Here is a 50,185-nt window from a genome sequence, read left to right as displayed (position 1 = left end):
CCGGCCGCAAACAACGAAGCTGGACAGCAACCTTCACAGTCACCATCCAGCCCCATCCATCACCCTGAACGCTTAACTCACCGGCATTGCGCCAGAGCGGCACAAACTCTTCCGGATCATCAAGAACCCCGCCGAGCAGGCCTGATCGTCGTGCGTCGTTGACTGCTGCGGGTGGTCGGGGATGCTGCGTGGCCCGCTGGAGGCGGGCGTCTTACGATGCAGGGGGGAAGGCGGCGGCGAAGCAGGCGGTCAGCAGGGTGTCGAGGTCGGCGGCGTCGTCCTCGGCCCATCGCGTCAGCGCGGTGTCGAAGGCGGCGAACGCGACCGCCACCAGCACCGCCGGGCGCAGGTCCGGCACGGGGTCGGTGGACATGCGGGCGGCCAGGCCGGTGGTGAGGGTGGCGCGCCACGTGACCTGGCGTTCGAGGTAGCGGGCGAGCAGCGCCGGGGTGCCGACCATGATCTTCGTGAGGCGGCGGGACTTCTCGGGGTGCTCCCAGAACGTGTCGGTGAAGACGCGCAGCGTCTGCTGCAGTGCCACGGCCGGGGGCTCGGCGGCGGGGCGGGCCGACAGACCGTCGCTGAGCTGGCGGCCGAGGTCGCTGAGGAACTCGATGATGACGTCTTCCTTGGACTGGAAGTAGCGGAAGAACGTCCGGCGGGACACCCCGGCCGCGGCGGCCATCTGGTCGATCGTCGTCTCTTCGAAACCCTGGAACGCGAGCAGCTGCAGTGCGGCCTCGGTCAGCTCGTCGCGGACGAGCTGGCGTTTGCGTTCGGCGAGGCTCACCTGTGCATTCTACGTCAGGCGGCATGCAGAGACGAAGTTGACACTGTGTGCCACTAGTGACACCATGAACCCTATGCGATGGAGTGAGGCTGAGATCGGGGATCAAAGCGGCAGGACGTTCGTCATCACCGGGGCCAACAGTGGGCTCGGGTTCGAGATGTCGCGGGCGCTGCTCGCCAAGGGCGCACGGGTGATCATGGCGGTGCGCAACAGGGACAAGGGCGAGAAAGCGACGAAGATCCTCAGCGGTGGAGAGCTCAGGACGGTCGACCTCGCCGACCTCGACACGGTCAAGCGGCTCGCCGACGATCTGCACCGGGAGCGGGTGAGCATCGACGTCCTCGTCAACAACGCGGGCGTGATGATGCCGCCGAGGACGCTCAGCGCGCAGGGTCACGAGCTGCAGTTCGCCGCGAACCATCTCGGGCACTTCGCGCTCACCGGACTCCTGCTCGACCTCGTCACCGACCGGGTCGTCACCGTCAGCTCCACGCTGCACCGGCCCGGCCGGATCCATTACGACGACCTCGACGGCGCGAGGGACTACTCGCCGGCGAAGTACTACAGCCAGTCCAAGTTCGCCAATGTGCTGTTCGGGCTCGAGCTCGACCGCCGGCTGCGGGCGGCCGGTGCGAAACAGCGGAGCATCCTCGCCCACCCGGGCTATTCGGCGACGAATCTGCAGACGTCCGGCCCGACCGGCGTGATGAAGGCGTTCATGCGCATCGGCAACGTCGTCATGGCGCAGCCGGCGGCGAAGGGCGCGCTCAACCAGTTGTATGCCGCCGTCGACCCGCGGGCCGAAGGTGGGCAGTTCATCGGCCCGGACGGCATTGGCGAGCATCGAGGCCTGCCCAAGGTGGTGCAGCCGGTCGACCGGGCGGCGGACCCCGCCGACGCTCAGCGGCTCTGGACGTTGTCCGAGCAGCTCACCGGCGTGCAGTTCGAGGTCGCGCGCAGCCGGTAGACCGTGATGTCGCCCCGCTGCCAGACCTCGTCGGTCAACTGCGGCAGCGCCGCGGTAGGGGTACCGGCGGATCGGTCGACGACGATCCAGCGGACGCGCTGCGAATACAGCCACCCGAGCCGGGAAGGGGTCGGGTCGAGCACGGCCGCGTCGTTCAGCGCCAGCCGCGCCGGATTCCAGTAGGTCGGCGACGGGCCGAGGCGGTGCGCGCGGGACTGTGCCCCGGTCGACTCCGGCGAATACCCCCAGCTGCCCAGCAGCACCCGGCGTTCGCTGTACGCGGAAAGCCAGTACACGAGACTCTGCCCGTGCATGAGACCGCCGGAGACGCGGTGCACATTGGTCGCCACATATTCAGCAGGGTCGCTGTGTGCGCGCACGAAGCGGGCGGCGGCGACCTGATCCGGGGTGACCCGGACGTGGTAGGCGACGCCGAGGTTCGCGCTGGTCGCGGCGTCGAACGGCAGCCGCGCGACACCGGAGAACATGACGACGGCCAGCGCCGCCGAAAGGCCCAGGCGGCGCAAGAGGAAAGCGAACGAAAGCACCACCCCGCCCAGGACGTACACCGGCAGCGGCACGCGCCAGCCGCCGGGATCCACCGGCAGGGTCAGCCCGACGGAGAGGGCCGCGAGCAGTGCCGCTGCCCCGAGCGCCGGCCACAGCGCGCGCGGTGACCACGGCAGGCGGACCAGGCCGGTCGCGGACAGGATCGCGGCGCACGGCCAGGCCGCCACGATGAAGAAGTGCTCACTCCACGACACGTGCCAGACGCACAGCGTGCCCACGAACCCCGCGACGGTCGTCCCGGCGAGGAACGTCTCCGTATCGGACCAGCGCCGGAGCAGGGCGACGACCCCGGCGAGCCGGGCGCCCATCGCTATGCCGTACGCGCCGAGCCCCCAGAGGATCAGCGGGACGTCACGCACCGTGGTGCCGTGCCGCTGGCTGCCGACGAAGTCGAGCATGATCGCGAACGGCCCCCACCGCAGCCCCTGGCCCTCGAAGCCGTAGAGGACGGCGACCGCGACCACCTCGACGGCCGCGAGGAGCGCACCGAGCAGCCACGGCGTCGACCGCGGTCCGCGCCGCAGCAGGTGTACGGCGCACAGCGCGGCCACACCGGCGCCGACCAGCGGCACGATCGTGGACTTCGCGCCGGTCGTGCCGGCCGCGAACACCAGGACGAGCAGCCAGTCCCGCCGGCCGCCGCCGCGCAGCACCGACACGACGGCGGCGATGAGCGGCATGCCGACCGCCGCGCCGAAGAGCAGCGAGCGGCTCGACCAGCTGTAGTACGTGGTGATCGAGCCGAAGAACGCGGGCGCCTGCCGCTGCGGGACGAGCTCGCCGACGGTGAACATCAGCGCGGCCGCGACCGGGCCCGCCCACGGGTGCCGCGCGACCCGCCCGCCGGTGACGGCGAGCAGGCAGACCGCGAGGACGGCGAGGACGGGCAGGTCCAGGCGGAACCACACCACCGGCAGGTCGATGCCGCTGATCATGCTGCTGGCGGCGACGTGACCGTAGGCGAACCAGTGGTAGCCGAGCGTGCGGTCGCCCTGCTCGGGGACGGCGAGCGGGAAGTGGTGCTTCAGGTCGGCGCTGACCGCGAGGAGGTTCAGCTGGTCGATCATGTACTGGTGTGCCCCGCCCGTGGGGACCGGCGGGTTGACCGCGATGAACGCCGCCGTCAGATAGGCGAGGAACCCGATCGCGACGCCGGCGACCGCCCACGACCAGGCCGCCGACGGTTTTTCCGGATAGCCGGGGTTCCGCGTGTACCGCCGGGCGAGCGGGACGATGACCAGCAGCGGCCAGATCCAGAGCCAGCCACGCAGCTCGAGCACGCCGGCGGTGACCAGCGCCACCGTCTCGGCCAGGAGCCCGACGACGGTGCCGTAGGTGACGTCCTCCAGCAGCGATCGTGGGGCGGGCCGGATCGCGCGGTATACCAGCGTGCCCGGAGCCACGACGGCATATACAAAATAAGCGACATATCGGACTACGTCGAGCGGGCTGGTGCCGAGCGCCACGGGGATGGCGACGGTCGCCGCGGCGAGCGCGAGCCATGGAAGTTTCGCAGTCATGCCAACGGCTCAACGCCGCGAGCCGGTGGGGTGTGACGCCCTCAGGAGGAGATACGGCGGATCGCGTCGCGGCGCAGTGGGGAGATCCACTCGATCGGGATGGCGCTCAGCATCCGGCCCAGGACGCGGGCGTTCGCCGAGGTGATCAGGTCCGTCGCGGGGAGTCCCGGCAGCCCGTACAGGCGGCGCGCCCACGCCGGCAGCAGCCCGATGGCCAGGGCGGACACCCCGAGCGCGGCCCCACGGACGGGGGTCAGGCCCAGCCCGTACGGCAGCGGCGGCAAGGTCAGGAAGAGCCCTGTCGCCGCGGCGTCCACGGTCAGTGCCAGCTCCGGGCGCATCCGCTCGTAATCGCGGTGTGCTGGAAGCGGCCCCACGGGTCCTTGCGATACCGGCTGTTCTGCTCCACGCCGGCCACCGCGCGGGGCAGCAGCGCCTGCAGATACAGGCTGCGCAGGCCACCCACGGTGACGATCGGCTCCCGGTGCACCCGCCAGGTGACCGAGTCCGGCCCGAACAGCCCCGGGTCACCCACCGGGCTGCTCGCTCGCCATGTCGTCGGCACGGCGCCGCTGGCAGGCCGGGCACAGGCCCCAGAACGTGACCTCGGCCTCGTCCAGGACGAACCCGTGCGCCTGCGACGGCGTCAGGCACGGCGTCTCACCGACGGTGCAGTCGACGTCCGCGATCTCGCCGCACCCGCGGCACACCACATGGTGATGGTTGTCACCGACCCGCGACTCATACCGCGCGGGACTGCCGGCCGGCTCGATCCGCCTGGCCAGCCCGGCCCGCGAGAGGGCGCTCAGCACGTCATACACCGCCTGCGTGGACACCGAGTCGAGCCTGGCCCGGACCCGGGCGGCGATCTGGTCCACGTCGAGGTGCCCCTGGGCCTGCCCGCGCGACGCCTCGAGGACCTCCAGCACGGCCAGCCGGGGCCGCGTCACCCGCAGACCCCGGGCGCGCAGCAGATCCTCACCCGACACGTCTTCCATAACACCACGCAGCCTGGAACCGTTCAAATGTTTCTGGACTCTTGATTGAACTCCTGGTACTCGGGTTGTGTACACGTCCGGTGGGGGAGGATCGCACCGACGAAGAGGAGGCCCCGTTGTTCGAACGTGTGCTCGGTCTACCGGCTCACCCGTTCTTCATCCACGCAGCCGTCGTGCTCGTGCCGCTGCTCGCCGTCGCGGGCATCCTCTACGCGGTCTGGCCCGGCGCCCGCCGGCACGTCCGGTGGACCCTGATCGTGCTGGCCGTCGCCACCCCCGGCGCCGTCTTCGCGGCGAAGGAGTCCGGCGAGGCGTTCCAGAAGAGCGCCAACTTCCAGTCCGGCGAGCTTCAGGCGAAGATCGGCGAACACGGGGACCTCGGGAGCACACTGTTGCTGGTCGTGGTGGGGCTCACCCTGGTCGCGCTGGCCACGGCCTACCTGGTGCGCCCCGTCCCCACCGACTCCGTCGGCCCTGTGGCGGCCCACTGGGCGCTGTCCGGCCTCATGGTCGTCCTGGCGCTGGCCGCCCTCTACTACGTCTTCAAGGCCGGCGACACGGGCGCGAAAATGGTGTGGGACGGCTTTTAGGCCCGTCGCTCAGAACAGCAGTCGCCCGCAGAAGATCAGCAGCAGCACGACGATGACCGCACCGGCGAAGATGCCCATCCCCTTGGTCAGGATCGTCGCCGCCTGCTCCTCACGGTCGATCCGCTCGGAGTCCTGGGCGGGCAGCTTCCGCGGCGCCGCCGGCCGTTCGACGGTCGGCGGCCGCCACCCTCGCGGCGGCGGCGCGCTGCGCGGGGCACCCGTGTAGGGCACCGCCGCCGGAACGTCCTGCACCGCCGGCGGTGGCGGCGCGGCCCCCTCGGGCGGGCGCCGCCAGAAGGCGTCGTCACTCACGTCGTCGAGCCTACCCACCGGACGGACCTCCGCGGCCCGCCCGGTGGGACCCACCGACGTCAGTCGCTGTTGAGCAGGTCCGCGAGCGACATGGGCCGGGTGGCATCCGGGTCGTCGCGCCGGTCGTCCAGCCGCACGGTCGGCTGCTCGTCCGCCGCCGGCTGCTCCGCGTCGCTCTCGTGCTGGGGGGCGCTCTGTTCTGTCATGCCGCCGAGTGTGACCTGTCGACGGAAGGGCGACTGTCGTCATTCGGCCAACTTCCCGCAAACTCGCCGGAGTACCCTCGTGCGCGTGGCGACGACCGAAGAGTGGGCATCGACCGACGAGCAGCGCGAAGTGAGCTTCGAAGACTTCGCCGACGAGCTGGTCGTGCTCCCCGACACCACCACCGACGACACCGACGCGGGCTGGGGCGAGCGCAGCGCCTCCAACGACGACCGCCTCCTCGCCGACCGCCCCCCGCACTGGGACTGACCCGACCGCTCGGGGGACGTCCGGGCGCCGCGTCCGTCAGTACCGATCAGGGACTGACGACGGGGAGGGACCATGGGCGGCGCGGATCTCGCGGCTCGGTGCGCCGGCATCCAGGGGGCCGCCGCCGGCCAGGGTGACCTCGACGCCGCGATCGACGACCTGCTGAGCCTGCCGGAGTTCCCCGGCCGGGGCTCCCTCGCCGCCCTGCTCCTGCAGGCGATCCTCGTCACCGGGCCGTCCACCGGCACCTTCCGGCTGGGCCGGCTCGCCCCGCTCCTGGCGCTCGCCGACGCCGACCCGCCGCCGGACCCCGGCTGGCCGTGCCTGCGCGCCGCGGCCCGCGCCGGTGAGCTGTCCCGCGCCGCCGCCGAGCGGGAGATCTTCGACCCGAAGGCGGCGATGGCCGAGCTCGACCGGCTCGAGACCGACGCCGCCGGGCACCCCGCCGCCATGATGCACGTCAGGTTCGCCCGTGCCGGCATCGCGATGCTGCTGTCGGTCTATCACGGCGACGTGGCGCTGCCGGCCTCGTTCACCGCCGACAAGCAGTTCATGCGAGCGATGACGCAGGGGCATCCGATGGGTGCGGCGTTCGATGAGATGCTCGACGCCGCCACCGCGGTGCTCGACGCGCGCCAGCTGGACGGCGACGTGTTCGCGGCGATGGAGCGGATGGCCGGTCTCGCGGAGCGGTTCCCCGAGGGCTCGGACCTGCGCACCTCGGTCGAGCGGGCCGCGGCGGTCATGGCGCCGCTGCGCGCCGTCATGGAGGGCACCGGCCGGGTCACCGACGAGCAGCTCGCGACCATGCGGAAGCTCGCGACCGGCGGCGGTCTGAGCGCCGCCGACGCCGCGCTGGCCGAAGCCTTCGTGGGCGGCGCGGCGATCGGCGGCGGCACCGAGACCGACCCGGCCCGCATCGCCCAGGGCATCGAGCACTCCCGCACCGCCGTCGCCCGGACCCCGCCCGGCCATCCCCAGCGGGCGGCCGTCCTGCTGGGACTGGCGCTCGGCCTGGTCCGGCGCAACGAGCTCACCAACTCGCTCGCCGACATCGACGAGGCGATCACGGTGCTGGAAGAGGCGCTGCGGTCCGCCGGAGGCCCGATGCACCCCCAGTGGTCGGGCATCAACGAGATGCTCGCGCACGCCCAGCGCCGGCGCGGCGTGGCCGACCCGCACCTGCGGGCGCTCGACGGGCTCCGGGCGAACACGTGGCGGGTGCTGCTGCAGCCGACCCCGGCCGCCGCTCACGTCGCGGCGCGCAGCGCCGCCCGGGACGCCCTGGATGTGGCGCGGCTCTGCCTGGCCGACAACCATCCCGGCGACGCGATCCGCGCGCTGGACCTGGGCCGGGGGCTGGCGCTGTACGCGGCGACCGAGCGGCAGGACGTGCCCGCCCGGCTGATCGGGTCCGGCCGCGCCGGCCTCGCCGAGCGGTGGCGGACCGCGGACGCCGACCATCTGCCGGAGGAGGTCCGCCGGGAGATCCTCGGCGTGCTGACCGCCGACGGCGCCTCGGCGCAGCTGCTGGAGGCGCCCTCCATCGACGACATCCGCGAGGCGCTCGCCACGCTGGACGCCGACGCGCTGGTCTACCTGATGCCCGCCGACCCGCCCCAGCCCGGGTTCGCCATCATCGTGCCGGTCGCCGGCCGGGTGGCGTACTGCGCGCTGCCGAACCTCAGCATCACCGAGGAGATGGCGGTCGAGCAGTTCTTCGCGGCCATCTCCGTCCGCGACTTCGAGCCCGCTGCCGCTCCTCCGGGCGCGTCGCTGGCGGACAGCGTCGCGAAGATCTGCGGCTGGGCCTGGCACGCGGCGATCGGCCCGCTGTACGAGCGGTACCTCGCCGGCATCCACCCCGACGGCGACCGGCCGCCACGGGTCGTGCTGGTGCCGACCGGGGAGCTGGCCCGCATCCCGTGGCAGGCCGCCCAGCGGCCGGACGGCACCTACGCCGTGCAGCTGCTCGCGCTGTCCCAGGCCGTCTCCGCCCGCCTGCTGTGCCGCACCGCCCGGCTGGCGCCCGTGCCGCCCTCACCGGTCGGTCTCGTCGTCGGCGACCCGGACCCCGGCGTCAAGGGCCTCGACCTGCCCGCCGCCCGGATCGAGGCGTTCGCCATCCACCGCGACTTCTACTGGGGCGGCCGCTACCTGGGCCGCCGGCCTGACTCGCGCCCCGGCCCGGCCGGCACCGCCGAGGAGGTCCGCGCCTGGATCCGCGGCACGGGCCCGGCGGCCGGGACGACGCTGCACCTCGCGTGCCACGGCTTCGTCGGCGCGGATCCGCGGTCGGCGACCTCGTATCTGCTGCTCGCCGGCGGCGAACGGCTGGCCGCCGACGAGCTCGTCGAGCTGCTCGCCGCCGTGCCGGAGCGGGCGATCGGCCTCGTCGTGCTCGCCGCGTGCCGGACCGGCCAGGCCATGAGCGGCTACGACGAGGCGTACAGCCTCGGCACCGCGTTCCTCGCGGGCGGCGTCCGCTCGGTGCTGTCGACCCAGTGGAGCATCCCGGACGCCGCGACGTCGGCGCTGATGTTCATGTTCCACCACTACCTGATGACCGAGCGCTGCCCGGCCCGCGACGCCCTGCGGCAGGCGCAGCTGTGGATGCTCGACCCGCGGCGGCGGATCCCCGACCGCATGCCGGAGCAGCTCCGCGAACAGCTGATCACGTCCGAGCTCGGCGACGTCATCGCCTGGGCCGGGTTCGTCCACTGGGGACAATGAGGGGGAGCCGGTGAACCAGAACGCCGAGGCGCTGCGGGAACAGCTCGAACACCTGCGCGACGCCGAACGCACGATCCCGTTGCTGCGGCTCGGCCAGATCAGGCTCGACGAGTACTGGCGGGCCGGCCCCGGCAACCCGGGCGCGCTGCCGGCGCTCAACGCCGCGGTCCAGGCGTTCGACGAGGCGTACGGCTACATCGATCCCGCCGACACGCTGCGCGGCACGGTCGCCGCGACCCTCGGCTGGCTCCTCGGCGCCCGCAGCCTCGCGCACGCCGGCCCGCCGCGTGACCGCGACACAGGCATCCACGTGCTGCGGGAGGCGCTGTCCTTCCCGAGCCTGACCGGTCCGCACCGCACCGGCGCCGACCTCATGCTCGGCCAGCTCCACATGAGCCGGGTCACCGCCGCGATGAACCCCACCGACATGGCGAGCGCCATGCGCGGCGGCACGGCGCCCGGCGACGCCCGCGACGCCGACCTGGCCGTCGAGTGCTTCCGCCGGGTCGCCGACGGCACCGCGGTCAACACCGAGATGCGCGACATGGCCCGCATGATGCTGGAGATGGCGGAGGCCCTGCAGTCGCTGATGGGCGGCTTCGGCAAGGGGCTGGGCGGCTTCGACCTGAGCCGGATGGCCGACATGGTCACCGTGATGCAACGCGTCCAGCAGCAGGGCGGCCGCTTCTCCGCCCGGCCCGGCATCGTGCCCTTTCCGTCGCTGTTCGACGCCGAACGGGCCGCGAACGACGACCCACTGATCCGTCCCGTCGCCGTCGTCGAGCACGGCGACCTGCCCGCCCCCGTGGTCCCCCGCCCCCGCACCCCGGTGGAGCCGGACGACGACGCCGCCCGCCGCAAGCTCCGGGCACTCGCCGGCGACCTGGGCACCCTCCTCGCCGGCGACCGGTCCGGCGTGGACGTCGACGAGCTCGTCGCCCTGGCCGCCACCGCCGTGCACGCCTCGGGCGACGCGCACGACCATCTTGTCCTGGCCGTCGCACTGCACCTGCGCGACGACGGCGACGACGACCGCGCCGCCGAACATCTGGCCACCGCCGCAGCCGGGCCCCTGCCCGGCGACGACCAGCCGGCGGTGGTGGCCCTGGCCGCCCGGCTGCACCGCCCTGACCTGGCCGCGGTCGCCCTCGCCCCCGCCGCCGGGGCGCTGCGCGCGATCGGCGCCGACGCCCTCGCGCTGCCCGGCCTGACCCTGCACGCCTCCGGCGAACCGACCCCCGCCCGCGACGTCGCGGGCCGCGTCCTCACGGTCGGCGACGGCCCCTGGTCGGTCGCCGGCATCGACCAGCTCGTCACCCTCGCCGCCCGCAAGCCCCCACCGGTCACCGACGACCCGGTCTTCGTCGCCGACCCCCGCGGCGACCACGAACCCGCCGGCGTCGAGGCAATGCTGCTGCGCCGCATCTTCTACCCGCGCTCGACCGGCCTCGGCCGCACCATCGAATACATCGACGCCGCCGGTACCGCGGACGACGTCCGCGCCCACCTCAACGGCTCACTGCTCCACCTGGCGTGCGGCATCACGCCGGCCGGCGCCCTGGAACTGGCGAACGGCACCGAACTGCCCCTCACCCAGCTCCCCCCGGTGACCGGTGCGGGCCTGGTCGTGCTGCACCCGCCCCGTCAGGGCACCACCCCGGCCACCCTGCGCATCGCCGACCAGTTTCTGACCGCGGGCTTCACGGGCGTCGTCACCTGGCGCCACCCGGTCCCGGATCCGGTCGCCGCGCTCATGCTCTTCATCCTGCACACGGCCCTGGTCCAGGACGGTCTGCCCGCGCATGCCGCGGTCGGGTCGGTCCGCGCCTGGCTGGCGGACCCCACCCGGGCGACCCCGGACGACCTGCCGACCTTCTACGCGTCGGCCGCGACGACCGTCGACCTCACCGACCCGGCCTTCCGCTCGGCCCTGATCCACCGGGGCATCGCCTGAACCGTCGGGGAAGGGATGCGATGCGGCAGGGTCAGGCGGTCGAGGACGCGGACTTGGTCGAGGCCCCCGAGGAGGCGGCCGCGGGCTTCGAGTCCGAGGAGGACGACGAAGACCCGGACGAGGACGAGTCCGAGGACTTCGACCCCGTGTCCGACTTTGACCCCGTTTCCGACTTCGTGCCCGAGTCGGAGGAGGACGAGGAGCCGTTGGACTTCGTCGAGGAGCGGGAGTCGGTGCGATAGAAGCCCGAGCCCTTGAAGACCACGCCCACCGCGGAGAACTGCTTGCGCAGGCGGCCCTGGCACTCGGGGCACTCGGTCAGCGCGTCGTCGGTGAAGGACTGCACCGCCTCGAGCTGGTGGCCGCAGGCCGTGCAGGCGTATTGGTAGGTAGGCACCGTTCAGCCTCCATCATTGGCACTCAACCCTATCGAGTGCCAATAGTGCGGTATCGCACATCCTTTCGTCCAGTCGAGGTGGGCGGTCTCATACCTGGCGGCGGCCCCGACGAGGGCGCCGCTGACCCGCTGGTCGTGCGCTTCCGCAGGCACGGACGGCAGCAGCTCGCCCGGGTGCAGCAGCGCGATCGTCGGGGCCGTGACGCGGGCGAGGACCCGGTCGTAGGAGCCGCCGCCCTGGCCGAGGCGGGTGCCGTCCAGGCCCACCGCGAGGGCGGGGACCAGCATCAGGTCGATGGAGCGGACCGCGTCGACGCCGAGCCGGGGGCCGGTCGGCTCGGACAGGCCGCGCGGGCCGGCGGCGAGCGACCCGTCGAAAACCGCCCAGTCCAGATCGCGGGACGGCAGCAGGACCGGCAGGAGCAGCCGGGGCGCCAGCGCGGACAGGGCGGAGAGCAGGAACGCGCCGGCCGGTTCGTACGGCAGCGGCGCATAGGCGGCGACAGAACGCGCGCCCGCGGCTCGTACCATGGCGGAAATGCCCGAAATGAGCGAGTTGTCGGATAAGTCGCGCTGGTCGGAAGGCATGGCGCGGCGAGCGGACCGGATGTGCGATCGCAGCTCGGATTTCGGGGACACCGCAGGCGCCAAGGCTCAAATCCTCCTCATCTGTGACAGCATCGCAGAAACACAGCTACGGGAGGACGGACGTGACGCTGCGGGCGCGGCTCACCGCGGCCTTCCTGGCGGTCGTGCTCGGTCCCGTGCTGCTCGGCGCGATCTTCGTCGGCATCGCCGTCGCCGCGGTCACCGAGCAGCGGGCCAAGGAGCGGCTCGGCTCCGGCGCGCAGAACGTCGAGGCGGCCCTCGCCGTCACCTGCCAGCGGCTCCGGCTCGCCGCCGAGACCACGGCCATGGTGACCGCCGACGGCGACCAGCCCGACGCGGCCCAGCGCGCCGTCGTCCGCGGGCTCGCCCGCGCGGTCGAGGTGAGCGACGCCGGCGGCACCGTCGTCACCACCGCCGGCACGCTGCCGCCGAAGCCATGGGCCGACTGCGCCGCGCCGACCGCCGCGCCGTTCGCCGCGATCGCCGCCTCCGTCGACGTGCTCGACCCGAGCTCGCGGCGCATCGGCCGGGCGTACGCGGTCGAACCCGTCGACGACACCCTGCTGGACTGGCTGGCCGAGGCCGGCGGCGTGCGCGTCGACTCCCTCGCCTCGGACGCCGCCGACTCCGAAGAGGTCGGCACCGCCCGCAAACTCGACAGCGGCGCCACCGGCATCACGTCCGGCGGACGCCTGGTCAGACGGCTCGACCCGCAGCCCGGGCAGCCGCTGACCCTGGCGCTGTCGGTGCCGGAGCCCGACACGGGAGGGCTCTACGCGGTCCTCGTCGCCGTCGTCGCCTGCGCCGGGGTCGTCGCGATCAGCGTCGCCTGGTGGCTGGCGCGCTCCACCACGCACCCGCTGACCGAGCTCGCCCTGGCCGTCGAGCGGGTCGCCGACGGTGACCTGAGCGCCCGGGTGCCCGTCCGGAGCCAGGACGAGGTCGGGCGGCTCGGGCAGACGTTCAACCGGATGACCCGCGAGATGCAGGGCTACGTGCAGGCGCTCACCGCGAGCCGCGACCAGCTTCGCGGGCAGCTCGGCGTCCTCGGCGACACCCTCGCCGGTACCCACGACCTCGACCGGATCCTGCAGGTCATCCTGCAGACCGCGGCGGCCGCGACCGGCGCCCAGTCCGGCGTGGTGCTCATGGTCGACCCGGCCAGCGGCGAGCTGCGCGGCCAGGTCGCCGAGGGGCTCGCCGGGTCCGACGTCGGCGACCTGCGCCTCCAGCTCGGCGACGGGCTGCTCGGCGGCGTCGCGGCGTCCGGCGAGCCGCGGCGCGGCCGCGTCGACCGGGACGGGCCGGCGCTGTCACCCGCCGAGCCGCGCTGCGTCACCTACGTCGCGGTGCCGATCGCGGCGCCCGGCGTCGGGCCGACCACCGGCCTGGAACCCCAGTCGGATCTGCCGCCCGCCGCCAGAGGGGTGCTCGCCCTGTACGACCGGCACGGCTTCGACGAGTTCGACGACGCCGACCTGATCACGCTGCGGACGTTCGCCGGACAGGCCGCGGTCGCCGTCGACAACGTCCGGGTGCACGAGGAGGCGCAGCGGCTGTCGCTCACCGACCCGCTGACCGGGCTGTCCAACTACCGGTATCTGCGCGACTCGCTGCGGCGCGAGGTCGAGCGGGCCAGCCGCTTCGGCCGGTCGCTCGCCGCGCTCGCCCTGGACCTCGACCGGTTCAAGGAGGTCAACGACACCTACGGTCACGCCGCCGGTGATGCGGTCCTGGCCGAGTTCGCCCGCCGGCTGCGGGCCGAGATCCGCGAGGTCGACTTCGCGTTCCGGCAGGGCGGTGAGGAGTTCGTGGTGCTGCTGCCGGAGACGGACGCGACCGGCGCGGCGGTGCTCGCCGAGCGGCTCTGCGCCGCCGTCCGGCGCGCCCCGGTCCTGGTGATCTCCTCCACACCGGGACAGGCGCCACGGCGGATCCCGGTGACGGTGTCGATCGGCATCGCGGTCTTCCCGCTGCACGGCGCGACCGGAGCCGCCGTGCTGGAGGCCGCCGACGACGCCCTCTACGCGGCCAAGGCCGGGGGGCGCGACAGATACAGGATCGCCCCCGATGTGGCGGTTCCTCCCGAGGACGAGCCCGTGAAGGCTAGTACGGAGGTGACGCCCGGCGCGCCAAAGGCCGCACAACCGCCACGACAGAGCCGCGGCGGCTAGCCTTGCCACATGCCTGACACGACTCCTCACCAGCCCGCGCTGCCGCGCCAGCGGGCTGTCAAAGCCGTGATCCCGGCGGCGGGCCTGGCCACCCGCTTCCTCCCGGCGACCAAGGCCGTGCCGAAAGAACTGCTGCCGGTCGTCGACCGGCCCGTCCTGCAGTACATCGTGGAAGAGGCGGCCGCGGCCGGCATCCGAGACATCCTGCTGGTCACCGGCAGGGGCAAGACCTCGATGGTCGACCACTTCGACCGCCGCCCCGACCTGGAGGCGCGCCTCGCGGAGAAGGGCGACGACGAGCGGCTCGCCGCGGTCGTGCGCCCCAGCGAGCTCGCCGAGATCTACACCTGCCGGCAGGGCGAGCCCCTCGGGCTCGGCCACGCCATCTCCTACGGCGAGTCCCACGTGGGCAACGAAGCCTTCGCGTGCCTGCTCGGCGACGAGTTCGTCGAGGAGACCGAGCCGCTGCTGCCCGCGATGCTCGACCTGCAGGCGCAGACCGGCGGCATCGTCCTCGCCCTCATCGAGGTCGAGCCCGACGAGACCAGCCGCTACGGCATCGCCTCGATCGAACCCTCCGACCTCAATGCCGAGGCGGGCGAGGTGCTCAAGATCACCGGCCTGGTCGAGAAGCCCAAGCCGGAGGAGGCGCCGAGCAACCTCGCCGTCATCGGCCGATATGTGCTGCCGCCCACCCTGTTCGACGCGATCCGCCGCATCGGGCCCGGCGCGGGCGGCGAGATCCAGCTGACCGACGCCATGGCCCTGCTGCTCGCCGAGGGCACTCCGGTCCACGGCATCGTCTACCGCGGCACCCGGTACGACACCGGCATGCCCCTGGGCTACCTGCAGGCCGTGGTCCAGCTCGCGTGCAAGCGCGGCGACCTCGGCCCGGCGTTCACCCAGTGGCTGACCCAGTTCGTGGAGAAGGAACTGCGCGGGTGACAGCGGTTCCAGCGACGGGCTCCCACCACGACGCCGCGCGCGACGCGGGCGTCGGGCCGAACGCGCGCGTCCCCCTCGCCGACTATCTCGCCGGCGTGCTCCGGGGTCTGCGCCCGTTGCCCCCGCTGGACCTTGAGATCACCGCCGCGCACGGCAACGTGCTCGCCGAGGACGTGGTCGGACCGGGCCCGGTGCCCGCGTTCGACCACTCCGCGATCGACGGCTACGCCGCCCGGTTCGACGACATCAGCGACGCTCAGCCGGGCCGCCCGGTCCGGCTCAGCGTCGTCGGTGACCTCGTCGCCTCCAGCTGGCGGCCGGTCCGTCTCACTCCGGGCACCTGCTTCTCCGTCGCGGCGGGCGCGCTCATGCCCGTTTCCGCCGACGTGGTGGTACCACCGGGGATGACCGACCAGGGCATGGCCGCGGTCGAGGTGTACCACCCGACGAAACGCGGCCACGGGGTGCGCCGCGCCGGCGACGAGCTGCCCGCCGGTGCCGTGCTCGCCCGGGCCGGTGCCTACGTGACCCCGCCGCTCGTCTCCGTCCTCGCCGCCAGCGGCATCGGGCACGTCGTGGTGCGGCCCAGCCCGCGCGTCGTGGTCATCGCCACCGGCGACGAGCTCGTCGACGTCGGCCGCGCCAGCCAGCCCGGCCAGGTCGTCGACGCCAACTCCCACGCGCTCACGGCGGCAGCCGCGGAGGCCGGGGCTCACGCGTACCGCGTCGGCATCTGCGACGACGACCCCGAAGGGCTGCGCGGCCTGCTCGACGACCAGATGCTGCGCGCCGACCTCATCATCACCACCGGCGGCACCGGCACCGGCCCCGGCGACATGGTCCGGCGGATCCTGTCCCGCTCGGTCGTGTTCTCCGACCTGTCCGTGTATCCGTGCTCGTCGCTCGGCTACGGCACCATCGGCGGCTCCGGCGGCGCCAACGGCGTGCCGATCGTCTGCCTGCCCGGCGACCCCGGCGCCGCGCTCATCGGCTTCGAGGTGCTCGCCCGGCCCGTCATCCAGCTCCTGGCCGGCGCCGACCCGGTCTTCCGGCCCAGCGTGCGCGCGCACCTGCTGGAGACCGTCAGCTCGCCGTCGGGCATGCGGGAGTTCCGTCCCGCGTACATCACCGAGCGCCGCGGGGGCGGATACACCGTCATGCCGCTCGCCGGCGGTCCGTACACGCTGTCGGGTCTCGCCGACGCCAACGGGCTCATGGTCCTGGGCGAGAAGGTGATCAGCGCGGCCGCCGGCTCTACAGTGGACGTCATCATGTTGGATAGACGGCGATGAGTCAGCCTGGATGGCCGGCGGTCCTGACCGACGGTCCTGTCACCCTGCGGCCCTACCGGCGCGCCGACGCGCGCGCCTGGGCGGAGGTCCGGCGCGCGAACGAGCAGTGGCTGTCCAAGTGGGAGCCCACGCCGTACGGCACCTGGCACGACCTCAACTCCCCGGCCGCGTTCCGCGCCGTGCACGCCGACCTGCGCCGCGCCGCCCGCACCGGCAGCGCGATGCCCTTCGCCGTCTGCTACGACGACCAGCTCGTCGGCCAGCTCACCCTCGGCAACATCGTGCGGCGCGCCTTCTGCTCCGGCTACGCCGGCTACTGGGTCGACTCCCGCCACGCCGGCAAGGGCATCACCCCGACCGCGCTCGCGCTCGTCGTCGACCACGCCTTCAGCGTCGGCGGGCTGCACCGCATCGAGGTCAACATCCGGCCCGACAACCTCGCCAGCCGGCGCGTCGTGGAGAAGCTCGGCTTCCGCCAGGAGGCCTACCACCACCGCTACCTGCACATCGACGGCGACTGGCGCGACCACCTCGGCTACGCCATGACCACCGAGGACGTCTCCGCCGACGGCGGCCTGCTCGCCAGGTGGCACAAGGTCCTCGCGGCGTAGTTTTCGCCTTCTCCTGCGTGTTGACGTGGTGTAACGCTGCTCGACCCGTAGTGTTCTGAGTCGGAGTTACCACGCTGTAACTTCCACAGACTTGGATGACTCGCGCGCCTGGGGGGACCGGTGCGTGAGGTGTGAACAGGAGGCGTGAGGGTGCCGACCTCGGTGCTCCTCGCCGTCCTTGCCGCTGCTGGGCTCCTAGCCTTGGCGCCCGCACTGGTGCGCCGGTACGACGCCACAGAGCGGCTGGTGGCGGAGCGGGCGTTGTCAACCGCACGGGTGCTGACCCGTGCCGGGATGCGCCACGACCGTCGGCAGCGGACGATTCCCGGCCGCCGCCCCGTCAACCCTCCGCGCACCGTCGTGCACCGCCTCGTCTCCGGCGCGGCCGGTCTGCCGGGCGCCTCGGGCTCGGGTGGCGCGGGCGGTTCCGGCGCGGCCGGCCGGTCCGGTGCTGCCGGCGGGGCTTCGCCGTTGCGGGTCGTGCCGGCCGTGGCCCGGCGCCGCCGCCCTCGCCAGGCCCCGCGCGCCATGTACCGGCGCCGGCGCGTCCTGCTCGCCCTCGTCCTGCTCAACCTCGTCGAGCTCGGCGGCGTCGCCCTCGTCAGCAGCGGCTTCTGGGTCGGCTTCGCCGTCACCGGCGCCCTCCTCGTCGCGTACGTCGCCCACCTGCGCAACCGCGCCCTCACCGAGCAGCGCCGACGCCGCCGCGAGGCCCACTACGCCGCCTGGATCGCCCGCCGCCAGGCGCAGGTCCGCCGCGAGCAGGTCCGCCGCGCCGCTCAACGCCGGGAGGCCGTCGCCGCCCAGCTCGCCGAACGCGACCGCGCCCGCCGCGAAGCCGCCCGGCTCGGCGCTCTCGGAGCCGTCCGCGGCAAGCCCTACGACACGCGGGCCTCAGGACAGTGATCTGATTCGCGCCCCGCTTCAACCATTTGCTACTCTTGGCCCCGGCCCACTCCGGCGGGCCGGTTGGGGTTGTGGCGCAGTCTGGTAGCGCACCTCGTTCGCATCGAGGGGGTCAGGGGTTCGAGTCCCCTCAACTCCACACGATTGGCGCAGCCTGCTCAAAGGCTGCGCCTTTTCGCGTTTGCGGTGGAGTTGAATTCCGCGCACGGCTTCGCCGTGCTCCCCAGTGGGGGAGCTTCGCTCCACCCACACCCCCTCAAGACCGTTCTCGGCGCTAGTGGTCGCATCGGTTGCTCTGGTCGCGTTTTCTGGGTGGTGTACTGCGTGCGTAGTCGGGGCGGAGCCGAGTGCCTCGCCATCGCTGCACCACGATTCTGATGCTGGACATGGACACCCGTCAGCCTGCGGCCGTGCTCGTTCTGCGCAGCATGCGCCACCACTTCGGTGCGTCACGTTGGCTTGCACTCATGGACTTGGGTATCGTCCGGCCACATGGCCCCCCGACGGTGAGGCACCACTCAACCGCACCGATTTACTGCCCTTTACTGATCGCGGCTTTCTGGCACCTGGTCGATACCCGCTCACCTTGGAACAGGTGAAAGCGGTGTTCGTCGACGCACCGCGTTTCGCGGATTCTGGGACCCGTCGCCGGTGCTTCGCCGGGCTTACGACCTACCCGGCCAGGTGGCGCGAATTCGAAGATCGGCTGGAACCGGCTCTCCGTGGCGATCGGTTGCAGATGTGCGTGTGGCTCGGCAGGAGTTTCACCAGCTTTGGGAGACTTGATCCTAATAATGTTGATCTGACCATTTTTGTGAACGCCGACGTGCTTGAACGCGCTCGGCAACATTTCCGGTCAACCATCACGGTAGCCTCAGAAACGACCCGCGATCCGCAGAGATGAACCATGCCGATTTAATGGTTTCGGCGGAAAATGGCGGCGCCAATTCCCGATTCGATTACATTATGTAGTGATGTCTTTACATGTATCGAGATACTAGGTTATCCTTCTCCTACGGGTCCGCCTGCGCGGCGGGCCCGGCGGCCAGACGCATGGGTACACGGGGGTAGTCACTTGCCGGCAAAGCGTGCGCCGTGCTTCGGCGCAGGAACGCGGCAGCAATGACGCGCCATGACGCGCCATGACACGCGTGCACATCATCCGGGCATTTCCCGGTTAAATTTCCATGCCTTTCGTTGACCCGGAACCGACCGCACGCATCTGGCTGCGACGGTGCGGACCAGCCACAGAAACCTCGGGAGGATTTTGATGGAACTGCGCGTTCTCGGCCGGATGGAGGCAGAGGACTCGGGGGGCGCGATCGAACTTGGGCCGCCGAAGCAACGACTCGCGCTCGCGACGCTGCTGCTGCATGCGGGTGAAGCCGTCAGCACGGACAGTCTGGTGGATGTGTTGTGGGGTGACCAGCCGCCGGCGTCGGCCCGCCAGAACGTCCATCTCCACATCCATCGGCTACGCCGTGCGCTCGGTGCTGAGCGGCTGGTCACCCGCGGCCGGATGGGCTACAGGTTGCTGCTGTCCCGAGGGGATCTCGACGCCTACCGGTTCGTCGATCTCGTCGACGAGGCGCAGCAGGCGAGCGATCACGGGCGGGCGGCCGTGCTCATCCGCGAGGCGTTGGCGGAGTGGCGTGGCGGTGCGTTCGCCGACTTCCACGACCACCCGGTGCTGGTCACCGAGGTCGCCCGGCTGGCGGAACTGCGCTTGCAGGCCGTCGAATACAGAAATGACGTCGATCTGGTGGTGGGTGACCACCTGCGACTGGTCGGGAGGTTGCGACCACTGGTAGCCGAACACCCTTATCGGGAACGGCTCCACGAGCAGCTGATCCTCGCGCTGTACCGGTCGGGTCGATCATTTGAGGCGCTGGAGGCGTTCCAGGACGTGCGACGCATCCTCGTGGATGATCTCGGGCTCGATCCGGGTGCACACCTCCGCGAGCTGGAAAAGCGGATTCTCGACCGGGATCCGGACCTCTGAGTCCGGGCCGGCGGCCACCTCACGTTCCTTGCGCGGCACCGTGCCCGTCGATCGTGAGGTGGCCGTCGTCACCGCGGCTCAAGCTGGCCCGCGGCATCAGGGGAAGGACGTTGCGAGGTCGTTGTAGACCTTCTTCACGCTTACCCGGACGCAGTCACGCAGGTCCTGATGTCTGTTCGCCGGCACAGCCGCGAGAAGATCGGTCGGGTTGTCCTCGCGGCCGCTCACACTGATCTTCTTGTTCTTGAGGCATGCCTGGACGGCCGTCATCAGCGCCGGCTCCATGTGGGACTTGTTGTCCTGATTGTACCTGTTCTCGACCGGCTCCAGATACGTCACCGCGCATCGATGGTAGATGTCATCACCCTGCTCGAACGACATACCGGCGGCCTTATACCGCAGCAGCATGCGCTCGTTGTCGACAGGGTCCCAACCGTCGTTGAAGAGCTCCAGCCCGGCCTGCTTCAGGCAGGTCTCGAGACTGCTGACGGCCGCCTCGTAATCGGCGGTCGTCACCTTCTTGGACGGGGGCGAAGCGGTGTCCGTCGCGACGCTGGGGGTCGGCGACTGTGTGTCGCCGACCCTGGGCTGGCCGGAGCCCGTTGCGGTCGAGCAACCAGCCAGCCCTGACAGCAGCGCCACGAGGACGACGACCGAACGGATCGTCAACCCCATGAGTTTGTTCCTCGATCTCAGTGGGACTGGACCCAGGACTCGCCGGACTGGCTCTTGTGCCATGCCGACGCGATGTTTCCGTACGCCTCGGCGCGGCCGGCCGTGTGCAGGTCGCCCGACGAGGTGCCGTTGGTGTAGGTCACCTTGAGCCACGCGTCGCCGGCGCAGCTGCCGCCGAGGTCCTTCTGCGTCCAGGCCATGGTGTCGAAGCTGTTGACGCCGCCAGAGTAGTTGCCGCAGCTGCGGGACTTGCTGTAAATGGTCGCGTGCGCGGACGCGGGCTGGACGGCGACCAGCGCGCTGACGCCGACCATCGCCAGCACCACGCCGGTCCTCATGGCGAGACTTGTGGCTTTCATTGCTGCGTCCCTTCGTTGTGGACGACGGAGATCCTGTGGCGGTCGTCGACCGGCCACGTCTCCCCGCACATCGGACTTGGTCGAAGTGTGGTCTGCCTGCCTATACGTAACCTATTGCCGCGCGTATAGGTGGACCTCACGTTCGGTCACCGAGCCTCTTCCGGGCGCCCAGCAGGGTGGAGGTTGACCGTGTAGGTGGTTGATCTTTGTTCGTCAGCTCGTCGTCGCTTGCCGGTGCCTGGTCCGCGACACCCTGTGTCCTGTCGGCGCGGTCCGTTCCCGCGCCGCGCGGACCTTGAAGCGGGCTGGCTCCGGCTGCTGCCGACCGGGGGGAACTGTATGGGGACACTCAAGCACGGGGGTACGACAAAAAGGCCGGGGTCGGGTCAGGGGAAGGTGATCGAGGTTCTGGCGAGGACGTAGGCGGGCAGGCCGGACTGGAACTCCTCGGTGTCGACGCCGCGCCAGACGAGGACCACGCCGCCTGCGGCGAAGGCTCGGCCCGGGCCGCTGGACTCGGCCTTGAGGGTTGCTTCGATGCCGGGCTTTCCTGCGATGGTGAGCCGGCGGTCGGTGGTCTTCGTGCCGCCCAGGCCTGGGGTGGCGAGGGCGGCGGTCAGGGCCTGGGTGGGGTCGGCGCCGTCGTAGGTGTACACGCGGATGAAGCCGAGGACGCCAGAGGGTTTGGCGTCGATCTCGCAGCGGAGGGTGACGCCGGCCGTCGTGAGGTTCGCGGAGGTGGCGTCCTTGGGCTTCCACTTCGCGGCCGTGGGGATCGTCGCCGGGATCGGGCATGCGGTGCCTGGACCGATCTTGTCGGCGGCGGCAGCGGGCGCCGGGTCGTCGAACCCCGCGGCCCCGGACCCCGCGGCCCCGGACCCCGCGGCCCCGGACCCCGCAGGCCCGGACCCCGCGGCCCCGGACGATGTGGGCGGGGCAGGGGTTGCCGGGGTGGGGGTGCCGGAGCAGGCGGTGAGCAGGGCCAGTGCCGGGACGACGAGCAGGGGGATACGCACGGCCGGATTCTGGCACGAGGTGCTGCTTGGCCGCGGCCCCGCCGAGAGCCGCTGGCTACCATCCGGGAAGACACGGAGGGGGAAGCGACATGGGCGACTGGAAGCCGGCGCCGCGGATCGTGAGTGTTTCGTGGGGGCGGATGGAGGTCGAAGGGGTCGGGATCGGCAAGGACTTCAAGGTGTACCCAGGGGGAGGGCGGGCCTGGGACTGGCGGGAGACCGGCACGAACCACGATCCCGGGATCCAGCCGGCGGACGTGCAGGAGCTGCTCGACCACGGGGCGACCATGATCGTGCTGTCGCGGGGCATGGAGGAGCGGCTGAGCGTCGACCCGGCGACGCTGCGGATGCTTGCGAGCAGGGGTGTCACCGTGCACGTGGCGGAGACGACCGAGGCGGTGGAGATCTACAACGAGCTGATCGGGGAAGGGCCGGTCGGCGGCCTGTTTCACTCGACCTGTTGAGGAGCTTCCAGGTGCAGGAGCAGGCGGTCGAGGAACGGGGCCTGGCTCTTGGTGAGTTTCGTCCTGGCCTCGTCGACGGGGACCCAGGCGACCCGGTCCAGCTCGGGAAACGAGCGCATCACGCCTGAGCCCTTCGGGTATTCGATCTCGAAGGTGTTGCTGACGGCGGTGGTCTCGTCGAAGTCGCCTTCCAGGGTGAAGACGGTGACGAGCTTGCCGCCGCTGAGCTTGACCTCGCCGAGGCTGGCGGGGTCGCCGGGTGGTGGGGGTGCGCCGAGCTCCTCTTCGAACTCACGCCGGGCCGCGGCCCGAGCGTCCTCGTCGGGGTCGTGCTCGCCCTTGGGGACGGACCAGCCGCCGGCGTCCTTCCGGGACCAGAACGGGCCGCCCATGTGTCCGATGAGGACCTCGAGTCCGTGGTCGCCGCGACGGTACAGCAGGAGTCCAGCGCTCAGCTTCGCCACGGACCCGATTCTGGCACGGGCGGCCGGACGGCAAAGGCTGGTGGCGGAGATCGGTCCGCCACCAGCCGTGTCGTTCTAGCCCGGGTAGGTCGTGCCCAGGTTGCCGCTCCAGTCGCCCCAGCCGATCTGGCCCGTGTAGTACCAGTACCAGTACTGCAGCGTGCCGCCCTGGCCGTGGGCGAAGACGTAGTGCTGGGCGCCGACGTCGGTGTGGACGCTCGGCGGCCCGTAGATCGTGCCGCCGCCGAAGGACGTGTAGGTGATCGTGGTCGGGGCGCCGGAGCGGCCGTTCCAGCGCCACAGGTGGTTGTCGGTGCCCTGGGCGTAGATCCAGATCTCGTTGGTCGCCCACGACACCGCGGTCGGCTGGCCGAAGGCGCCACCGCCCCAGTTCACGTCGCTGATCGGGGTCGAGGGTCCGGTGCTGGTGAAGTACCAGCGGTGGACCGTCTTGCCGGGGGTGGTGCCGACGCGGGCGAAGACGTTGATCTGGTTCGCGACGACGAGGGCGGTGGGGTCACCGAAGACCGTCTGTGCGTTGGCGAACGCGACGGGCGCCGGCGCGGCGGTCATCGTGCGGGGCTGCTCCCACCACAGGAGGTGGTTGGCCGTGTTGCGGACGAAGACCTCGAAGCGGTTGTCGGTGGTCAGGAACGCCGACGGGGTCCCGTCGGCCGCGGGGGCGCCGTTCCAGGTCTCGAACGCCGGTGCCTGACCGGGTTTCTGATACCAGTGCCGCAGGGTGCCGTCGGCCGCCGGGGTGAAGACGTGCCGTTCGCCGTTGTAGGCGAAACCGCTCACCCCGCCCGTCGCGCCGGCGCCCCAGTCGGCCTTCGTCAGGCCGTTCGTCGGGGACCACCGGTAGTTCCAGAGGTGGTTGTCGGTGCTGCGGAAGAAGACGTCGACATCCGGGCCCACCTGGAACACCACCGGCTGGCTCGCGGCGCTGCCGCCCCAGTCCTGTTCCGCGACGCTCGCGGTCGTCGTGGCGGTGAACCGGATGATGTGCCCGTTGGCGCCGCGTTGGAAGTCGGTGTACCCGTAGGGCACGTTGATGCTGCGCCCGGCGGTGACGGTACTGGAGGCGCCCGCGCTGCCGGTGACCGTGCCGGTCGTCGCCAGGGTGGCGATCTCGTGCGCGGTCGCCGCATGGTCGAACACGTCGACGTCGTCGATGCTGCCCGGGAAGTGGTCGATGCCGGCACCCGCGCCGAGCTTCGACCGGCCGATCTGCAGCGGGCCGTAGGCGTTCCACGGGGTGGGCCGGGATCCGGTGGCGGCCAGCACGCCGTTGACGTAGAGCCGCAGGACCCCGCTCTCGTCGTAGACGCCCGCGAGGTGCGTCCACACCCCGGCCACCGGGTTGATCGCCGCGGTGGCGCTCAGGTAGGTGGTGGAGCCGCTGTCGGCCGCAGTGAACAGGAACCGCCACTGGCCGGGCGCGTAGCCGAGGATGAACCCGGACTGGTTGACGCCCTGCTGCTCGACGGCGGTGTAGTAGCCGCCGGTGGTGTTGAGCTTCACCCAGGCCGCGACGCTGAACCCGCGGTCGGTGCGCACGACCGGCTGGGTGGTCGCCGCGTACTGGTTCGTGCCGTTGAGCGCCAGGCTCTGGTCGCCGGGGCGCACGGTGCGGCCCGGTCCCCGGGTCGCGCCGCCGGACACGGTGGCCGGGTTGTCGCCGTAGTCGTCGAAGACCCCGGTGCCGGTCTCGTCGAAGCGCCAGGCGGCCCGGCGTTCGGGCTTCTCCGACACGGTCCAGGTGCGCTGCATGGTCGGCGCCGCGAACTCGGTGGGCCCGGACAGCGCCGTCCACAGCTGCGTCACCCCGGCGATCTGGCCGCCGGCGAACGCCGCCAGGTCGTCGCGACCGTCGGCGTTGAAGTCGGCCGACTGCAGCTGGCTGACCTTCCGCGAGTCGAACGCGGTGCCGGCCGGCCACGCGGTGCCGACGGTGGAGCCGGTGGCGGTCGACGTGACGACAGTGAGGCTGCTCGTGGTCGCGCCGGTCTCCGTCAGCGCGAGGAGGTCGGTGCGCCCCCGGCTGTTGGTGGTGTCGCCGTCGAAGTTCCCCGCCGCGAAGTGGCTGCGGTCGTAGTCGGCGGCGACCGTCGTCGCCGCGGTCGGCACGCCGTTGGAGCCGACGAGGCCCGACATGTACTTCCAGATCTCCGTCGTGGCCCCGTTCGCCTTCAGCAGCGCGAGGTCGGTGTGACCGTTGGCGTCGAAGTCGCCGGCGACCATGTCGTAGCGCCCCCACACCCAGCCGAAGGCCTGGCTGCGCCATGAGGTCGGGTTGTACTGGCCGGTGCCGGGGTCGCGGTCGAAGCGGTAGATGTTCCAGCCGCCGGCGCCGTTCTCGCGCAGGACGGCGATGTCGGTGTCCCCGTCGCCGTCGAAGTCGCCGGACTGCGCCTTGATGCCGGCCAGGGTCCACAGTGGATCTCCGGCGGGGCTGGTCCACAGGACGATGTCCGCCACGTCGAACCGGTTGCCTTTGGACTGCAGCAGGTACAGCCGCAGCCGCCCGTCCGGGTCCTGCCGGAACAGGGCGTGGTCGCTGAGGCCGTCGCCGGTGAAGTCGCCGCCGACGAACCGCATGGTGACGAACGACGAGCCGTCGCGGCCGGTGTCCCAGCCGACGGTCTGGGTGGACAGCTGGATGTTGCCGTCCGGCGCGGCGCCGTCGGAGGTGAGCGTCCAGGCACGGAGCCGGTCGCCGCCCGCGTCGATGATCGCGGAGATGTCGCCCTTGCCGTCGCCGTTGACGTCGCCGCGTTTGGCCGTCGGCACCGCGCCGTTGTCGTTGGCGAGCAGGTAGTACGGCTCGGCGCTGGCCAGGCTGACGTTGCCCGCCCGGTCCTCGGCCTGCACGTACAGCTCGGCCTCGGGATAGCCGGTCTCCGGGTTCGTCCACAGGGTGATCGGCACGGTCGCGTCGCCGTCCTCCTGCGCCGGCACCCAGCCGGTCAGCTTGTCCGCGGCGAAGCCGTAGCGGTATCCGGCGATGTCGGTGTCACCAGTGGCGTGGCGGAAGGCGATGCTGCCGGTCTCGCCGGTGTTGCGGATCGGCACCCCGTTGGGGAAGTCCTCCGGTCCGGCCGGGTCGCTCGCCAGGCGCACGACCGGGTCGATGGTCGGCAGGCCGGGGCCCTGGTTGTCGACGATGAAGAAGCACCGGTTGCTCCAGGCGCTGAAGCCGGTGCCGTCGTTCGTCCGGGCCCGGTACGAGTACAGCGTGTTCGCCGTGAGCTTGCCGGCCGGGACCGGATGCCAGGCGGCCGACGATCCGTTGGCGACGTCGAGGGTCTTGGCGGAGTGGACCACGGTCTCGGTGGCGCCCTGCAGCACGTTGAGCTCGCCGTGCAGCGTGTTCGCGTCGGTGTCGTTGAGCAGCGCGGTGAACGTCGGGGTCAGCATCCCCGCGGGCATGCGGGTGGGGCGCTGCTCGGAGCCGCAACCCGTCGGCGGGACCGTGTCGAGCTCAGCCGGCACGTTCGGGGTGGAGTTGTACTCCACCGTCAACGCGGCCGAGAACGGCATGAACTGCTTCCACTGGTACCGGTCGCCCTCGTCGACGGCGCGCAGGCCGAAGGTCATCTGCGCCCCGTAGGCGCCGTTGGCCGCGTTCTGCACGACGGAGTTGATCGCCGGGTACTGGTCGCTGGACCAGTACATGTTCATGTCGGGCTGGTTGCCGCCGGCGCAGCCGTTGCCCTGGTTGGCGTGGCCGCCCTGGCTGCCGAGGTGCCAGTTCCATGTGCCGCTGCCGGAGGAGTTGTTCCACGTGACGGCGTTGGAGCCGTACACGTTGGCGGTGGAGTACAGGTACGTGAGCGTGTCGCCGCAGCTGGCGGAGTGGTCCAGCGTGATCGAGAACGTCGAGCGGGTGACCTGTTTGCCGGACAGCGTCGGGGTGCCGAAGAGGAAGAACGACCGCCACGGGGTCCTCGTCGTGGCCCAGTACGAGTAGCCGACCTTCGCCCGGTCGCGATCCTCCGACCAGTACGACTTGCTGGGGTTCGCGCTGTTGATGTGGGTCCAGGCGCCGTTGTTGACGACGATCGCGGAGGGGTCGACGAACACCGGGAAGTTGAGGTCCGACCGGCCCAGCATGGCGCGGTCGGGCACGATCGTGATGTCGCGGCCGGTGACGACCGAGCGTGCCGTCGCCGTGTGCGCCGGCTGCGCCTGCAGCCGCTGCTCCTCGGTCGCGTCGGCGGGTAGCAGCGGGGTGTCCCACATGGACGGTGGGTCGCCGGCGAAGACCTCGTTGCCCTCCCGGTCCTTCAGCACGAACCCGCCGTCGGCGCGTGCGGTGAGCGTCAGCTCCTTCGTCTTCACGCCGAGGGTGAGGCGGCGCAACGCCTCACTGTCTGCGGCGGCGCGGTCCTTCACGACGAAGAGCTTGCTGAAGCCGGTCCGCTGCGCGGTGACCCGCAGGTCGATGCCGGGCAGCACCTCGGGGTAGACGACCGAGTCGCCGTCGAGCCGCGGCTCGGGCAGCGGCTTCGGCCAGGTCAGGGTGAACTCGCGGCCGTGGTCCCGGACGCGGACGACGTCACCGTTGCCGCCGCCGGAGAACGTCAGGTCGACCGGGCCGGCCTTCGAGCGCACCCCGCCGTCCGGCTCGCGCTGCAGGGCCAGGTCGACCGGCACCCACGCCTTGCCCCGCTGGACCCGCACCGGCACGGTGTACTGCCGCATCGTGTAGGTGCCGGACGGGTTCGCGAAGTACTCGGTCGTCTGGGTGCGCCGCTCGAGGATCTCGACCGGTTTGCTGGTGCGCTTGGCCTCGGTGAACAGCTGCGCGGTCGGCACCTCGGCCGCCGTCGCTCCCGGTTGCTGCTGCGCCGGCTTCCCGGCGGCCGGTGGTGGCGCGGTCGGCGGCTCGTGCCCGCCGAACTGCGGCCAGTTGATCACGGCCGCGGCGGTCAGGACCGCCGCGATGGACAAGACCGGCCATCGCCGGGCACGGCTGCGCCGCGTCCCCTGTGTTGTCACTTCTGTGCCCTCCCCGTGGGTTTGTCGCCGCACCCGCATACGGCGCATGGGCCGCCCGTCTGGGCGACCCACGCGACATCTGCTGTTCACGACGTCGACATCGTCGGTGCGTTTGCGCTGGCTGGATGGCCCGTCGCGGCGCTCCACGGTGTCGTTGGGCCGGAGCTTAGAACGATGAACGTGAAAATTTCAATGCCTTGTGCATCGCCGCATTCGCATGCATGATCCCCGGTACGACCGCTCTCCGTGAGAGTGGTTCTACGGCTCGTAACGGGGAGGATGCCGTGGACAGGTCCTTGGTTGCTGCTGCGCGGACGGAAGTTCCGCCGGTTCGCCCTCGCGGTCGGCGACGACGACGCGCGATTTCGATGCTCATCGGTGTGCTCAGCGTCACACTCGCCGCAGGGGTTGTCGTGACCATGCCGGCGCACGCCGCGCCGGTTGACCCGTTCGTGGCCCAGCCGGACCAGGTCGAGCGGATCGTCCCCGAGGACAAGAGCCGCAAGAACACCGTCAAGCAGATCGCCGACGCCGAACAGGACATCGCCCTCAAGGCGAGCCCGGCGGTGGCGTGGCCGAAGGCGGAGACAGCCACGATCGACCTGGCCGCACGGCGGCTCGCGGCCGAACCGGCGCGGACCAACGGCGACACCGTCCGGGTGGCCAGGGCGGGCCCGACCCGGGCCGGCGGCAGCCCCGTCCTCGTCGGCGACGCCCGCGGCGAGGTGCAGGGGGACCTGCGCAAGGTGCCCCTGGCAGGGCCGAAGGCGGTGCAGGTCGAGGTGTACGACCGGGCCCGCACCGCGAAGTCCGGAGTGGACGGTCTGCTCCTGCGGGTGTCGCGGCCGGACCGGGCGATGAGCAACGACAAGATCGCCGTCGAGGTCGACTACAGCGGCTTCCGCGCCGCGTACGGCGGCGCCTGGAGCTCCCGGCTGCGCCTGGTCGAGCTGCCCGAGTGCGCGGCGAGTACCCCGGAGCTGCCCATCTGCCAGGAAAGCCGGCCCGTCGACGCCACCAACGACGCCCAGGCCGCGCGCATCGGCGGTGACGTGACCCTCGCCGGCGGCGCGACGAAGCTGCTCGCCGTCCAGGCCGGCGTCTCGGGCAGCGCCGGCAACTTCGCGGCCACCTCGCTGACGACCTCGTCGTCGTGGGGTGCGGGCGGCTCCACCGGCGAGTTCACCTGGTCCTACCCGCTGCGCGTGCCGCCGGCCAACGGCGGGCCGAGCCCGAGCATCAGCCTGTCCTACGCGTCCAGCGGCGTCGACGGCCGTACGAACGCGGCGAACAACCAGACGTCGTGGATCGGCATGGGCTTCGAGTTCGCGCCCGGGCAGATCGAGCGGCGGTACAAGCCGTGCGCGTCCGATGTGGAGGGCGCGGCGAACAACAAGACCCGCCCGACGGGTGACATGTGCTGGTTCTCCGACAACGCGAGCATCTCCCTGAACGGCCACTCCTCGGAGCTGGTCCGGGTCGGGACCACGAACTTCTGGAAGCTGAAGGACGACGACGGCACGATCGTCGAGCAGAAGTTCGACGGGGGCCGCAACAACGGCGACGACAACGGCGAGTACTGGATCTTCACCTCGCCGGACGGCACCCAGTACTACCTGGGCTACAACCGGCTGCCGGGCTGGAACGGCGGCGACGAGACCAAGTCGACGTTCACGCTGCCGGTGTACGGCAACCACCCTGGTGAGGCGTGCTACAACGCGTCGTTCCAGGCGTCGGCGTGCCGGCAGGGGTACAAGTGGAACGTCGACTACGTCGTGGACGTCAACGGCAACACCCTGTCGTACTTCTACGACCCGGAGACCAACAACTACGCCCGCTACGGCGAGGCGAACAGCCCCGACTGGTACACCCGCGGCGGGAACCTCAAGCGGATCGAGTACGGCCAGCGCAGCAACGCCGTCACCAGCACGCCGGCCCTGGCAAGGGTGCTGTTCGAGACCGGTGACCGGTGCCTGCCGAACACGAACTGCAACGACGCGTGGAACTGGCCGGACACGCCGATGGACCTCAACTGCGCCGCGGCGCCGTGCACGCAGACGTTCTCCCCGGCCTTCTTCACCAAGCGGCGGCTCAAGCAGATCGACACCGAGGTCCTCAACAACAACGGCGTCGGCTACCGGCCGGTCGACCGGTGGACGCTGCGCCACTCCTACGTCAGCGGCGACGCGACGACCGGCTACGCGCTGTGGCTCGACGGGATCACCCAGACCGGCCGCGGCGCCACGCCCGAGATCGTCATGCCCGAGGTCACCTTCGACGGCACCTTCCTGCCGAACCGGGTCGACGACCTCGCCAACAACATCGCACCGCTGAACTGGCGCCGGATCATCGGCATCACCAACGAGAACGGCGGCACCCTCGCCGTCCGCTACGCGCCGACCAACTGCTCGCGCACCAACCTCCCGGCGTCACCGGCCACGAACACCCAGCGCTGCATGCCGGTCAAGGGCAGCGACGACGCGTTCCCCAACCGGATCGACTACTTCCACAAGTACATCGTCGACCGGGTCACCCAGTCGGTCTCGGGCTACACGGTGCCGGCGGTGACCCAGGTCGTCACCGACTACGGCTACGTCGGCGACGCCGCCTGGCGCTTCGACGAGCTCGACGGCATCACCCCCGAAGAGGACAAGACCTGGTCGCAGTGGCGCGGCTACGGCACCGTCGTCACCTACACCGGCGACGGCGTCGACGGCACCCGCGGCAAGACCGAGTCGCGCTTCTACCGCGGCATGCACGGCGACAAGACCGCCACAGCAGGCGTCTACAAGACGGTCAACGTGACCGACTCCAGGGGCGGCTCGGTCCCCGACGAGGACCGCTTCACCGGCCAGACCCGGGAGACGACCCAGTTCCTGGACGACACGACCCGGCTCAGCACCACCATCGCCGACTTCTGGGTGTCCGCGGCGACCGCGTCGCAGAACCGGCCGTGGGGCACCATCAACGCCACCAAGACCGGCACCGCCGCCACCAGCTCGTTCACCTATCTCAGCCCGACGAACGTCCGCGAGACGCGGGTCGTCAACACGATCGCCGCCGACGGCACGATCACCGCCGTGCACAACCAGGGCGTCGTCGGCGACACCACCGACGACCAGTGCACGAAGTACACCTTCGCGTCGAGCGCCGTCGCGTTCCTGCCGAACCGGCCGGTCCGGGTCCAGCAGCTCAGCGCGGCCTGCTCGGTGGCCGACCCGCCGAAGGCCGACGTGCTGTCGGACAGCCGCACGTACTACGACGGCTCCGACGTGCTCGGTTACGTCGGCGCCCGCGGCCTCGTGACCCGCGTCGAGGCGCTGAACGGGTTCACCGGCGCCAACGCGAGCAGCGCGACGTACCAGACGGAGTCGAAGGGGGTATACAACGCCGACGGCAACATGACCGACTCGTACGACGCCAAACTGAACTTGACGAAGACGGAGTACACCCGCAACGGCAACGGCCCGATCACCCGCATCACGACGACCGATCCGATCGGCCACGTCACCTACGTCGACTCGGACCCCGCGTGGGGTGCGCCGATCGTCAACGGCGACTCGAGCAACGCCACCGCGCTGGGCGACGTCAAGGCGGAGGTCGAGCTCGACGCCCTGGGCCGGGTCCTGGGCGTCTGGGGAGCGACGCGCGTCCGCGGTGTGGACACGCCGGACACGACCTACCAGTACCTGATCCAGCGCAACGCCCCGCCGGTCGTGGTGTCCACGACGTTGCAGTCACCGTCGGGGGCTCTGGCCCCGCAGTACACGTCGAAGTACGAGATCTACGACGGGTTGCTGCGGCTGCGGCAGACGCAGGTCGCCAGCCCGTCCGGTGGGCGGTCGGTCAACACGATCGACTACGACAGCCAGAACCGGATCGTGAAGCGTTCCGGCCCGATCAGCAACGACGCGCCGTCGGGCTTCACGTATCTGCCGATGAACGAGGCGTCGCTGCCGAACCAGGTCCGGACCGTGTACGACGGCGCCAGCCGGGTCACCGCCGAGATCCTGATGGGCCACAACGCGTCCGGACTGTTCGAGAAGTGGCGTACCACAACCACCTACAACGGCGATCAGATCAGCACGACCCCGCCCGCCGGCGCTGGTGCGGCCACGGTCACGTACGACGCGCAGGGCCAGGTGTCGAGGCTGTGGCAGTACAAGACCGGGGTGCCGACCCCGTCGGACCCGAACAGCTACGACGAGACGAAGTACACCTACAACAAGGACGGCCAGCAGAGCGTCGTCGAGGACTCCGCCGGCAACAAGTGGGAGTACTTCTACGACGACCTGCACCGCACCAAGGAGACCCGGGAACCCGACCGGGGCACGTCGAAGGTCGAGTACAACCAGTACGGCGAGGTCAACAAGACCATCGACGGTCGCAACAACGTACTCAGCATCATCTATGACCTGGTCGGCCGTCCGGTCGAGCTCAAGGACGTGACGGTCACCCCGGAGAAGCGCCTCGCGACGTGGACGTACGACACCCTGAAGAAGGGCCTGCCGACGTCGTCGTCGCGGTGGGTCGGCAGCGACGAGTACCGCGACTCCGTGGTCGAGTACGACCACGCGATGCGGCCCACGAAGACCTCGGTCGGCATCCCCATGATCGAGGGTGGTCTAGCCGACACCTACCTGTATGAACACACGTACAACTTCGACGGTTCGCGGAAGACGACGAAGCTCCCCGCCGCCGGGAACCTGCCCGCGGAGACGCTGACCTTCGGGTACAACGTGTGGGGTCTGCCGTTCTCGCTCACCGGAGCGTCGTCCTACGTGCAGGCGTCGGCGTACAACTCCTTCGCGGAACCGTTGAGCGTGACGGTCGGCGCCACCGGCGCGGGGAACCGTTCGCTGTTGCTGCAGTTCACCTACGAGGAGGCGACCCGCCGGCTGGCGTCGTCGTCGGCCCGCCCGAACGGCGGTGCGTCGGTGTACAACGCGAAGTACACCTACGACCCGGTCGGCAACGTCACGTCGGTGTCGGACCAGCCGGCCCTCACCGGCCAGCCGCAGGACCACCAGTGCTTCCAGTACGACTACCTGCGCCGGATGAGCGAGGCGTGGACACCCGCCACGCTGGACTGTTCGGCCGCCGGCCGCACGGTTGCGAACCTGGGTGGGCCGGCAAGGTACTGGAGCAGCTACACCTTCGACAAGACCGGCAACCGCAAGACCGAGCAGAAGCACGAGCTGCCCGGCGAACCGACCAAGAACTACGTGTACGGCGCCGGGCACAAGCTCGGCAGCACCACCGTCGGCGGCAGCACGCTCAGCTCGTACCAGTACGACGCCTCCGGGAACACCACCCAGCGGGTCGTCGGCGGCAGCACCCAGGACCTGACGTGGGACGCGGAGGGCAAGCTCGCCAAGGTCACCGAGGGCACGAAGATTACCAAGTTCCTCAACGACGCCGCCGGGAACCGGCTCATCCGCCGTGATGACACCGGCACCACCCTGTACCTGCCCGGTCAGGAGATCCACAAGAGCACCGGCGGCGCCGAGACCGGCACCCGCTACTACAGCCACGGCGGCATGAACGTCGCGGTCCGCACCGACGACAACAAGCTCACCTACCTTGCCTCCGATCGGCACGGCACCGCCACCGTGGCGATGGACGCGTCGACCGGCGCCTTCCAGAAGCGGCGTGCCACCCCGTTCGGTGAGGACCGCGGCACCGCCGTCGTCGGCTGGCCCGGCGACAAGGGCTTCATCGGCGGTACGAAGGACCAGTCCACCGGCCTGACGCACCTCGGCGCCCGCGAGTACGACCCGACCCTGGGCCGGTTCATTTCCGTGGACCCGCTCACGATCCCCGAGGACCCGCAACGGCTCAACGGCTACGCGTACGGCAACAACGCCCCGATCGTCAACGCCGACCCGACCGGTGAGGCGTTCCCCGGCGGCGACGGGGGCTCGCAGACCGTCGACGAGATGAAGAAATACCCCCCGGCCGGCGGCACCGGTCTGAGCCCGGAGGACATGGAAGCCCGCGCCGAGGCCGAGGCGACCAAGAAGAAGTCGATGATGGACCTCATCCTCGAACAGGGGCTGAAGTTCCTCCTGGACTTCCTCGGCATCAGCGACATCGTCGACTGCATCAACACCCGCAAGGTCAGCTCCTGCGTCAACGCCCTGATCGGCATGTTCCCATCAGGCCGGGTCCTCAAATCCCTGAAATCGATCGTCAAAGGTGTCGAACGGGCGTTCTCCGCCTATCAGGCCTGGCAGAAGGCGATGAAAATCGCCAACGACGTCATCAAACGCACCGACGACCTCATCGCCGCCGCCAAGAAGAAGGCCGACGAACTCGCCGCCAACATCGGCGCCGGTGCCAAGAAGGCCGACAACGGCCCGGGCGGCCTCGCCGACGACGCGGGCAACGCCGCCGGCGGCGGTGCTGGCAAGGGCGGCAATCCCAGCAAGTGTGGTGGCAAGGGCGCGGGCCACAGCTTCGATCCGGAGACGCCCGTCCAGATGGCAGACGGCTCCGTCAAACCCATCAAAGACGTCAACGCCGGCGACGAGGTCGTAGCCACGGACCCGGAAACGGGTCGGACGACGACACGCGTGGTCGAGCGTCAACACGTCAACTTGGACAGTGACCTCGTCGATGTCACGCTCGCCGACGACGACGGTGTCGAGACCCTGCACACAACTGAGCGTCATCCGTTCTGGTCCGTGACCCGCCAGGCATGGGTCGATGCGGCGGCCCTTCAGCCGGGCGAGCAGGTCCATACGCTCGACGGCGTAACGGTGGTCGTTCTCGAGGTCCAGCTCCTCGACGCGTCACGGGTCATGCATGACCTCACCGTTGCCGAGATCCACACGTACTATGTGATGGCCGGTAGTGAGCCGGTCCTCGTCCACAACTGCGGCGACAGCGAGCACTCGACTACCTGCGAGTGCGACTCCGGTGAGCAGGTGCGCTGGAAAACCGGAAAGTTCGGCAACAGCAACGGCGGCGGACAAGTAGGTGCCGCCGATGAGGTCAATGCGTGGGACCAGCTTGAGTTCGATGGCGTCGAGGAGGTAGTCCGCCAAGAGGTCAAGGTCTGGATGCCGCCCTTCAAGAAGGCGCGAAAATACGACGGCCTTGTCAAGGTCAACGGGAAATGGTACGGGATCGAGACCAAGGGCCGTAATGCGAAACGAGATCCGCATCAAAGGGCATTCGACGCGCAGTTGAACAAGGACGGGTGGACAGTAACCACAAAAGCCGGTCAGGTGCTGCACGGAGTGTTCGATGTCTGGATCATCAAATGACGTTCGATCTGGCTGTTGCGAGAGTTGGTGGGAGAGATGAGCTTCGACCTGGCCGTCTGGTATCAAGTGGGTCCGCTGACGGGCGACGAGGCATATGCCATCTACGACCGCTTGACGGATGGGATCGTGGGAGTTGTTGAGCCCAGTCCGGCGATCGCGGCATTTCTGGAGGATCTCCTGGAGGTCTTCCCTGATGATGACGATGACGACGATTCGTCGCCCTGGGCCTCGGGGATCTACTCCACCGATGAGTGCGTCCTGCTTGCGATATCCTGGTCCAGGGCGGAGGAGGTGGCGAGGGTTGTTGAACGCCTGGCCGCCAAGAATGCTCTGACTGTCTATGATCCTCAATCTCACCTCGTGAAAGGCCAGGCGGGATGAGTGGATGCGACACACCCGCGCGGTGCTGCGAGTCTGCCGATGTGGACGGTTCGGCAGCGCTGGCGCAGGGCGGCGAGCCGAGGACACGCACGGCCCGCCCCCACCTGTGACCCCTCAAGAACTGCGGAGCGGGATCACTCGGCGGGGGCGAAGCGTTCCAGGGCGGGCATGTAGCGGCGGTACGGGCCGACGTCGTCGCGGTAACGGCCCGCGAGGACCTCGCCGATCTGGGCCAGGTGGGTCAGGTCGTGGGCGACCCACGCGGACAGGACCTGCGACAGGGTCACCGTGCCGAACTCCGGATGGGTGCCGGTCAGCGTCAGATCGGACGGCGCGAGGAAGGACAGTCCCTCCAGCGAGCGCGCCCGCACCAGCCGGAAGCGGTCCAGCAGCGCGGCGACCGGCTCGCGGTCCCAGGTGAGCATGGCGACACGGTCGAAGGGCTCGAAGGTGCGGCCGGTGCCGTGGGTGACGATGAGCCGGATCCGTGGCAGCCAGTTGGTCTCGTCGCCGTGCAGGAGGTGGCCGGCGATGGCGTAGGCGCTCCAGGTGTCCGGGCCGTCGTCGCGGTGCAGCCACTCGTCGGGCAGGTCCAGCAGCAGGGCGGAGGCCACCGAGGGGGTACGGGCAAGCTGCGCGAGAGCGTCGGGGATGTCCATGAGGTCATGCTCGGCGCACGACGCGGCACCGGGACAGGTCCACCTCGAAACCACTGGCCTGGGACTCCGGTCGCGACGCTACGGTGAGGGCGTGATCGATGAGGCGAGACGGATCGCGGCCGAGCGGGGGCGGGTCGTCGCGATCGACCTGTCGCCGGAGGAGTACCAGGACCGGTGGCACGAGCTGGTCGACGAGCTGCACGGCGGTCCGCACTGCATGGGCGGCGGCTGGAGCACCCTGGTGCTCGCCGACCACCCGTACAGCTGGGAGCAGACCCCGTTCGGCAGCGCGCGAAACGCCGCCGAACGGGGCCGCACAAGAAAGATCTAGTGCCACTTCTGGTTGCTGGCGCCGTTGCAGGTCCAGATGTGCAGCTTCGATCCGTTGGCGGTGGCCACGTTCTGCACGTCGACGCACTTGTTGGCCTGCGGGTTCACCAGGTCGCCGGCCGAGTTCAACGTGAACTTCTGCGCGCCGGTGCCGTTGCAGGTCCACAGTTGCACGACCGTGCCGTCGGCGGTGCCGCCGCCGGAGACGTCCATGCACTTGCCGAGCGCGCGCACCGAGCCGTCCGAGGCGAACGTCCACTGCTGCGCGCCGGTGTTGTTGCAGTCCCAGATCTGCAGGCGGTTGCCGTCGACCGCGTTGGAGGAGGGGACGTCGATGCAGCGGTTGCTGCCGTTGCCGATGATCGGGCGGGCGGTGCCGGTGGAGCCGCAGGGCGGCGCGGTGTCGAACGTGTCGGTGAACGTGGTGCCGGCGGCGCGATAGGCAGCGGCCTGCGCGGTCGCCGCGGCCGGTGACAGGACCTGGTTGCGGGCGAAGAGGAACCAGTCGACCTGCTGGACGTAGGTGGAGGTGCCGCCGGTGTGGGTGGCGGTGTCGATGAACCACAGGTTCCAGTTCACGGTCATCGTCTGGCGCGGGTAGAACTTGCCGGAGTGATCGCCCACCAGGACGCCGTCGATGTAGTACTTGACGTGCCCGCCGGACACCTGGGTGACCAGGTCGTGCCAGCCGTCGTAGCTGCGGCGCTGCTCGGAGTGGGTGTTGTCGGCGAGCCACGGCTCGTTGCGGTACGTGTACCAGCTGGTCTGGTAGTTGATCGGGCCGGTCTCGCCCCAGCCGCCGTTCGGCAGGTACTCGGAGAAGTCCAGCTCGCTGTAGGTCGGGTCGAGGTCGCCGTTGAGCGGGCTGATCGCGAAGAACGTCTGGTTGACGTGGTCGCCGTCGTTGCCGGAGACCGGGGTGTCGGTGAAGCGGATCCGGCTCGCGTAGGTGCCCTCGAAGTAGCGCTTCTGCGACGAGTAGACCTCGGCGTGCTGGGTGCCGGCGCCGGTGCCGTTGGTCGACGCGGTCAGCTGCATGACCTTCTGCCCGCCGGAGGTGGGGAAGGTGATGTTGTTGGGGGACCAGGTGGCGCCGGGGACACCGGGGCCGCCGGCGTTGCCGCGGGGGACCCAGCCGTGGCCGGTGAAGCCGCCGTCGCCGGATGAGGCGTAGTTGAAGTCGTCGAACACGTTGCCGCAGCTGTTGGCGGCCGCACCGGCCTGGCCGGTGGTCGCGGCGGTCACCGCGATCGCGCCGAGCGAGGTCGCGAGGACCAGCGCGGCGGCCCCCAGTGCGGGGCGTCGTAGATGGCGGTTGATGGGCATGGCGAAGCCTCCCGAAGCATTCCGTTGGCGGTCGGAATTTTCATCGAGTATCGATGTGGATGAAAACTAAGCCCATCACTGCCGCGCGGTCAACTGGCAGAGAGACGGCCAAAGACCGACGAGAGATCGCTTTAAGGCCCGCATAAGGCGGCCGGCCCCACCGAAGCGGGACCGGCCGTCGAAAAAGGCGGGAAGGTCAGTACACCTCGAACTCGTAGATGCGGGTCGCGCCGCCGGTGCCCTGCTCGGCGGCCAGGACATTCATGCGGACGTAGCGGGCGGTGGCGGTGAACGTGTGCGACGAGACGCTCGCCGTGTTGCCGCGGACCTGCGAGACCGTGGTCCAGGTGGTCCCGTCGGAGGAGACCTGCAGGTCGAAGTCGCGGGTGTTCCAGGTGGTGGACTCGCCGCCGGCGCCGGCATGGCGGACCGTCACCGACTTGAGGGCCTTCGCCGAGCCGAGGTCGACCTGGAGGTACTTGGTCGCCGCAGTCGAGCAGAACTTGTCGCTGGTGCCGCCGGACACGCTGCCGTTGACGGCCTTGGCGGGGGACTCGCTGGTGTTGCAGGCGGCGGATCCGGTGGCGGGCCGGTTCAGCGCCAGGTTGGGGGAGCCGGCAGCGACATCGAACGAAGGCGGGGCGTCAGCAAGAGCGCTGCCCCAGGAAGAGGCGGTGGTGCCGACCGTGAAGGCCAGGGTCCCGCCGCCCGCGACGAAGGACTCCGGCAGCCACGCCCGGGTGGAGGCGGCGCCGTTGACCGTGAGGCTCTGCACGTAGGTGGCCGCGCCCGGTGCGGTGATGGTGATCGTCTTGCCGTTGCCGCGGTTGACGGTGACACCCGGGAAGAGCGGCGCGGACACCAGCAGCTCCGAGCGGCCCGGGGTCAGCGGGTGGATGCCCATCGCCGACCACACGTACCACGCGGACATGGCACCGAGGTCGTCCTGGCCGGGGATGCCGGACGGCGTCGGTGCCCACAGCGCGTTGAGCGTCTGGCGGATCGTCTGCTGCGCCTTGTCGGGGCGGCCGGCGAAGTTGTAGAGCCACGGCACCCAGATCGACGGCTCGTTGTCCATCTCCGACTTGGTGCCGCCGGCCCCGGTGAGCGCCCAGCTGCCGTCGCTGTTGTGGAAGAAGCCGTCGAGCCGGCTGACCGCGGTGGCGTTGCCGCCCATCCTGTCGAAGAGGCCGCGGACGTTGTGCGGCACCATCCAGGTGTACTGCGCGGCGCTGCCCTCGGCGAACCCGCTGTCACTGCCGGGGGAGAACGAGGGCCAGGTGCCGTTGTCGTCGCGGTTCTGAACGTACCCGCCGTTGGCCGGGTTGAAGACGTTCTTCCAGTACTGCGACCTGGCCAGGAACTGCTGCGCCGTGCTCGTGCTGCCGAGGCGCTGGGCCAGCTGCGAGACGCCGAAGTCGGCGACGGAGACCTCGAGGGTCTCACCGGCGCCGCCCCACGCGTTGCCGTTGGTCGGGATGTAGTTGATGGACAGCCACTTGTCCAGCGACGGCCGCTCGCCGACGACCATGACGTTCCAGCCGTCGCGGCTCAGGTCCGCGGCGGTGACGGTGGTCGCGGCGCTGACCATCGAGTTGAGCGCGCCGGTCGCGTCGAAGCCGGTGCCGCCGAACGCGTAGATGCTCGGCACCGCCGCGTGCGCCGGGTCGCCGGTCATGACGTGGGTGCCGCCCTGATTGTGGGTCCAGCGGTCCCAGACGCCACCGTTCTGGTTGGCCTGGTTGAGCAGCGACTGGGCGATGTCGGCGCCGACGTCCGGGCGCAGCAGGGTGACCAGCTGGACCTGCCCGCGGTACACGTCCCAGCCGGAGAAGTTGGCGTACTGCGCGTGCCCGCTCGCCGCCGTGTGCACCTGCTGGTCCATGCCGACGTACTGGCCGTTCACGTCGCTGAACACGTTGGGGTGCAGCAGCGCGTGGTACAGCGCGGTGTAGAAGGTCTGCAGCTGCGCGGTCGTGCCGCCGGTGACGTCGATGCGCCCGAGCTCGGTGTTCCACGCGTCGGTGGCCCGCTGGCGCACCGTGTCGAAGGTGGTCCCGGCCGGGTTCTCGGCGGCGAGGTTCGCCTGCGCGTTCGCCTGGCTCACGTACGAGATGCCGACCCGCACCCCGACCGCGGTGCCCTGGCTGAGGTCGAACGTGACGTAGCCGCCGGAGCCCTTGCCGGCGACCGGCCAGCCGTCGGTGCCGTAGGTGGTGCCGCCGGACGCCGAGGTCGTGCCGGGGCGCAGCGCGTTGTCCTGCCATGTGCCGACGCCGGCGAACGGCTTGTCGAACACCGCCGTGAAGTGCAGCGTGTAGTAGCTGCGCCGGCCGACGGCGTTGATGTAGCCGCAGAAGTTGCCGCTGGTCACCGAGCCGCTGATGGTGCGGTTCGCGGCGTCGATGTTCACCGTGGCGGCGCTGCTGCCGACCTCCGAGTTCGAGGTGCGCACCAACATCGAGGCGGTGCTGCCGACCGGGTACGTGAAGCGGCCCGAGCCGGTGCGGGTCGTCGCGGTCAGCTCGGCGTTCACCCCGGAGTTGAGCCCCACCCGGTAGTAGCCGGCGGTGGCGGTCTCGTTGCCGTGGGAGAAGCCGCTCGCGTACGTGGCGTCGGTGGTGTCCGCTGACGGCGACGAGCCCACGGTGCCGACGTGCGGCATGAAGGGGATGTCGCCGGAGCCGCCGGCGCAGCCGGTGCCCGACATGTGGGTCAGGCTGAACCCTCGCGTCCGGGTGGTGTTGTACCCGTAGCCGCCGGGCCGGACCGTGCGGGTCTGGTTCCCGCCGGTGTTCTCCGGGCTCCACTGCACCATCCCGTAGGGCGTGTCGGCGCCCGGGAACGTCTCGCCGCCGTTGGTGCCGACGAGCGTGTTGACGTAGCCGGCCGGGTTGGTGACCGCGAGCGCCGGCGCGGACGCCACCAGGGCCGTCCCCACGGCACCCACCAGCAACGTCGTCACGACGAGCACCCGCCCGCTTCCTGCTGTCCTCATAATGCCTCCCATACATCCAAGGATGTGAAAACTATGAGTATCTGTAGCCGCAGGTCAACGTCGTTGACATCGTTGGCACATTCTTTTCATCGACGACTGCCTTCGAGAGCGTCGGGGCAGCGGTGCCGAGCGCCGCGGCGCCGCAGATCGTCCGGGTCCGAAAGATCCGAAGTCGTGAATTTTCGCTGCATACGGCCGGTCTGTGGGTGATTCTCGGGGTGGATCTTCGAGGAGGTGCACGGTGCCAACGTGCAGCCGTCGCGACGTGTCGCGACTGATGGTGTTCGGCCTGGGCGTCACCGCTGGAGCGGGGCTCTTCATCCTTGCGTTCGCGAGCCGGGCGCTCGCCGCCGAGACGCCGCAGCCGTCCGGCGACGCGGCCCATCGGCAGCGCCCCGCGGCCGTCGCTCAGGCGGCCACGACCCCCGCGAAGACCCCCGCGAAGACCTCTGTGGAGGTCGCGGAGAAACCCCCCGCGGCGGCGACCGCGACGAAGCCGCCCTTGCCGCACCCGGCGCGGAGCACCGCGAAGGTGCCGGCGAAGAGTCCGGCGGCAACGCCGCCAACCGATGCCTCGGCGGCCCCGGCGGCGACGAAGACCACCGACGTCAAGCGGGTCACGAGGGTCACCACCGCCCCGGCGGTCACCGCCTCCCGCCCGGCCGGCATCGGGACCGCGCCACCGCCGGCGTCACCGCGACCCCGGGCAACGCCTCGGCCACCGTCTCCTGGACCGCGCCGGCCAGCACCGGCGCCGGCGTCGGCGTCGGCGGCTACACCGTCGTCGCCGCGCCCGGCGGCGCCACCTGCACCACCTCCGGCCTGAGCTGCACCGTGCCCGGCCTCGTCAACGGCCTGGGCTACACGTTCGCGGTCGTCGCGAACGGCACGGCCGGCCCCTCGGCGGCGAGCACGCCGTCGAACACGATCGTGCCGGACGTGCCGGTCGGCCCCTCCGCCGGCGTGCTGCAGGCGCCGGTCGGGGTGACCGCCACCGGCGAGGACCGGCAGGTCACCGTCAGGTGGACAGCCGCGCCGGACGGCGCGACGGCGTCGCGCTTCACCGCCACCGCCACACCCGGTGGGGCCACCTGCACCACGACCGGCATCACGTGCGTGATCACCGGGCTGACCAACGGCCGCGCCTATGTCATCACCGTCGTCGGGCACGCCGACCCCGGCGACGGCGTCGCCGACTCGGGCCCGAGCGCTCCCACCGGCGCGGTCTACCCCGGCGTGGCGACGCAGCCGCCGACCTCGGTGTACACCGTCGGGCGTGACAGCGGGCTCCTGGTGCGGTGGCACCCGCCGGTCGACGCCGGCACCGGTAACTGCCACTTCACGGCGACGACCGCGGACAACGGCCGTTGCGCGACCGTCAACGGCAGCATCGACCAGTGCATGATGTTCGTGCCGATCGGCAACGACTACCAGGTCCGGGTCGTCGCCCACGGCCTCTACGGCCATGACTCGCCGTCCGTCCTGGCCTACAACCGACGGTCCAGGGTTTGAGCGCTGTGTAGTTTGTCAACTACTGAAAGTGAAGATCACTCGAGGCGAGACCAACGGGGGTTTCAACGAGATGTCGCAGACACAGCAGCGCCCGAACAGCGGCCGGTTCCGGATACCGGTCGTGGTCGGGGCGGCGGGGTTCCTCGTCGCGCTGACCGGCGGGATCGTGCAGACGGCCGGCGCGCACGAGGCGGCGGGCGACGCGACGGCGCGGGTCGCGCAGACCCTGCCGCCGTTCGGCGACCCGAGCACCGCGGTGCCGCCGGACCCGTCGATGAGCTCGGACGTGGGGCCGTTCGCGACCCGGGACCCGTCGTGCTCCATGGACCCGACGGACCCGGGCGCGTCCGCTGGACCGTTCGGCAGCCCGGCGCCAGGGATGACGCCGGACCCGGGCATGACACCTGACCCGAACGCGACGCCAGGCACCGGCATGCCGCCGGACCCGGGTCTGCCCGGGACGTTCGCGACGACGGACCCGGCCGACCCGTGGGGGACGACGGATCCCGGAGCCGTGGACCCGTCCGCGACGCCGACGCCCGCGACGGTGGACCCGTGGGGGACGACGGATCCCGCAGCGGTGGACCCGTTCGCGACGACGGTGCCGGCGACGGACCCGAACCCGCCGGGTCCGGGCGCCACCATGGACCCGTCCGCGACCGGCCCGGCGATCATCATCCCGCCGGGGATGAACGGCACCACGCCGATGGCGACGCCCAGCGACAGCACGGCACCGGTGCCCGGCACCACGCCGTCCTGCGCCGGCGTCCCGGTGCCGATCCCGACCGACACGGTGGTGCCCATCCCCACCGTGGGCTGAGCACCGCACGCCGCGGGGCCGCACGGAGGCGGCCCCGCGTCAGGGATACGCATCGGACGATGTCAGCGGTTAAGGTCCAACCGTGACCGGAAGACTGCTGGCGATCAGTGATCTGCATGTGTCGTATCAGGAGAACAGGGAGATCGTCGAGCAGCTGAAACCGACGCACGACGACGACTGGCTGATCGTCGCCGGCGACGTGGGGGAGAAGCTCGCCGACGTCGAGTGGACCCTGCGGACGCTGCGGGACCGCTTCGCGAACCTGATCTGGGTGCCGGGCAACCACGAGCTGTGGACCACCCGCGACGACCCTGACCAGTCGCGGGGCGAGGAGCGGTACCGCCGGCTCGTGGCGATGTGCCGCACCATCGGGGTGGTCACGCCCGAGGACCCCTATCCGGTGTGGGACGGCCTCGGCGGGCCGGTGATCGTGGCCCCGCTCTTCGTGCTCTACGACTACTCGTGGTGGCCGGCGGGCACGTCGAGCACCGAGGAGGCCATGGCCACCGCGCAGGCCGCCGGGATCGTCGGCACCGACGAGGTGCTGCTGCACTTCGACCCGTACACCGGCCGCGACGCCTGGTGCCGCGCCAGGGTCGAGCTCACCGAGCCCCGGCTGCAGGCCGCCGCCGACGAGCTGCCCACCGTGCTGGTCAACCACTTCCCCCTGGTGCGCCACCCCACGGACGTGCTGCGCTACCCGGAGTTCGCGCTGTGGTGCGGCACCGATCTGACCGCCGGATGGCCGACCCGTTTCAGGGCGCGCGAGGTGGTGTACGGACACCTCCACATCCCCAGAACGACGTGGCAGGACGGCGTGCGGCACCAGGAGGTCTCCGTCGGCTATCCGCGGGAGTGGAACCGCCGCGCGACACCTCCCGGGAGGCTCGTGTCGGTCATGGAACGATGACCAGCTTTCCCCGGGCGTGGCCCGCCGCGACCTCGGCGAGGGCGGCGGCCGCGTCCGCGAGCGGGTAGGTCGCGCCCACCGGCGGGATCAGCGCGCCCGCCTCGACGAGCCCGGCGAGCGTGACCAGGTCGTCCCGGCGGTCCCGGGCGACGAAGGTGGCCATGCGCTGGCGGGTGAAGAGCCCGGTGAGCCTGGCGGCGACGATGCGGTCGAGCCCGGCGAGCCGCCCGCGGCCGCTGTTGGGGATCAGGACACCGGCCGGGGCGAGCACCCGCCGGACCCGCGGCAGCGGCCGGGCCGCGACGTTGTCGAGGATGACGTCGTAGCGGGTGTCGCCGGCCGTGAAGTCCTCCCGGGTGTGGTCGATGACGTGGTCGGCGCCGAGGGCCCGGACCCGCTGCACACTGCCGGTGCCGCAGACGCCGGTGACCTCGGCGCCGAAGTGCCTGGCGAGCTGCACGGCGAAGCCGCCGATCCCGCCGCCCGCGCCGACGACGAGGACCCGCTGCCCGGCGCGTACGCGCGCGACGTCGCGGATCGCCTGCAACGCTGTCGTGCCCGCGAGGGGTACCGCCGCCGCATCGGGAAACGTCATGGCCTCCGGCTTCGCGGCCAGGTCGTCCTCGGCGGCGACGGCGAGCTCCGCGAACGCGCCCGTGCACCGGCCGAAGACGGCGTCGCCGGGCCGCAGGCGGGTCACGCCGGGACCGGCCGCCTCGACGACCCCGGCGACGTCACCGCCGGGGATCCTCCGCCGCGGCCGGCGCAGCCCGGTGCCGAGCCGCACCAGGCGCGGCACGCCGGTGACGAAGTAGACGTCGGCCGGGTTGACCGACGTCGCGGCGACCCGCACCAGCACCTGACGCTCGCCGGGCGCCGGTGGGTCGGCGTCCCGCAGCCGCAGCACGTCCCGCGGGTCGCCGTACACGTCCTGGACCATCGCCTTCACGACGCCACCTCTCACACCTGCTCGACACCTGTAAGAGAATTCTTACACGCGTCAGCAAGTGCTGGCATCAGGCGGTCTTGGCGACGGCCTTCTGGAGCCGGTCGAGCAGGCGGAGCTCCAGGTCGATGTCGGTCTGCCGGATGCTGGCGATCAGCACCGTGTCCACGCCGCTGCCCTCGAGGCGGGCGATGTCCTCGGCGACCTGCTCCGGCGCCCCGCCGAGGAAGGGCCGTCCCTGATCCAGGGGGTCGTCGGTGAGCGGCACGTTGGCGCGGGCGACGACGCTGAGCGCCGCGGCGTCCCGGCCCGCCTCCGTGGCGAGCCGGCGGAACGTGGCCACCGTCCCGGTCAGCTGCTCCGCGGAGAACGCGATCGGGTTGAAGCCGTCGGCGATCCGGGCGGCCCGCGCGATCCCGGCCGGGCTGGTGGAGCCGAACAGGATCGGGATCGTCGGCTGCACCGGCTTCGGGTTCACCTCCGAGGCCTCGATCCGGTAGAAGCGGCCCTGGAACTGCGAGGGGTCCGGTCCCCAGCAGGCCCGCAGCGCCGCGACGACCTCGTCCATCCCGGCGCCCATGCGCTTCATCGGTACATTGGCGGCCTCGAACTCCTGGGGCATCCACCCCTGGCCGAGACCCGCGATCGCCCGCCCGCCGCTGAACTGGTCGAGGGTCGCGAAGCGGCGGGCGAGGACGATCGGCGGGTGCAGCAGCGCGTCGATGACGCTGGTGCCGAGCTTGATGGTGTCGGTCATGCCGGCGACGTAGCTCAGCGTCTCGAGGGGCTCGTAGGTCAGCCGGTACGTCTCGGGGATGCGCGCGGGCGGGGCGCCGAACATGGAGATCTCCGCCATCGGCCGGAGCAGCCGCTCGTAGGTCCACACCGAGTGGTACCCGAGGCGTTCTGCCTCCCTCGCGACCCGCGCGATGTTCGCCGGTCCCGCGAGAGCGCCGCCGGTTGGCAACTGGACGCCGAGCTGCATCCGCTTCCCCTATTCGTAGATCGAAATCCTTCCTCCCAAACGTGACATCCCGGCGGGCGGTTCACCATGGTCCACCCAGTCAGTAGGGGGCCACGCCGTAGGCGGTCGCGGCCCGCCGGACCGACGAGTAGTAGCTGGCCCCGCCGGTGGCGCAGTTGCCGCTGCCGCCCCAGTTGACGCCGATGCCCACGGTGCCGGCGAAGAGGGGGCCGCCGCTCTCGCCGGGTTCGCTGCACACGGTCGTGCGGATCATGTTGTACAGCGTGCCGCCGGCATAGTTGACGGTGACGTTGAGCGACGTGATCGTGCCGCTGCGGACGCCGTTCGGGCCGGTGCGGCGCACGGCCTGGCCCACGGTGCCGGAGCCGAACGCGGAGATCGGCTGCAGCCCGGCGGCGAACAGGTTGACCGCGCTGGGCTTGGCGACGGTGGTGTTGGTGTACCGCACGAGGGCGTAGTCGGAGCTCGGGTCCCGGGCGGCGACGACGCCGAGGACGGTGCTGGTGCCGGTGCCCGCGTAGACGGTCGCGCCGACCGCCGGGACGCAGTGCGCCGCGGCGATGAAGTAGTACGTGGCGCCCGCCCTGGCGTTGAAACCGACCAGGCAGCGCCCGCCCAGCGCGCCGGCGTTGAAGACGTCGCCGCCGGCGATGTGCGGTTTCCTCGTGCCCGGCTCGCGCAGCACCGTGCCGCCCGCGCTCGCGACGGCCCTGGTCAGCGCGGCGGCCGTGGACGGGCGGACCGAGTCGTCGATGCTGAGCACGGTCGTGCCGTGCTCGGTCCACCAGGCGGTGCCGGGGGTTGTCGCGTACGCCTGTACGGGTGCGGCTGCGGCGTCCGTCGCGGGCAGCAGGATCGCCGCTGCCACCAGGACGCTTCCGAGGATTCGGCGCATGGCCCCTCCATCTAGAGATGTAAATCTCTAGATGGTATCGGCATCAGTGCCCGGAGTGGTTGCGCTGGCGGCAGCGGGCCCGTGCCAGGAGCTCGTGCATGCGCGGCGCGGCCTCCTCGGCGGTGCGCAGCGGCGCGCTGAACGGCAGCTGCACGTCGCGGTGGCGGGCGGCGAACTCCAACCGGAGCACCACGCCGAAGCGGTCCATCCGCACCGGCACGATGCGGTGCACGCCGTGCAGGTGGTGCGGCGCGATCAGCCGCGACAGGTGCTCGATCGCCTCCGGGTGCGCGCCGGTCAGATGGCACAGCAGGTCCGCCTCATGGGCGGCGAGGGGGTCGGGCCGGGCCGCGGCGAACTCGTCGGCCTCCACCGCGATCTCGCCGAGGATCCCGTCGGTCAGCGTGGCCGACGCGAGCTCCAGCACCACCCGCAGGTCGCCGTCGGATTCGCCGGCCGGCTGGAGCCATCCCTCGTACGTGGCGCGCGATCGGACCCGGTTCGTGGAGCGGACCGGCGTGGGGGCGATGTCGGTGATCTCGATCACCGCGCCCAGATCGGGCTCCGCCTCGACGAGCTGGGCGACATGACTGCCCGCGGGCAGCTCCACGATCACGCGGCCGGCCCCGTCGACGTGATGGCGGCCGATGAGGTCGCAGCGGTGGCCGGGGATGTGCAGCGTCAGGGATGACGCGGCCTCCAGCAGCGTGCGGAGCCGTTCCGCGGCGGTGGGGAGCTTGATCCCGGGCATGGCGACCTCCTAAGGTTAGGCTTACCTTAGTGGAGAGGGCACGAATGAACCAGTCCCGGCCGAAGGTTCGGCTGTCGCGGGCGCTCGGCATAGCGCTGACCCCCAAATGCGTGAAGTACTTCGAGCGGCGGCCCTTCCCGCCGGGGCAGCACGGCCGGGCCCGCCCGAAGCACAGTGACTACAAGGTCCGGCTCCTGGAGAAGCAGCGGCTGAAGGCGCAGTACAACCTGCGGGAGGGCCAGCTGCGGCACGCCTTCGACCGTGCGGCGAGCCGGCCCGGCAAGACCGGCGAGGAGCTGATCGTCGACCTGGAGACCCGGCTCGACGCGCTGGTCCTGCGGGCCGGCTTCGCCCGGACGATCTACCAGGCGCGGCAGGTCGTCACGCACCAGCACCTGACGGTCAACGGCCGCCGGGTCGACCGGCCGTCGGCGCGGCTTCGCCCCGGTGACGTGATCGAGGTGGCCGAGCGCAGCCGGCAGAAGACGCCGTTCGTCGTCGCCGCGGCCGGCGCGCACGCCGGCGAGCGGACCGCGCCGTACCTGAGCGTCGACCTGTCCGGCCTCACCGCGCGGCTCGTCCGCCTGCCGCTGCGCCGCGAGATCCCCGTGATCTGCGACGAGCAGCTCATCGTGGAGTTCTACAGCCGCTGACACCTACCATGGTGACCAGTGGAAACCTACGACGTGATCGTGATCGGGCTCGGCGGGATGGGCAGCGCGGCCGCGCACCATCTCGCCGCCCGTGGGCAGCGGGTCCTCGGCCTCGACCGCTTCGGACCCGCCCATGACCAGGGCGCCAGCCACGGCGGGTCGCGCATCACCCGCCAGTCCTATTTCGAGGATCCGGCATATGTACCGCTGCTGCTGCGCTCCTACGAGCTCTGGGCGGCGCTCGAGCGTGACTCCGGCCGCTCGCTGACGGACCTGTGCGGCGGGCTGATGCTCGGCGCGCCCGACAGCCTCACCGTCGCGGGGAGCCGGTTGTCGGCCGAGCAGTGGGGCCTGCCGCACGAGATCCTCGCTTCTTCCGAGATCCGCCGGCGGTTTCCCAATCTGCGCCCCGCGTCGCATGAGATCGGCCTGTATGAGCCGCAGGCCGGATACGTCCGCCCCGAGGAGACCGTCCGGGCCAACCTCGCACTCGCCGCGCTGCACGGTGCCGCGCTGCACTTCGAGGAACCGGTGTCGGCTTGGACCTCGTCCCCGGACGGCGTCGTCGTCCGCACGGCCGCGGCTTCCTACTCCGCCGGTTCGCTGGTCGTCTGCCCCGGGCCGTGGGCGCCGTCGCTGCTCGCCGACCTGGGGATCGCGTTCTCCGTCGAGCGGCAGGTGCAGTTCTTCTTCCAGCCCGAGGGCGGCGTCTCCGGCTACCTGCCGGACCGCCAGCCGATCTTCATCTGGGAGGGTCCGCCGGGGATGCAGGTGTATGGGTTCCCCGCACTGGACGGGCCTTCCGGCGGGGTCAAGGTCGCGTTCTTCCGGGGCGGCGAGGTGACCACGCCGTCGACGATCGACCGCTCGATCCGCCCCTCCGAGATCGCGGACGTCGCGGCGCATCTCGAATCGCGGGTGCCCGGGCTCGCCGGGCGCTATCTGGGTGGCAAGACCTGCATGTACACCAACACGCTCGATCACCACTTCGTCATCGGGCGGCATCCCGGGCACGCGAACGTCACGGTGGCGTGCGGCTTCTCCGGGCACGGGTTCAAGTTCGTGCCGGTGGTCGGGGAGATCCTCGCTGATCTGACGCTCACCGGTGCGACGGATCACCCGATCGGGTTGTTCGATCCCCTCCGCTTCTGATGCTCACCCCTGACGAACTGCGGGACGAGACGTGCGTCGCATGTCCGGGACAGCGGCTGCCGATGGGGGCCTTCGACGTCGCGCCGCGGCCGTCGCCGGCCATCCCCTTCTCGGCCGCGCTGGGCTATCGCGTGACCGCGGACACAGGCGTGCCGACCTGCGTGCATCCGTTCCGTGTCTGCGTGCCACCCGGAGCGTATTTTTCCTCGGGCGTGCCGCTTCCTCCGGTGGGCTCCGCACCGCCGCCTCCCGACGATCCGGAGTTGCCGCCGGACGCGACGCTGCTGGAGGCGTGGCTGCTCGCGGTCGTCCGCGGCGCGCCTGCTGTGGGGCTCGGGGTCGCCCTCGCGAGGGCCGAAGCGCTCGCCGCAACCCGGTTCTCACCTGCGGAAATACTGGTCGCGATGCGCCGGGTCCTGCGGGGGTGTTGACAGGCCGGTCCGGGACGAGTAAGTTTGCACAGCCAGCACGAGCCGGGCGGGTGTGTCGCACAGCGACCATCGGCCGGTGTGCGAGGCCATCCGACAGTTCACTCACCTAACGGTGAGCGTCAGCACGGGTGTGTTCGGGCGATGCTAGCGAATCCCCTGGGAATCGCGATTTGGCGAAATCGACCGAGACGTTCTACAGTAATGAAGGCCCCGAGAGAGCGCCTCAACAAAGAGGCGGTTTCAAGGTGTGTGTTGGTTGTTTGAGAACTCAACAGGGTGCTTGTTAAGCCAGTGCCAATTGATTGACCCCGTGCCGCGGTCTTTGGATCGTGGGCGGAG

At 70.9% G+C, this 50,185-nt stretch carries 43 protein-coding genes, 1 tRNA gene and 1 pseudogene; 23 read left to right on the top strand and 22 right to left on the bottom strand.

Going from position 1 to position 50,185, the window contains the following annotated elements; translation table 11 throughout:
- Nucleotides 1-211: 211 nt before the first annotated feature.
- A complete protein-coding gene (locus ABZS58_RS44135) occupies nt 212-790 on the bottom strand; it encodes a TetR family transcriptional regulator (RefSeq protein WP_354790096.1) in 579 nt (192 codons plus the stop codon).
- Nucleotides 791-863: 73 nt separating this feature from the next.
- Here ABZS58_RS44135 and ABZS58_RS44130 point away from each other — a divergent pair, with 73 nt between their 5' ends.
- Nucleotides 864-1,757, top strand: coding sequence for an oxidoreductase (locus ABZS58_RS44130; protein WP_354790095.1), 894 nt, complete (start codon nt 864-866; stop codon nt 1,755-1,757).
- Here ABZS58_RS44130 and ABZS58_RS44125 read toward each other — a convergent pair.
- From ABZS58_RS44125 to ABZS58_RS44110, 4 genes are read right to left on the bottom strand one after another with little or no spacing between them, the layout of a single operon-like run.
- A complete protein-coding gene (locus ABZS58_RS44125) occupies nt 1,691-3,847 on the bottom strand; it encodes a hypothetical protein (protein ID WP_354790093.1) in 2,157 nt (718 codons plus the stop codon). The genes ABZS58_RS44130 and ABZS58_RS44125 overlap by 67 nt on opposite strands.
- Nucleotides 3,848-3,888: 41 nt before the next feature.
- Nucleotides 3,889-4,188: an oxygenase MpaB family protein gene (locus tag ABZS58_RS44120; RefSeq protein ID WP_354790091.1), complete on the bottom strand. Its 300-nt coding sequence runs from the start codon at nt 4,186-4,188 to the stop codon at nt 3,889-3,891.
- Nucleotides 4,167-4,382, bottom strand: coding sequence for an oxygenase MpaB family protein (locus tag ABZS58_RS44115; protein ID WP_354790089.1), 216 nt, complete (start codon nt 4,380-4,382; stop codon nt 4,167-4,169). The genes ABZS58_RS44120 and ABZS58_RS44115 overlap by 22 nt, the downstream gene beginning before the upstream one ends.
- On the bottom strand, nt 4,375-4,836 hold the full coding sequence (locus tag ABZS58_RS44110; RefSeq protein WP_354790087.1) for a Fur family transcriptional regulator: 462 nt from the start codon (nt 4,834-4,836) through the stop codon (nt 4,375-4,377). Before ABZS58_RS44110 ends, ABZS58_RS44115 begins: the two co-directional genes overlap by 8 nt.
- A gap of 125 nt (nt 4,837-4,961) precedes the next feature.
- Here ABZS58_RS44110 and ABZS58_RS44105 point away from each other — a divergent pair, with 125 nt between their 5' ends.
- Entirely contained in the window at nt 4,962-5,435 is a 474-nt protein-coding gene (locus tag ABZS58_RS44105; protein WP_354790086.1) for a DUF2231 domain-containing protein, read from the top strand.
- A 9-nt stretch (nt 5,436-5,444) separates the two neighbouring features.
- On the opposite strand, the gene ABZS58_RS44100 is transcribed toward ABZS58_RS44105, so the two are convergent.
- Nucleotides 5,445-5,747, bottom strand: coding sequence for a translation initiation factor 2 (locus ABZS58_RS44100; protein WP_354790084.1), 303 nt, complete (start codon nt 5,745-5,747; stop codon nt 5,445-5,447).
- Nucleotides 5,748-5,806: 59 nt separating this feature from the next.
- Entirely contained in the window at nt 5,807-5,953 is a 147-nt protein-coding gene (locus ABZS58_RS44095; protein ID WP_354790083.1) for a hypothetical protein, read from the bottom strand.
- An 85-nt stretch (nt 5,954-6,038) separates the two neighbouring features.
- Here ABZS58_RS44095 and ABZS58_RS44090 point away from each other — a divergent pair, with 85 nt between their 5' ends.
- The 4 genes from ABZS58_RS44090 (at nt 6,039) to ABZS58_RS44075 (ending at nt 11,150) form a co-directional block, all read left to right on the top strand.
- Nucleotides 6,039-6,221 carry a hypothetical protein gene (locus tag ABZS58_RS44090; RefSeq protein WP_354790103.1) on the top strand — a complete coding sequence of 61 codons (183 nt, stop codon included), beginning with the start codon at nt 6,039-6,041 and terminating at the stop codon, nt 6,219-6,221.
- A 72-nt stretch (nt 6,222-6,293) separates the two neighbouring features.
- Nucleotides 6,294-8,954, top strand: coding sequence for a CHAT domain-containing protein (locus ABZS58_RS44085; RefSeq protein ID WP_354790081.1), 2,661 nt, complete (start codon nt 6,294-6,296; stop codon nt 8,952-8,954).
- 10 nt (nt 8,955-8,964) lie between these two features.
- A complete protein-coding gene (locus tag ABZS58_RS44080) occupies nt 8,965-10,908 on the top strand; it encodes a hypothetical protein (protein WP_354790079.1) in 1,944 nt (647 codons plus the stop codon).
- Between the two features lie 20 nt (nt 10,909-10,928).
- On the top strand, nt 10,929-11,150 hold the full coding sequence (locus tag ABZS58_RS44075; RefSeq protein ID WP_354790101.1) for a hypothetical protein: 222 nt from the start codon (nt 10,929-10,931) through the stop codon (nt 11,148-11,150).
- Between the two features lie 14 nt (nt 11,151-11,164).
- On the opposite strand, the pseudogene ABZS58_RS44070 reads toward ABZS58_RS44075, so the two are convergent.
- Nucleotides 11,165-11,305, bottom strand: a pseudogene (locus ABZS58_RS44070) (FmdB family zinc ribbon protein); the annotation flags it as partial.
- 3 nt (nt 11,306-11,308) lie between these two features.
- A complete protein-coding gene (locus tag ABZS58_RS44065; RefSeq protein ID WP_354790100.1) occupies nt 11,309-11,944 on the bottom strand; it encodes a 5-formyltetrahydrofolate cyclo-ligase in 636 nt (211 codons plus the stop codon).
- A 71-nt stretch (nt 11,945-12,015) separates the two neighbouring features.
- Here ABZS58_RS44065 and ABZS58_RS44060 point away from each other — a divergent pair, with 71 nt between their 5' ends.
- The 7 genes from ABZS58_RS44060 to ABZS58_RS44030 all read left to right on the top strand — a co-directional run bounded on the left by ABZS58_RS44060 (nt 12,016) and on the right by ABZS58_RS44030 (nt 19,844).
- A complete protein-coding gene (locus tag ABZS58_RS44060) occupies nt 12,016-14,088 on the top strand; it encodes a diguanylate cyclase (protein WP_354790078.1) in 2,073 nt (690 codons plus the stop codon).
- Nucleotides 14,089-14,097: 9 nt separating this feature from the next.
- Nucleotides 14,098-15,033 carry a UTP--glucose-1-phosphate uridylyltransferase gene (locus ABZS58_RS44055; protein WP_354790077.1) on the top strand — a complete coding sequence of 312 codons (936 nt, stop codon included), beginning with the start codon at nt 14,098-14,100 and terminating at the stop codon, nt 15,031-15,033.
- Nucleotides 15,030-16,325 (top strand): gephyrin-like molybdotransferase Glp, encoded by a 1,296-nt coding sequence (glp, locus tag ABZS58_RS44050; RefSeq protein ID WP_354790075.1) that lies wholly within the window; start codon nt 15,030-15,032, stop codon nt 16,323-16,325. The genes ABZS58_RS44055 and glp overlap by 4 nt, the downstream gene beginning before the upstream one ends.
- A complete protein-coding gene (locus ABZS58_RS44045; protein WP_354790074.1) occupies nt 16,322-16,936 on the top strand; it encodes a GNAT family protein in 615 nt (204 codons plus the stop codon). Before glp ends, ABZS58_RS44045 begins: the two co-directional genes overlap by 4 nt.
- A 144-nt stretch (nt 16,937-17,080) precedes the next feature.
- Nucleotides 17,081-17,842, top strand: a complete 762-nt coding sequence (locus ABZS58_RS44040; RefSeq protein WP_354790072.1) for a hypothetical protein — start codon at nt 17,081-17,083, stop codon at nt 17,840-17,842.
- 65 nt (nt 17,843-17,907) lie between these two features.
- Nucleotides 17,908-17,981 (top strand) — tRNA-Ala (locus ABZS58_RS44035).
- A 1,131-nt stretch (nt 17,982-19,112) separates the two neighbouring features.
- Nucleotides 19,113-19,844 (top strand): AfsR/SARP family transcriptional regulator, encoded by a 732-nt coding sequence (locus tag ABZS58_RS44030; protein ID WP_354790071.1) that lies wholly within the window; start codon nt 19,113-19,115, stop codon nt 19,842-19,844.
- A 96-nt stretch (nt 19,845-19,940) separates the two neighbouring features.
- Here the strand turns inward: ABZS58_RS44030 and ABZS58_RS44025 are convergent, their stop codons facing one another.
- The 3 genes from ABZS58_RS44025 to ABZS58_RS44015 form a co-directional block, all read right to left on the bottom strand.
- On the bottom strand, nt 19,941-20,519 hold the full coding sequence (locus ABZS58_RS44025) for a hypothetical protein (RefSeq protein ID WP_354790070.1): 579 nt from the start codon (nt 20,517-20,519) through the stop codon (nt 19,941-19,943).
- Nucleotides 20,520-20,536: 17 nt separating this feature from the next.
- A complete protein-coding gene (locus tag ABZS58_RS44020) occupies nt 20,537-20,878 on the bottom strand; it encodes a hypothetical protein (protein ID WP_354790069.1) in 342 nt (113 codons plus the stop codon).
- A 386-nt stretch (nt 20,879-21,264) separates the two neighbouring features.
- Entirely contained in the window at nt 21,265-21,894 is a 630-nt protein-coding gene (locus ABZS58_RS44015; protein ID WP_354790067.1) for a lipoprotein, read from the bottom strand.
- An 89-nt stretch (nt 21,895-21,983) separates the two neighbouring features.
- On the opposite strand from ABZS58_RS44015, the gene ABZS58_RS44010 reads away from it, so the two are divergent.
- On the top strand, nt 21,984-22,358 hold the full coding sequence (locus tag ABZS58_RS44010) for an Mth938-like domain-containing protein (protein WP_354790066.1): 375 nt from the start codon (nt 21,984-21,986) through the stop codon (nt 22,356-22,358).
- Here the strand turns inward: ABZS58_RS44010 and ABZS58_RS44005 are convergent.
- Both ABZS58_RS44005 and ABZS58_RS44000 read right to left on the bottom strand, forming a co-directional pair.
- Nucleotides 22,343-22,822, bottom strand: coding sequence for an NUDIX domain-containing protein (locus tag ABZS58_RS44005; RefSeq protein WP_354790065.1), 480 nt, complete (start codon nt 22,820-22,822; stop codon nt 22,343-22,345). The two genes, ABZS58_RS44010 and ABZS58_RS44005, sit on opposite strands and share 16 nt — an antisense overlap.
- Nucleotides 22,823-22,897: 75 nt before the next feature.
- Complete coding sequence (locus ABZS58_RS44000) at nt 22,898-27,778, bottom strand: LamG-like jellyroll fold domain-containing protein (protein WP_354790064.1); 4,881 nt, start codon at nt 27,776-27,778, stop codon at nt 22,898-22,900.
- A gap of 428 nt (nt 27,779-28,206) precedes the next feature.
- Here ABZS58_RS44000 and ABZS58_RS43995 point away from each other — a divergent pair, with 428 nt between their 5' ends.
- Nucleotides 28,207-35,097 (top strand): polymorphic toxin-type HINT domain-containing protein, encoded by a 6,891-nt coding sequence (locus ABZS58_RS43995; RefSeq protein ID WP_354790062.1) that lies wholly within the window; start codon nt 28,207-28,209, stop codon nt 35,095-35,097.
- Between the two features lie 36 nt (nt 35,098-35,133).
- Nucleotides 35,134-35,478 carry a hypothetical protein gene (locus tag ABZS58_RS43990; RefSeq protein ID WP_354790060.1) on the top strand — a complete coding sequence of 115 codons (345 nt, stop codon included), beginning with the start codon at nt 35,134-35,136 and terminating at the stop codon, nt 35,476-35,478.
- A gap of 134 nt (nt 35,479-35,612) precedes the next feature.
- Here ABZS58_RS43990 and ABZS58_RS43985 read toward each other — a convergent pair whose 3' ends face one another.
- Nucleotides 35,613-36,137 carry a DinB family protein gene (locus ABZS58_RS43985; RefSeq protein WP_354790058.1) on the bottom strand — a complete coding sequence of 175 codons (525 nt, stop codon included), beginning with the start codon at nt 36,135-36,137 and terminating at the stop codon, nt 35,613-35,615.
- Nucleotides 36,138-36,228: 91 nt separating this feature from the next.
- Between ABZS58_RS43985 and ABZS58_RS43980 the strand changes: the two genes are divergently transcribed.
- Nucleotides 36,229-36,468 carry a hypothetical protein gene (locus tag ABZS58_RS43980; protein ID WP_354790057.1) on the top strand — a complete coding sequence of 80 codons (240 nt, stop codon included), beginning with the start codon at nt 36,229-36,231 and terminating at the stop codon, nt 36,466-36,468.
- Here ABZS58_RS43980 and ABZS58_RS43975 read toward each other — a convergent pair.
- The 3 genes from ABZS58_RS43975 to ABZS58_RS43965 all read right to left on the bottom strand — a co-directional run bounded on the left by ABZS58_RS43975 (nt 36,465) and on the right by ABZS58_RS43965 (nt 41,460).
- A complete protein-coding gene (locus ABZS58_RS43975) occupies nt 36,465-37,793 on the bottom strand; it encodes a ricin-type beta-trefoil lectin domain protein (RefSeq protein WP_354790056.1) in 1,329 nt (442 codons plus the stop codon). The genes ABZS58_RS43980 and ABZS58_RS43975 overlap by 4 nt on opposite strands.
- Before the next feature lie 196 nt (nt 37,794-37,989).
- Nucleotides 37,990-40,791: a GH92 family glycosyl hydrolase gene (locus ABZS58_RS43970; RefSeq protein WP_354790055.1), complete on the bottom strand. Its 2,802-nt coding sequence runs from the start codon at nt 40,789-40,791 to the stop codon at nt 37,990-37,992.
- A 408-nt stretch (nt 40,792-41,199) separates the two neighbouring features.
- Nucleotides 41,200-41,460 (bottom strand): hypothetical protein, encoded by a 261-nt coding sequence (locus ABZS58_RS43965; RefSeq protein ID WP_354790054.1) that lies wholly within the window; start codon nt 41,458-41,460, stop codon nt 41,200-41,202.
- 165 nt (nt 41,461-41,625) lie between these two features.
- On the opposite strand from ABZS58_RS43965, the gene ABZS58_RS43960 reads away from it, so the two are divergent.
- The 3 genes from ABZS58_RS43960 to ABZS58_RS43950 all read left to right on the top strand — a co-directional run bounded on the left by ABZS58_RS43960 (nt 41,626) and on the right by ABZS58_RS43950 (nt 44,033).
- Nucleotides 41,626-42,303 (top strand): hypothetical protein, encoded by a 678-nt coding sequence (locus ABZS58_RS43960; RefSeq protein WP_354790053.1) that lies wholly within the window; start codon nt 41,626-41,628, stop codon nt 42,301-42,303.
- A gap of 28 nt (nt 42,304-42,331) precedes the next feature.
- Nucleotides 42,332-43,123 carry a hypothetical protein gene (locus tag ABZS58_RS43955; RefSeq protein ID WP_354790051.1) on the top strand — a complete coding sequence of 264 codons (792 nt, stop codon included), beginning with the start codon at nt 42,332-42,334 and terminating at the stop codon, nt 43,121-43,123.
- A gap of 82 nt (nt 43,124-43,205) precedes the next feature.
- Nucleotides 43,206-44,033, top strand: coding sequence for a metallophosphoesterase (locus ABZS58_RS43950; protein ID WP_354790049.1), 828 nt, complete (start codon nt 43,206-43,208; stop codon nt 44,031-44,033).
- On the opposite strand, the gene ABZS58_RS43945 is transcribed toward ABZS58_RS43950, so the two are convergent.
- The 4 genes from ABZS58_RS43945 to ABZS58_RS43930 form a co-directional block, all read right to left on the bottom strand.
- Nucleotides 44,020-44,973 carry an NAD(P)-dependent alcohol dehydrogenase gene (locus ABZS58_RS43945; RefSeq protein ID WP_354790099.1) on the bottom strand — a complete coding sequence of 318 codons (954 nt, stop codon included), beginning with the start codon at nt 44,971-44,973 and terminating at the stop codon, nt 44,020-44,022. The genes ABZS58_RS43950 and ABZS58_RS43945 overlap by 14 nt on opposite strands.
- Before the next feature lie 76 nt (nt 44,974-45,049).
- Nucleotides 45,050-45,964, bottom strand: a complete 915-nt coding sequence (locus ABZS58_RS43940) for a TIGR03619 family F420-dependent LLM class oxidoreductase (RefSeq protein ID WP_354790047.1) — start codon at nt 45,962-45,964, stop codon at nt 45,050-45,052.
- Nucleotides 45,965-46,043: 79 nt separating this feature from the next.
- Nucleotides 46,044-46,859: a S1 family peptidase gene (locus tag ABZS58_RS43935; RefSeq protein WP_354790046.1), complete on the bottom strand. Its 816-nt coding sequence runs from the start codon at nt 46,857-46,859 to the stop codon at nt 46,044-46,046.
- 43 nt (nt 46,860-46,902) lie between these two features.
- On the bottom strand, nt 46,903-47,610 hold the full coding sequence (locus tag ABZS58_RS43930; protein ID WP_354790045.1) for a DUF2470 domain-containing protein: 708 nt from the start codon (nt 47,608-47,610) through the stop codon (nt 46,903-46,905).
- Nucleotides 47,611-47,654: 44 nt separating this feature from the next.
- On the opposite strand from ABZS58_RS43930, the gene rpsD reads away from it, so the two are divergent.
- The 3 genes from rpsD to ABZS58_RS43915 are packed head-to-tail and all read left to right on the top strand — an operon-like array spanning nt 47,655 to nt 49,846.
- Nucleotides 47,655-48,263 carry a 30S ribosomal protein S4 gene (rpsD, locus tag ABZS58_RS43925; protein WP_354790098.1) on the top strand — a complete coding sequence of 203 codons (609 nt, stop codon included), beginning with the start codon at nt 47,655-47,657 and terminating at the stop codon, nt 48,261-48,263.
- A gap of 18 nt (nt 48,264-48,281) precedes the next feature.
- Nucleotides 48,282-49,415, top strand: a complete 1,134-nt coding sequence (solA, locus tag ABZS58_RS43920; protein ID WP_354790044.1) for an N-methyl-L-tryptophan oxidase — start codon at nt 48,282-48,284, stop codon at nt 49,413-49,415.
- Nucleotides 49,415-49,846 (top strand): hypothetical protein, encoded by a 432-nt coding sequence (locus tag ABZS58_RS43915; protein WP_354790042.1) that lies wholly within the window; start codon nt 49,415-49,417, stop codon nt 49,844-49,846. Before solA ends, ABZS58_RS43915 begins: the two co-directional genes overlap by 1 nt.
- Nucleotides 49,847-50,185: the final 339 nt, after the last annotated feature.

The organism is Dactylosporangium sp. NPDC005555, from assembly GCF_040605635.1.
Taxonomy (GTDB): domain Bacteria; phylum Actinomycetota; class Actinomycetes; order Mycobacteriales; family Micromonosporaceae; genus Dactylosporangium.
The sequence above is the reverse complement of the archived record's forward strand: the minus strand, read 5'-3'. Positions and strand labels throughout refer to the sequence as shown.

What these genes read in the sequence shown, in the direction of transcription:
- ABZS58_RS44120 (WP_354790091.1), bottom strand. Translation starts at nt 4,188, where the DNA reads ATGCGCCCGGAGCTGGCACTGACCGTGGACGCCGCGGCGACAGGGCTC.
- ABZS58_RS43945 (WP_354790099.1), bottom strand. Translation starts at nt 44,973, where the DNA reads ATGGTCCAGGACGTGTACGGCGACCCGCGGGACGTGCTGCGGCTGCGG.
- ABZS58_RS44095 (WP_354790083.1), bottom strand. Translation starts at nt 5,953, where the DNA reads ATGACAGAACAGAGCGCCCCCCAGCACGAGAGCGACGCGGAGCAGCCG.
- ABZS58_RS44020 (WP_354790069.1), bottom strand. Translation starts at nt 20,878, where the DNA reads ATGAAAGCCACAAGTCTCGCCATGAGGACCGGCGTGGTGCTGGCGATG.
- ABZS58_RS44130 (WP_354790095.1), top strand. Translation starts at nt 864, where the DNA reads ATGCGATGGAGTGAGGCTGAGATCGGGGATCAAAGCGGCAGGACGTTC.
- ABZS58_RS44010 (WP_354790066.1), top strand. Translation starts at nt 21,984, where the DNA reads ATGGGCGACTGGAAGCCGGCGCCGCGGATCGTGAGTGTTTCGTGGGGG.
- ABZS58_RS44125 (WP_354790093.1), bottom strand. Translation starts at nt 3,847, where the DNA reads ATGACTGCGAAACTTCCATGGCTCGCGCTCGCCGCGGCGACCGTCGCC.
- ABZS58_RS43965 (WP_354790054.1), bottom strand. Translation starts at nt 41,460, where the DNA reads ATGCCGGCCGGGCGGGAGGCGGTGACCGCCGGGGCGGTGGTGACCCTC.
- ABZS58_RS43930 (WP_354790045.1), bottom strand. Translation starts at nt 47,610, where the DNA reads ATGCCCGGGATCAAGCTCCCCACCGCCGCGGAACGGCTCCGCACGCTG.
- ABZS58_RS44045 (WP_354790074.1), top strand. Translation starts at nt 16,322, where the DNA reads ATGAGTCAGCCTGGATGGCCGGCGGTCCTGACCGACGGTCCTGTCACC.
- ABZS58_RS43970 (WP_354790055.1), bottom strand. Translation starts at nt 40,791, where the DNA reads ATGAGGACAGCAGGAAGCGGGCGGGTGCTCGTCGTGACGACGTTGCTG.
- ABZS58_RS43940 (WP_354790047.1), bottom strand. Translation starts at nt 45,964, where the DNA reads ATGCAGCTCGGCGTCCAGTTGCCAACCGGCGGCGCTCTCGCGGGACCG.
- ABZS58_RS43915 (WP_354790042.1), top strand. Translation starts at nt 49,415, where the DNA reads ATGCTCACCCCTGACGAACTGCGGGACGAGACGTGCGTCGCATGTCCG.
- ABZS58_RS44025 (WP_354790070.1), bottom strand. Translation starts at nt 20,519, where the DNA reads ATGGGGTTGACGATCCGTTCGGTCGTCGTCCTCGTGGCGCTGCTGTCA.
- ABZS58_RS43935 (WP_354790046.1), bottom strand. Translation starts at nt 46,859, where the DNA reads ATGCGCCGAATCCTCGGAAGCGTCCTGGTGGCAGCGGCGATCCTGCTG.
- ABZS58_RS43990 (WP_354790060.1), top strand. Translation starts at nt 35,134, where the DNA reads ATGAGCTTCGACCTGGCCGTCTGGTATCAAGTGGGTCCGCTGACGGGC.
- ABZS58_RS44055 (WP_354790077.1), top strand. Translation starts at nt 14,098, where the DNA reads ATGCCTGACACGACTCCTCACCAGCCCGCGCTGCCGCGCCAGCGGGCT.
- ABZS58_RS44075 (WP_354790101.1), top strand. Translation starts at nt 10,929, where the DNA reads ATGCGGCAGGGTCAGGCGGTCGAGGACGCGGACTTGGTCGAGGCCCCC.
- ABZS58_RS43975 (WP_354790056.1), bottom strand. Translation starts at nt 37,793, where the DNA reads ATGCCCATCAACCGCCATCTACGACGCCCCGCACTGGGGGCCGCCGCG.
- ABZS58_RS44085 (WP_354790081.1), top strand. Translation starts at nt 6,294, where the DNA reads ATGGGCGGCGCGGATCTCGCGGCTCGGTGCGCCGGCATCCAGGGGGCC.
- ABZS58_RS43985 (WP_354790058.1), bottom strand. Translation starts at nt 36,137, where the DNA reads ATGGACATCCCCGACGCTCTCGCGCAGCTTGCCCGTACCCCCTCGGTG.
- ABZS58_RS44030 (WP_354790071.1), top strand. Translation starts at nt 19,113, where the DNA reads ATGGAACTGCGCGTTCTCGGCCGGATGGAGGCAGAGGACTCGGGGGGC.
- rpsD (WP_354790098.1), top strand. Translation starts at nt 47,655, where the DNA reads ATGAACCAGTCCCGGCCGAAGGTTCGGCTGTCGCGGGCGCTCGGCATA.